This is a genomic window from Parageobacillus sp. NEAU-HV-2, from assembly GCF_059115485.1.
On record NZ_JBXUJJ010000001.1, the window covers coordinates 570107 to 627777 of the forward strand.

A 57671-nucleotide genomic window follows, 5' to 3' on the forward strand; every position below is an offset into this window, starting at 1 on the left:
GATGCCGGAGATGGATGGCATTACCGCGTTAAGGGAGATTAAAAAAATTGACAGCAATGCGAAAGTAATTATGTGCTCGGCAATGGGGCAGCAGGCGATGGTTATTGACGCGATTCAAGCAGGGGCGAAAGATTTTGTCGTCAAGCCGTTCCAGGCCGACCGCGTCATCGAAGCAATCAATAAAACACTCGGGTGAATGTAAGAGGTGGAATTCATTTGTTTCCGTCACGGGTCATTTTCTTATGTTTATGCCTTATCATCGCGGCTGCTATGCAAACAGGTTTTCCTGTTTTTGCACAACAGTCGCCGACAGTAAAAGAATGTCTGCAGCGTCCTAGCTTATGCGAACAACCAACAAATTCGCCGAAAAGTGAAGCGGTGCCGGAGGAACAAGCACAACCATCGCCTTTTTCCGCTTGGGACGTCGTCCGCTTAATCGGAGCGACGCTGTTAGTAATTTCCTTAATTTACGGGCTGCTAAAATTTCTTTACCGCCGTAGCCAGCTGCTTCCCGGAAAAAAGGGAGTGATTGAGCATCTTGGCGGGACAAGCGTCGGCGCGAACCGCTCTGTCCAGCTCATCAAAGTCGGAAACCGCATCCTTGTTATTGGCGTCGGCGAATCGATTCAGTTGCTGTGCGAGATTGCTGATGAGGATGAAATGAAAGAAATTTTAACGCTTCATAACGAGCGGCTCGAGCAAATGCTCGAACCGAGCAAATGGGGAGCACGGCTGCGCAATTATTTAGCGGCCAAACGGAAGCAGTCAAACCAACCGCACGCTGCGTTTCACACCATGTTTTTACGGGAAATGCAGGAGCTGTCTGTAAAGCGGAACGAATTATTGAAGCAGTTGAAGCAGAAAGGAACGGCACCTGATGAATGAGTTTGTTCACATGTTTAGTCAAGTTGCGCCGGAAAATGTTTCTATGTCGATCAAACTGTTGCTGCTGTTAACGGTGCTGTCGATCGCTCCCGGCATTTTAATTATGGTGACATGCTTTACACGCATTGTCATCGTATTGTCATTTGTCCGCACAGCGCTTGGAACGCAGCAGATGCCGCCTAATCAAGTGCTCGTTGGCTTAGCGCTGTTTTTAACGTTTTTTATCATGGCGCCGACGTTGAAAGAAATCAACGATCAAGCACTGCAGCCGTTATTTTCTGAAAAGATTAATTTGGAACAGGCGTATGAACGAGCGTCTGTGCCGATTAAGGAGTTTATGAGCAAGCATACCCGGCAGAAAGATTTGGCATTGTTTCTATCGTATAGCGGCGCGAAAAAACCGAAAACGGTGCAAGATATTCCGCTGACTACGCTTGTTCCAGCGTTTGCAATCAGCGAATTGAAAACGGCATTTCAAATGGGATTTATGATTTTTATTCCGTTTCTTGTTATTGATATGATTGTCGCTAGCGTCCTGATGTCAATGGGGATGATGATGCTCCCTCCTGTCATGATATCGCTGCCGTTTAAAATTTTGTTGTTTGTGCTTGTGGATGGCTGGTATTTAGTTGTGAAATCACTGTTAGAAAGCTTTCAGTAAAGTAGGTGGCAATGATGAGTGCCGATTTTGTGATTCGGCTTGCCGAACAAGGAGTGTATATGATTTTAATTGTCTGCGGACCGCTGCTTTTATTATCATTGGCGGTTGGGCTGCTTATTAGCATTTTGCAGGCAACGACACAAATTCAGGAGCAGACGCTGGCTTTTGTTCCGAAAATTGTCGCTGTCCTTGTTGGGCTTGTTTTTTTCGGGCCGTGGATGCTATCAAAAATGGTGTCTTACGCTCACGATATTTTAAACAATTTAACACAATTTATAGGCTGATGCACGATGGAAACATTACTGTTGCATTTTCCGGCGTTTTTGCTGGTGTTTGCGCGCGTTGCTTCCTTTTTTGCTACCTTGCCGCTGTTTTCGTACCGAACGATTCCGAACGTACATAAAATTGGACTATCGTTTTTCCTTAGCTGGATCATGTTTTTTGCTATTTCGCCACCAACGGTCGCTATCGACGAGATGTATGTATTGCTAGTGCTAAAAGAAGTACTCGTTGGTCTCGGGATTGGCTTGTTTGCTTATATGATTATGGCGGCAATTCAAATTGTCGGCGGATTGATTGATTTTCAAATGGGATTTGCGATTGCCAATGTCATCGACCCGCAGACAGGAGCGCAAAGTCCGCTGATGGGTCAATATTTGCATATGTTTGCCTTACTGTTATTGCTTTCCGTCAACGGACATCATCTTCTGCTCGATGGCATCTTTTACAGTTATCAATTTATTCCGCTCGATCAGTGGCCGCGGTTTGCGGACGGCCATGCGGTTCAATACATCGTTAAATCATTTGGCACGATGTTTGCCATCGCTTTTCAAATGTCTGTTCCGCTCGTCGGCTGTTTATTTTTAGTCGATGTCGCGCTCGGCATCGTTGCCCGCACCGTGCCGCAGCTGAATATTTTCGTCGTCGGGTTTCCGGTAAAAATCGTTGTGGCATTGATTTTATTCATCGCAACAATGGCGGCATTGTTTATCGCCGTCCGCCATTTGTTTGATATGATGTTTGTATCGATGCGCGAGCTGATGCAGCTTCTAGGAGGCACATAAATGAAGGGATTGCGCCTTGATTTGCAGTTTTTTGCTGAAGAAAAAACGGAAAAAGCGACACCGCGAAAACGGCAGGAAGTGCGGAAAAAAGGGCAAGTGGCAAAAAGCGCCGACATCAATACCGCGTTGGTCATGCTTGTTGTATTTCTCGTTTTATCCTTTTCCGGAAAGTATTATAAAGACAACATGCTGCACTTTATGTCTCAATCGTTTGAACAATATACCCGGACCGATTTAACAATCGATTCGGTTCATCTTCTTTTTATCAGCTGGTTAAAAAACACGGCGTTGATCATCGCCCCTATTTTTTTCGCAGCGGTTGCTGCCGCCTGTTTAGCTAATTTTTTGCAAGTAGGGTTTTTATTAACGACGGAGCCTTTAAAAGTGAACTGGAATAGGCTGAACCCGATTCAAGGACTAAAGCGGATTGTATCGCTGCGCGCGGTGGTGGAGCTGTTAAAATCGCTTTTAAAAATTGGCGTTGTTGGATTGGTGACATTCGCCTTGCTATGGTTTCAGCTTGACCATATTTTGTCGCTGACAACGAAATCTTTGAGCACGACATTAAGCTCGTTAGCTAGTTTAACGGTAAAAATGGGGCTTTATGCCTCTGTGGCGCTGCTATTTCTCGCTATTTTCGATTACTTGTACCAACGTTTTGACTTTGAGAAAAATATTCGCATGTCCAAACAAGATATTAAGGATGAATACAAAAAGACAGAAGGAGACCCGCTAATCAAATCAAAAATTAAGCAAAAACAGCGGGAAATGGCGATGAAAAGAATGATGCAGGAAGTGCCGAAAGCCGATGTAGTCATCACCAACCCGACGCATTACGCTGTCGCACTGAAGTATGAAGACGGAAAAATGGAGGCGCCGATGGTCGTAGCGAAAGGGGCGGATTATGTGGCGCTAAAAATCAAACAACTAGCAAAAGAGCATGATGTCGTGACCATAGAAAATCGTCCGCTTGCCCAGGCGTTGTACCGGCAAACGGAAATTGGCGACATGATTCCGGAAGAATTTTTCAAAGCGGTAGCGGAAATTTTAGCGTACGTGTACCGCTTGAAACGAAAAGTTTAGCAGTAAGGAGAGAACATATATGCAAGCAAAAGATTTGTCCGTATTATTGATGGTCGTTTTAATTGTAGCGATGCTGATTATTCCGCTGCCGACATGGCTGTTAAGCGTATTGATCATCATCAATATTTCGCTTGCGCTGTTAGTTCTCCTTACGTCGATGAATATGAAAGAGCCGCTGCAATTTTCCATTTTCCCTTCGCTTTTGCTGTTGCTCACACTATTTCGCTTAGGACTGAACGTTTCCACCACCCGCTCGATTTTAAGCAAAGGGGAAGCGGGTGGTGTAGTGGAAACATTTGGAACATTTGTCGTCGGGGGAAATGTCGTCGTCGGCCTCGTTGTATTTTTAATTTTAATCATCATCCAGTTTGTCGTGATCACGAAAGGAGCGGAACGTGTATCAGAAGTGGCGGCCCGCTTTACACTTGATGCGATGCCGGGAAAACAGATGAGCATTGATGCGGATTTAAACGCCGGGATGATTTCCGAACAAGAGGCGCGGCAACGCCGAGAAAAAGTGGCACGGGAAGCGGATTTTTACGGAGCGATGGATGGGGCAAGCAAATTCGTCAAAGGCGATGCGATCGCTGGATTAATCATTGTCGTGATTAACTTGCTTTTTGGCATGGTCATCGGCATCGTCCAGCAAGGGCTTGATATTTCCGAAGCGGCGCAGCGCTACACGCTATTAACGGTTGGCGATGGTATCGTCAGTCAAATTCCAGCTTTGTTAATTTCGACTGCCACCGGTATTGTCGTGACAAGAGCGGCGTCTGACAGCAACCTTGGCGGCGACATTATGAAACAGCTATTTGCTTTTCCGAAAATGTTATATGTCACAGCGGGAACGATTTTCTTGCTAGGGCTGTTTACGCCGATTAGTGATGTGCTGACGATTCCGATCGCGGGCTTGCTTGCGTTTGGCGGATACCGTTTTTTGCAGCAGGCGTCCCGTCCTGAAACAGCCGCTATGCAAGACGAAGCAGAAGAAACGGAAATGGATGAATTAAAAAGTCCGGAAAGCGTCATTAGTCTGCTTCATGTCGATCCGATCGAATTTGAATTTGGTTATGCGCTTATTCCGCTTGCCGACGCCAAGCAAGGCGGCGATTTGCTCGACCGCATTGTCATGATCCGCCGTCAGCTGGCGCTCGAGCTCGGGCTGGTGATTCCGGTTGTCCGCATCCGCGACAATATTCAGCTTCAGCCGAATGAGTACCGACTGAAAATTAAAGGGGATGAAGTAGCGCGCGGCGAACTGCTCTTGGATCATTATTTAGCAATGAGCCCGGGAATCGAAGATGATTCGGTAGAAGGGATCGACACGGTGGAACCGGCATTTGGTCTTCCTGCGAAATGGATTTCCGAGCAGATGAAAGAGAGAGCGGAAATGCTAGGGTATACGGTCGTCGACCCGCCATCGGTTGTATCTACCCATATTACGGAAGTATTGAAAACTCATGCGCATGAATTGCTAGGACGCCAAGAAACGAAACAGCTTATCGACCATTTAAAGGAATCGTATCCGGTATTGGTGGAAGAAGTGACGCCAAACCCGCTTTCCATCGGGGAAGTGCAAAAAGTGCTCGTCAAACTGTTAAAAGAAAAAGTATCGATCCGCAATCTGCCGCTTATTTTTGAGGCGCTGGCCGACTTTGCCCGCATGACAACCGATACCGATATATTGGTGGAGTACGTGCGGCAGGCGCTGGCACGGCAAATTACAAGCCAGTATGCGCTTCCGGGAGAGCCGTTAAAAGTCATTACTCTATCTGGAAAGGTGGAAAAAACGGTCGCCGAAGCGGTTCAGCAGACGGAGCAGGGCAGTTATTTGTCGCTTGACCCAGGGCTGTCTCAAGCGATTATCGAAGCGATTGCCGCACAGCTTGAGCAGCATGTATTTGCAAACCAAACACCAATTTTGCTATGCTCTCCGGCCGTCCGCATGTATGTTCGGCAATTGACGGAACGATATTTTCCGAACTTGCCTGTTTTATCCTATAATGAGCTGGAGATGAGTGTGGAAGTCCAAAGCGTTGGGATGGTGGATATTGAATGAAAGTAAAAAAATTTGTTGCGCCGTCGATGTCGGAAGCTATGAAAATGATTCGTGCCGAACTTGGAAGCGATGCGGTGATTTTAAATTCCAAAGTTGTCCATAAAGGCGGGTTTTTTGGACTGTTTACGAAAAAAAACATCGAAGTGATCGCCGCTGTCGATCCGCAGCCGATTCGTTCGAAAGCGGAGAGAAAAAAAGAGGAAGTTTCATTTGCCTCCTCGTTTTTGAAGGAAAAAAAAGAGAGAGAAGATGGGCAGCTGCTTTATGAATTACAAGAGCTAAAGGCGATGATAAAGCAGCTTTCCGCAAACGCCATGACCGGCATTTCCTCTTATCCAGCACCGCTTAGCGAGGTGCAACGCCGGCTTGAAAACCAAGGCATTTCCGCTTCGTTAGTCCAGGACATTGCAGCTGCCTTGTTGGAAAAATGGTACGTCGATGGGGGAAAAGCGCCGACAAAACAGGTGATTGCCTGGGCTAAAGAAATAATGAAAGAAAAATTGGCATCTGTTCCGTTCGACGGCATTTCGCTGCAAAAAAAGTATATTAATGTCGTCGGACCGACCGGCGTAGGCAAAACGACCACGCTGGCAAAAATCGCGGCTCGCTGCGTGTTGGATCATGGGAAAAACATCGCGTTTATTACGACCGATACTTACCGGATTGCGGCTATCGAGCAATTAAAAACGTACGCGCAAATTTTAAACGTACCGCTGGAAGTCTGTTATAATTTGCAAGATTTTCAAGAGGCGAAGAAAAAATTGTCTGACCGCGATATCGTCTTTATTGATACGACAGGGCGGAATTTCCGCAATCCGCAATATGTCAAAGAGTTGCGAAACATCATCGATTTTAACGAAGAAATGGAGACGTTTCTCGTATTTGCCCTCACGGCAAAATACGAAGATATGAAAAACATCTATGAACAGTTTTCCCTCGTTCCGATCAACCGCTTTATCTTTACGAAATTAGACGAAACTACTTCGTATGGAGCGATGTTTAATTTAATGATGGAATATAACGTAGGGGCGGCATACTTTACTAACGGACAAAATGTGCCGGACGACATTAGCGAGGCGTCGCCGGAACAACTGATAAACATGCTGTTTGGGGTCGAAGGAAAATGAAAGATCAGGCAGAAAGCTTACGGTTGCGCTTAAGCAAGCAAAACGAGCAAAAAAGAATCACGAAAACGATCGCCATTACGAGCGGAAAAGGCGGGGTTGGCAAATCTAACGTCTCTCTCAATTTTTCTATCATGTTATCGCGGCGCGGTTTTCGGGTATTGTTGCTTGATATGGATATTGGAATGGGGAATATCGATATTTTGCTCGGGCAATCGTCACCGTTAACGATTGTTGACTTGTTTGCGAGGCAACTTCCATTGCAAGAACTGATTAAAACAGGTCCGGACAACATGTCGTTTATTGCCGGCGGAACGGGATTGACCAACATTTTTACGATGGACGAGGAAAAAATCGATTATTTTTTAACGGAGCTGCAATCGGTATCAGCGCAATATGATTATCTTATTTTCGATATGGGAGCGGGCATTTCCGAAGATCGACTCTATCTATTGAAGGCTGTCCATGACATTTTTATTGTCACCACGCCGGAACCGACAGCCATCACTGATGCATATGCGATGATGAAATATATGTATGCGCAGGAAAAGGCGATTCCGTTATACGTCATTGCGAACCGCGTTCGGACGGACAAGGAAGGCCGCGAGACGTTAGAGCGCCTGAAACGGGTAGCCAAACAATTTTTGGACAAAGAGGTGATTCCGCTAGGCATGCTGCCGGAAGACCGTACCGTCTCGAAAGCGGTAGTACAGCAAACACCGTTTTTGCTGTTTGATCCCACTGCTAAAGTAAGCCGTGCTATGCATACGCTAACGGACCGTTATTTATCGGCTGGCGCAATGGCGCAAGAGAAAGAGAGGGAGCCATTTCGTTTTTTTGCCAGACTGCGTCACTTTTTGCTAGAAAGGTAGAGACCACCCATGGATAAAGTGAAAGTACTTGTCGGCGATGATTCAGCTTTTATGCGGAAAATTGCCGTCAATCAGCGGATAAAGACGCTTTCCCATCAGTCGCCTCAGCGCAAAAAAATTATTGGCATCGGAACATCGACAGGGGGGCCGCGCGCGCTGCAGCTCGTGCTGACCAAATTTCCGGAAAATTTTCCCGCGCCAATAGTCATCGTCCAGCATATGCCGGAAGGTTTTACCAAATCGTTAGCGCAACGGCTGGATGCGCTTTCGTCTATAACGGTGAAAGAAGCAGAGGATGGGGAAACGTTGCAAAATGGCACGGCATATATTGCGCCTGGCGGCTGTCATTTATTAGTTGATGAAGCGAAAGGGATGCTGACGGCCCGCCTCGAACAGTCGCCGCCGCGAAACGGCCACCGTCCTTCCGTCGATGTGCTATTTGAGTCACTCAGCACCGTAACGGATTATGAAAAAATAGCTGTCATTATGACGGGGATGGGGTCAGACGGAACAGCGGGATTAAAAAAGCTGAAAGAAGGCGCCGGCACGAAGGTGATCGCCGAAGCGCCGGAGACGGCAGTTGTGTTTGGAATGCCGAAAGCAGCGATTCAGGCGAACGTCGTCGATGACATTGTACCTTTAGAAGAAATTGCCGAGGCCATTATCAAATATGTGGAAGGGTAAGGGGGAAAAGAAAATGGATATGAGCCAATATTTAGAGGTATTCATTGACGAAAGTAAAGAGCATTTACAAGCCATTAATGAACAGCTGCTAGAATTGGAAAAAGCGCCGGAAGACATGGCAATCGTCAATGAAATTTTTCGTTCCGCCCATACGTTAAAAGGAATGTCAGCGACGATGGGGTTTGAAGATTTAGCTAATTTAACCCATCAAATGGAAAATGTGCTGGATGGCATTCGCAATCATAAAATTACCGTTACCCCGGAAATATTGGATGTTGTGTTTCAAGCAGTCGATCATTTAGAAGCGATGATTATGGCGATTGCTGCAGGCGGTGATGGCAAGCGCGACGTAAAAGAAGTGGTGGAGCAGTTAAAGCGAATTGAACAAGGAGAAGTTCCCGCCTCTTTAGCGGAGCGACCGTCCAATACTTCTTCTGTACCGCTTAGGCAAACATACGGGGAATTTGAATATAATGTGCTGCAGCAGGCCAAAGAACAAGGTTTTTCCGCCTATGAAATCCGCGTGAAATTGCGGGCAGACTGCTTGTTAAAATCCGTACGTGTCTATATGATTTTTGAAGCATTAAACGAGGCGGGCGAAGTGATTAAATCGATTCCCCCTGCCGATATGCTCGAAGAGGAGCAATTTGATCAAGAGTTTTGGCTAACGGTGGTGACAAAGCAATCAGCGGAACAATTATATGAGCGGTTGATGAAAGTTTCTGAAGTAGAAGAGATAGAAGTTGTACCGCTCGATATCGATGGACCGAAGGAAACGGGCGATGCGGCAGCTGCACATGAAACCGCGCTTAGGCAGCAAGCGGCAGCCGTTCAAGAGGAAAAGGAGAAAACGGCGGAGAAAAATGCGGCGGCAAGACAATCGGCGTCGGCGAATAAAACGATTCGTGTCAATATTGAACGTCTTGATAATTTAATGAATTTATTTGAGGAACTCGTCATTGACCGTGGACGGTTAGAACAAATTGCCCGCGAATTAAATCATCCGGAATTGAATGAAACGGTGGAACGAATGTCGCGCATTTCCAGCGATTTGCAAACGATTATTTTAAACATGCGCATGGTTCCGGTAGAAACGGTGTTTAACCGTTTTCCACGCATGGTGCGGCAATTGGCGCGCGAATTAGGAAAAAAAGTAAACTTGGAAATCATCGGCGCACAAACCGAGCTCGACCGCACCGTCATTGATGAAATCGGTGACCCGCTCGTCCATCTTCTTCGCAATGCGATCGACCACGGCATTGAAACGCCTGATGTACGTCGGGCAAGCGGCAAGCCGGAAGAAGGAACCGTGAAGTTAAAAGCATACCATAGCGGCAATCATGTGTTTATTGAAATTGAAGATGACGGCGCCGGCATTAAGCGGGAAAAAGTGCTGCAAAAAGCGCTTGATCGCGGAATCATCTCCCAGCAAACCATCGCTAATTTAACGGATAAGCAAGTATATGAACTAATTTTTGCGCCAGGCTTTTCCACCGCTGATCACATTTCTGATATTTCCGGGCGCGGGGTCGGGCTTGATGTCGTCAAAAGCACGATTGAGTCGCTTGGCGGCACGGTCACAGTAGATTCGGAAGAAGGGAAAGGGTCAATTTTTTCGATTCAATTGCCATTGACATTATCGATTATTTCCGTATTGCTTGTAGAGATTCAGCAAGAAAAATACGCGATCCCGTTATCATCGATTATTGAAACCGCCATTATTAGAAAAGAAGATATTTTACACGCTCATAATCAGCAAGTGATCGATTTCCGTGGAAAAGTAGTACCGCTCGTATTTTTAAAAGACATTTTTGAAGTGCCAGCGGCGGCGGAAGAAGAGGAAGTGGTTTCCGTCGTGATCGTTCGCAAAGGGGAAAAAATGGCAGGACTTGTTGTCGATTCGTTTATCGGGCAACAGGAAATCGTATTAAAGTCATTAGGAAACTATTTAACATCCGTCTTTGCGATTTCCGGTGCGACGATATTAGGTGACGGTCAAGTAGCGCTTATTATCGACTGCAATGCACTAATTAAATAATTGTTTGATTGGAAGGGGAAACGTAAAATGACGGCGTTTCAAGGAGTTGAATGGAAAGTAATTGCTTTCCAGTTAAAAGATGAAGAATATGCCATCCCAGTTCAATATGTCCGTTCCATTGAAAAAATTCAGCATATTACCCGTGTTCCGCGTACGGCGCATTATGTCAAAGGAGTAATCAATTTGCGCGGTGTCGTCACGCCGATTATTGATTTGCGGGAGCGGTTTGGCTTTCCTTCCGTGCCGTACTCTGAGCAAACGCGCATTATTATCGTGTCGATCGGAGATATCGAGGTTGGATTCATCGTCGATGCGGCCAATGATGTGCTTGATATCCCGGCATCAAGCATTGAACCGCCTCCGGAAGCGATTGGAGCGGTGGAAGCCGATTATATTCACGGGGTTGCCAAAGCTGGAAAAAGGCTATTAATTTTATTAAATTTAGAAAAGGTATTAGAAAAATAAGTTGGTTTTCCGTTAATTTTTCGCATTACTCAAGAGGAGCTGCTGCTTTATGGATCATATTCGCAAACTTACCGGTACCCATATTGATATTTTAAAAGAAATCGGCAATATCGGGGCGGGAAATGCGGCGACGGCGCTGTCTAAACTATTAAACAAAAAAATTGAAATGGCGGTTCCGCATGTGCAAATTGCCGCATTTGATGAAATGATGGAGCTGATCGGCGGGGCCGAGCAAGTCGTAGCATGCGTCTATTTGCGCATTGAAGGAGATGCGCCGGGAAATATGTTTTTCGTATTGTCACTCGAGCAGGCGGAGCGTTTTATCCGGCAGATGACTGGTGACGAAACATTTTCGTTTCATGAACATCCGACTGAACTAGGACAATCAGCATTGCAAGAACTAGGAAATATCCTTGCCGGTTCCTATCTTTCCGCTTTCGCCGACTTTACCCATTTAGCGCTGTATCCGTCCGTCCCGATGCTTACTGTCGATATGATTGGCGCTATTTTGCAATATGGGCTGCTCGAATTATCCCGCGCCGGCGATTATGCCATTTTGATTGATACTGCAGTATATGATGAGCGGCGTCCAGAAAACAGCGTCAATGGTCACTTCTTTTTGCTCCCTGATCCAGATTCGTTTGCCTCCATCTTTCGGGCGCTGGGTGTGGAGCTTCCATGAGTGAAACGCTCCATATCATAAAAGTTGGCATTGCCGATATGAATGTCGTGCGCGCACCAAATGTCATTCGCACGTCTGGATTAGGGTCATGTGTCGGTGTCGTAATTTTTGATTTGATGAAAGAGGTGGCTGGAATGGCACATGTGATGCTTCCGGATTCCTCGCTGGCAAGATCGGAAACGATCAATGCGGCCAAATATGCCGATACAGCGGTGGCGGCGCTCATCGAGCTTGTCCTCGAGGCAGGGGGAAGAAAAGGAATGTTAAAGGCAAAAATAGCCGGCGGGGCGCAAATGTTTTCCTTCCCTTCGCAAAGCAGCGACATGATGCGGATTGGCGCGAGAAATGTCGAAGCGGTGAAATGGCAGTTAAACCGTTTTCGCATCCCAATCGTTGCCGAAGATGTGGGCGGCAGCAGCGGCAGAACGATTGAGTTCAACCCGCAGACGGGTGTTTTATCGATTCGCACCGTTAATCAAGGAGTCAAGGAAATATAACAAAGGAAACAGCGGCATTTTCAAATAAACGGGGTGGGAACAATATGGCACATATGTTAGCGGACGAAGAACGGAAATATTGGGATAATTGGGTAGAGCGCCGCGATCCGCAAGCTGGAGATAAACTCGTACAACTATATATGCCGCTTGTTCATTATCATGTGCAGCGAATTGCTGTGTCGCTGCCGAAAAATATTAACAAACAGGAATTAGTCAGTCACGGACTGATTGGTCTTTTTGATGCACTGGAAAAATTTGATCCCTCCCGCGATTTAAAATTTGACACATATGCGTCTTTTCGCATCCGCGGCGCCATTTTGGACGGGCTGCGCAAAGAAGACTGGCTCCCGCGCAGCATAAGAGAAAAGGCGAAAAAAATTGAGGAAACGATCGAAAGGTTGGAACAGCGGTATATGCGCTCCGTGACAGCAAAGGAAGTCGCCGCTGAATTAGGGATGACGGAAGAGGAAGTACACACGGTAGCCAATGAGAACTTTTTTGCCAACGTGTTATCTTTTCAACACGTTGTAACAGAGGAGGAAGAAGAAACGGCGCTTTTAGCCGTTCGTGATGAAAAAACGCCATCTCCGGAAGAAGAAGTGATCAAACAAGAGCTGTACGAAAAATTAGCGCAAGTGATTGAACAGCTAAGTGAAAAAGAGCAGCTTGTGATTAGTTTATTTTATAAAGAAGAATTAACATTTACAGAAATCGGCGAAATTTTAGGACTTTCTACCTCAAGAATTTCTCAGCTTCATTCTAAAGCAATTTTTAAGTTACGTAAAATTTTAGAAGCGGCGCTTTAAGCCGGAAAGGAAGCGGATGGCATGGATATGAAACTAGCGGAGCTGCAAATAGCCCTTCCGAAAACATACGACGTTGGAAACATGCAAAATGTGTTGCACCAGCATTCGCAAATCGCGCAATTCCAGCTTGCGGAAGCGACAAAGAAACAAGATGCGCTTGCGCGAAAGCAAGTAACCGAAAAGCGTACAAGCGCGAATATCAGCCGCAAGCAACATGGCAGCAATATTCATCCATATAAAGGAAAAACGATTGACATTAAAGGATAGTGAAAAACCATGCTTGCATTTTTACTCACTATTAGTTTTCTTCTTCATGCGCTTTCTTTATGGATCATTATTTTGCTTTATTTGCGATTAGCCAAGGTAAAAGAAATGGAAAAGCAGCAGCAGCAAATGACGGAAGAGATCGAGCAAACATTTTCTGCCTATTTATTAGAATGGAAGGAAGAAAACGAACGCTTCTTAACAGAGCTGGCGGCAATATTGCCTAACCGCTCCCGGACGGATCATTTACCAAAAGACAGCGCCGAGCCGCAGGCAGAAGGCAATGAAACAACGGCGCCAAACGAAGAAACGGAACCGCTACCTAGCTATTTTCCAAACATCGATGAGATAAAAGACATTGTGGATATACGTCAACAGCCGGCTTCTTCCGCCGCCGATCGCGTTTGGCAACTTTACGGACAAGGAAAAACGGTGGAGGAAATTGCTAAAATTCTAAATAAAGGAAAGACAGAAGTGGAGTTATTGCTAAAATTCCGCCAAAAGTAGGCAAATAATTGCTTGATTTGTCACCGGCAGTTATGATATATTTTTACATGGTGTGAATACACACGTCCATCGATTTAAGCAACGGTGCTGACGTCGTCAGTCTTGCTTAAAGATGACATGGGCGGAGGAATAAAAACCAAAATATAGGAGGAGCCAACATGTCAGTCATTTCGATGAAGCAATTGCTTGAAGCTGGTGTTCATTTCGGACATCAAACTCGCCGTTGGAATCCAAAAATGAAAAAATATATTTTCACAGAACGCAACGGCATTTATATTATCGACTTGCAAAAAACCGTCAAAAAAGTAGAGGAAGCGTACAGCTTCGTTAAAGAGTTAGCGGCAAACGGCGGTAAAATTTTGTTTGTCGGCACGAAAAAACAAGCGCAAGAATCGGTGAAGGAAGAAGCGGAACGCTGCGGCATGTTCTATGTCAACCAACGCTGGCTAGGCGGTACGCTAACGAACTTCGCAACGATTCAAAAGCGCATTAAGCGTTTAAGAGAAATTGAAAAAATGGCGGAAGACGGCATCTTTGATGTGCTTCCGAAAAAAGAAGTCATCCGCTTAAAGAAAGAGCAAGAACGTTTAGAGAAATTTTTAGGCGGCATTAAAGACATGAAAGAATTGCCGGACGCTCTGTTTGTCATCGACCCGCGCAAAGAACGCATTGCAGTTGCGGAAGCGCGCAAATTAAACATTCCGATCATCGGCATCGTAGATACAAACTGCGATCCGGATGAAATCGACTATGTCATTCCAGCAAACGACGACGCGATTCGCGCAGTAAAACTTCTCACTTCGAAAATTGCCGACGCGGTGTTAGAGGCAAAACAAGGCGAAGAAGCAGTCGTTGCTGCTGAGTAATTTGGTTTAGAAAGGTGATAAGAGGGGAATGCCTTTTATCACCTTTTTTTGAGACAGAAAATCTCTCTTCTTGGCTATACTAACAAATACGGGAGAAAACAAAATTTGCTTTGCGAATTTTGTTTAAACGATACATACATGCGATTTTAAAGGAGGATTTATTTGATGGCAATTACAGCACAAATGGTAAAAGAACTGCGCGAAAAAACAGGCGCGGGAATGATGGACTGCAAAAAAGCATTGATGGAAACAAACGGCGATATGGACAAAGCGATCGATTGGCTTCGCGAGAAAGGAATCGCCAAAGCGGCGAAAAAAGCGGACCGCATTGCGGCGGAAGGCACGACGCTTATTGAAACAGATGGCAATACCGCTGTTATTTTAGAAGTGAACTCGGAAACAGATTTTGTGGCGAAAAACGAAGCGTTCCAAGCATTAGTAAAAGAACTTGCCGCCCACTTGCTAAAACATAAGCCGGCTACTTTGGAAGAAGCACTTGGGCAAACAATGGATAACGGATCTACCGTTCAAGACCATATTAACGAAGCGATTGCTAAAATTGGCGAAAAAATTACGTTGCGCCGCTTTGAAATTATGGAAAAAGGAGACAATGATGTTTTTGGTGCGTACTTGCACATGGGCGGCCGCATTGGCGTATTAACATTATTAGCGGGTACGACAAACCAAGAAGTGGCGAAAGACGTGGCTATGCATATCGCGGCATTGCATCCGAAATACGTTTCCCGCGACCAAGTGCCGCAAGAAGAAGTACAACATGAACGCGAAGTGTTGAAACAGCAAGCGCTAAATGAAGGAAAACCGGAACATATCGTAGAAAAAATGGTGGAAGGCCGCTTAAATAAATTTTATGAAGATGTTTGCTTGCTAGAACAAGCATTTGTAAAAAATCCAGATGTAAAAGTACGCCAATATGTTGAATCGAACGGTGCGACAGTAAAACAATTCGTCCGCTATGAAGTCGGCGAAGGCATTGAAAAACGTCAAGATAACTTTGCCGAAGAAGTAATGAACCAAGTAAGAAAGCAATGAAGCAAAGTAACAGGGAACACACACCGTGTTCCCTATTTTTAAAATGGCATATAGTGAGCCTGCCAGAAAATCGTTTTCAGTGATCACTGTTTTTTGCAATTAGCTGCGTGGAGGTTTGACATGGAAAAACCAAAATACAAGCGTATTGTCTTAAAGTTAAGCGGTGAAGCGCTAGCCGGCGAACAAGGATTTGGCATCAACCCTGCGATTATTCAGTCGATTGCCAAACAAGTAAAAGAAGTGGCTGAACTCGGCGTGGAAGTCGCTATTGTGGTCGGCGGCGGCAATATATGGCGCGGAAAAACGGGAAGCGAAATGGGAATGGATCGCGCTACCGCAGACTATATGGGAATGCTGGCGACGGTCATGAATTCACTGGCGTTGCAGGACAGCCTGGAAAATCTCGGAGTAGAAACGCGAGTGCAAACATCGATCGAGATGCGGCAAGTAGCTGAACCTTACATACGAAGAAGAGCGATTCGCCATCTCGAGAAAAAACGCGTTGTCATTTTTGCGGCTGGAACGGGAAATCCGTATTTTTCGACAGACACGACGGCGGCATTGCGCGCGGCGGAAATCGAAGCAGACGTCATTTTAATGGCCAAAAACAATGTGGACGGCGTATATAGCGCGGATCCAAAAATAGACGCCAACGCGGTGAAATATGACGAATTATCGTATTTAGATGTCATTAAACAAGGATTAGGCGTCATGGATTCTACCGCTTCGTCGCTATGCATGGACAACGATATTCCGTTGATCGTTTTTTCAATTACAGAAGAAGGAAATATTAAACGAGCGGTTTTAGGTGAAAATATCGGAACAATCGTAAGGGGGAAATAAAGATGGCTAAACAAGTAATCAATAACGCGAAAGAAAAAATGGATAAAGCGGTGCAGGCGTTTAGCCGTGAACTGGCGACGATTCGCGCCGGAAGAGCAAATCCAAGTTTGCTTGAAAAAGTGACGGTCGATTATTATGGAGTGGCGACGCCAATTAATCAATTAGCAAGCATCAGCGTACCGGAAGCCCGTTTGCTTGTCATCCAGCCTTATGACAAATCAGTGATTAAAGAAATGGAAAAAGCGATTTTAGCTTCCGATTTAGGGCTGACGCCATCTAACGATGGATCGGTGATTCGCATCGTCATTCCGCCATTGACCGAAGAACGGCGCCGCGAGTTGGTGAAGTTGGTGAAAAAATATTCCGAAGACGCCAAAGTTGCGGTGCGCAACATCCGCCGCGATGCGAACGACGAATTGAAAAAACTCGAGAAAAACGGCGAAATTACCGAAGATGAACTGCGTGGCTACACGGAAGATGTTCAAAAGCTTACCGACGATCATATCGCCAAAATTGATGCGATTACAAAAGAAAAAGAAAAAGAGGTAATGGAAGTATAATTGAACAAAGAAAACCCTCTATGTTTATGGAGGGTTTTTTTGTTATAATGAAGAAGCAAAAATAGACAGGAAAAGCAACGCAAACATTGTGGGTTGAGCACGCACTAGTCGCATAGTACAATAGTAAAATATTTTCATACCGGAGGACTAGTATGTTTAATAAAATTTGGAAAAATAAAGTGGGGGAATCTTTTTCTTCCACTAGCTACACAAAAGAAGAAATACTGCAAAATCCGATCCCGAAACATGTGGCCATCATTATGGACGGAAACGGGAGATGGGCGAAAAAACGAGCGTTGCCGCGAGCGGCGGGTCACTACGAAGGCATGCAAGTCGTTCGTAAAATCACCCGTTTTGCCAATGAACTCGGCATTCAAATATTAACGCTATATGCCTTTTCGACAGAAAATTGGAAGCGGCCGAAAAGTGAAGTGGATTATTTAATGAAGCTTCCGGAGCAGTTTTTAACGACATTTCTCCCTGAATTAATAGAGGAGAATGTAAAGGTGCAGGTCATCGGCCATACGGAACAGCTTCCCGAACATACCCGCAGGGCGGTGGAAAAAGCGATTCGCGAAACACAAGAAAATACCGGGTTAATCCTTAACTTTGCGTTAAACTACGGAAGCCGGGCGGAAATTACGTACGCGGTGCAGAGAATTGCCAAAGAAGTACAAAAAGGGGCCCTTGCACCGGAAGCAATTACAGAACAAATAATATCCTCTTACTTAATGACAAAAGAGCTTCCTGACCCCGATTTACTCATTCGCACAAGCGGTGAAATAAGGTTAAGCAATTTTATGCTGTGGCAGCTCGCTTATACAGAATTTTGGTTTACTGATGTCCTATGGCCGGACTTTACCGAGCAACATTTATTAGAAGCGATCGCCGTCTTTCAACAGCGTGATCGCCGATTTGGAGGAGTTTAAACGCGATGAAACAGCGAGTCATTACTGGAGTGATTGCCGCCGCTTTATTTTTACCGATTGTTATTTTTGGCGGACTTCCGTTTATAATAGTAACATATATATTAGCGACGGTCGGGCTGTTTGAATTATTGCTGATGAAGCGCCTGCGCGTCGTTTCTCCTGAAGGGATGGTCAGCTTTGCCGTTTTATGGCTGCTGCTTATTCCGCAGCAATATGAAAGCGGACTTGCGTCTTTTCATGTAACCAAACTGGGACTGCTGCTGTTGGGCACGTTCTTATTGCTTGTATATACGGTGGTGACGAAAAACGCCTTTACCTTTGATGAAGCAGGGTTTATTCTTTTATCCATCCTCTATGTGGGGTTCGGATTTTATTGCTTTAGCGAGATTCGTTCTATTGGTTTAGCGTATATCGTTTATGCCCTGTTTATCATATGGGCAACCGATATCGGGGCATATTTTATTGGGCGTGCCTTTGGAAAGCGGAAACTATGGCCGGAAATCAGCCCGAATAAGACGGTGGAAGGTTCTATCGGTGGAATCATTTGCGCCGTCGTTGTTGCCGTGATTTATCAATGGACAACCAATCTTTTTCATAGCATCGGTTTTGTCTTGTTGATGACGGTCGTTCTTTCCATCTTCGGACAATTGGGAGATTTAGTCGAATCCGCATTTAAGCGGCATTACGGCGTAAAAGATTCAGGAAATATTTTGCCGGGTCACGGCGGGATTTTAGATCGTTTTGACAGTTTATTATTTATTTTGCCGATTTTATATTTTTTCATTAGCGTGGCGCTATAAAGGGAGTTAGGAGTGAAGACATTGAAATATATTAGTATATTAGGGGCGAGCGGTTCGATCGGTACGCAGACGCTCGATATCATTCGTTCCCATCCCGATGAATTTCGTCTAGCGGCCGTTTCGATTGGAAAAAATGTCGATAAGGCGCGGGCAATGATTGAAGAGTTTGCTCCCCGTCTTGTTGCCGTCGCTGATCGGGATGCGTATGATAAACTGCGGAGCGAATACGCAGGCAAAATCAAAGTCATTTATGGGGAGGAAGGATTAATAGAAGCAGCCGTTTTTCCGGAAACGAATATCGTTGTAACGGCTGTTGTCGGAAGCGTTGGCCTCGTGCCGACGCTAAAGGCGATTGAAGCAGGCAAAACCATTGCACTCGCAAACAAAGAAACGCTTGTGACAGCAGGGCATATCGTGACGGAAGCGGCAAAAAAACGGGGAGTTCCTCTGCTGCCGGTTGACAGCGAACATTCCGCGATTTTCCAATGTTTGCAAGGGGAAAAACGAGAACAGGTGGAAAAAATTATTTTAACCGCGTCCGGCGGCAGCTTTCGCGATAAAACGAGAGAAGAGTTGAAGCATGTAACAGTGGAAGAAGCGCTCCGTCATCCCAATTGGTCGATGGGCGCAAAAGTTACGATTGACTCGGCAACGATGATGAATAAGGGACTGGAAGTCATTGAAGCGCATTGGCTTTTTGAACTGCCTTATGAGCAGATTGATGTATTGTTGCATCGCGAAAGCGTCATTCATTCGCTTGTTCAATTTCGTGATACAAGCGTCATCGCCCAGCTTGGCACACCGGATATGCACGTGCCGATTCAATACGCGCTGACCTATCCGGAACGCTTACCGCTAAATAGCACCAAACCGCTTGATTTGGCGCAAGTTGGCACCTTGCACTTTGAACGGATGGATTTGGAGCGTTTCCGTTGTTTGCGATTTGCGTATGAAGCAGGAAAGGCGGGTGGATCGCTGCCGACAGTATTAAATGCGGCCAATGAAGAAGCAGTTGCCGCTTTCCTAGCAGGCCGCATCGCATTTCTTGACATCGAAGCATATATCGAACGCGCCCTTGAGTGGCATGAACGGATCAAAGAACCATCGCTCGAGGAGATTCGTCAGATAGATGCGGAAACGCGCAAATACGTCCAGTCACTACTATAAAAAAGGTGGTTGAAACATTGGAGACGATTATTGCATTTGTTGTTATTTTCGGTGCGCTTGTCTTTTTCCATGAGCTTGGCCATTTAATTTTCGCGAAGCGGGCAGGAATTTTATGCCGGGAGTTTGCTATCGGTTTCGGACCAAAAGTATTTTCCTTTAAGAAAAACGAAACGGTCTATACCATTCGCCTGCTTCCGTTAGGCGGTTTTGTCCGCATGGCTGGCGAAGACCCGGAAACGGTGGAAGTAAAACCAGGGCAAGTGGTTGGCTTGGAGCTCGACCGTAAAGGCAACGTCGATAAAATTATTATCAACCATAAGGACGACTATCCAAATGCGAGAATTATTGAAGTAGAGGATGCGGATTTAGAGCACCGCATGTATATTACCGGCTATGTGGACGGGAACGAGGATCGGTTGGAACGATTTGCCGTGAACGAGCCTGCTTTCTTTGTCGTTGATCATCAAGAAATTCAAATCGCTCCTTATCACCGCCAATTTGTGGCAAAGACATTAGGGCAGCGGGCGATGACGATTTTCGCGGGGCCGTTGATGAACTTTGTGCTCGCCTTTGCCGTGTTTTTGATCATTGGTTTGTTGCAAGGATATCCGGTTGACAAACCGATCATCGGGGAACTGACAGAAAAAGGCGCTGCGAAGGACGCCGGCCTCCGGCAGGGAGATGTCGTGCTTTCGATTGACGGCGAGCCGGTCAAAACATGGACGCAAATCGTCAATATTATCCGCGCCCATCCAGAAGAGAAACTGTTGTTTAAAATACAGCGAGATGGAAAAGTAATGGATATTGCGGTAACCCCTGAAGCCAAAACGGTGCAGGGGGAAACCATTGGTTTAATCGGCGTGTACGGACCGATGGAAAAATCAGTGTTCGGTTCATTAAAACAAGGCACGTTGGAAACGTACTACTGGACGAAAGAAATTCTTGTCGGCCTCGGACAGCTAATCACCGGTCAGTTTAAGCTTGATATGCTGTCAGGACCGGTCGGCATTGCTGTTTCGACTGGAAAGGTCGCGGAGTCGGGAATTTATTATTTAATGAAATGGGGAGCGATTTTAAGCATCAACCTTGGCATCGTCAACTTGCTACCGCTTCCTGCGCTCGATGGCGGCCGCCTGCTCTTTTTCGCCATTGAAGCGCTGCGCGGCGAGCCGATTGACCGTCAAAAAGAAGGAATGGTTCATTTTATCGGCTTTGCTCTCCTTATGTTGTTAATGCTTGTCGTTACATGGAATGATATTCAAAAATTTTTCCTATAAAATGGTCGGAAAGAAGGGCATGTTCTCCCTTCTTTCCGGAAAACAAAAGAGATAGAGAAAAAGAGGTGTGTGAAGATGAGACAAAGTCAGTCGTTTATTCCAACTTTGCGAGAAGTGCCAGCAGACGCAGAAGTAAAAAGCCATCAGCTTCTTTTGCGCGCTGGATTTATCCGGCAAAGCGCCAGCGGCGTATATACGTTTTTGCCGCTTGGGCAGCGCGTGCTGCAAAAAGTAGAAGCGATTATCCGCGAAGAAATGAACCGCGCCGGAGCAATCGAATTGCTCATGCCGGCATTGCAGCCAGCGGAATTATGGCAGCAGTCCGGGCGCTGGTATTCGTATGGTCCGGAGCTGATGCGCCTGAAGGACCGCCATGAACGCGATTTTGCGCTTGGACCGACACATGAAGAAATGATTACGGTGCTCGTGCGCGATGAAGTGAAAACATATAAGCGTCTTCCGCTGACGCTTTATCAAATTCAAGTAAAATTCCGCGATGAAAAACGCCCGCGCTTTGGGCTGTTGCGCGGCCGCGAATTTATTATGAAAGATGCCTATTCGTTCCATACATCGCAAGAAAGTTTAGATGAAACGTACAATAAAATGTATGAAGCGTATTCCAATATTTTTCGGCGCTGCGGATTGAATTTCCGCGCCGTCATTGCCGACTCGGGAGCGATCGGCGGAAAAGATACGCATGAATTTATGGTATTATCGGAAATCGGTGAAGATACGATTGCCTATTCCGACGCTTCTGATTACGCGGCAAATATCGAAATGGCGCCTGTTATTACTACATATGAAAAAAGCGATGAGCCGCTTCGCGATTTGGAAAAAGTGCATACGCCGGGACAAAAAACAATAGAAGAAGTGACTTCCTATTTACAGGTGACGCCAGAAAAGTGCATTAAGTCATTGCTCTTTAAAGTAGACGACCGCTACGTACTCGTGCTTGTCCGCGGTGACCATGAGGCGAATGACGTCAAAGTGAAAAACTTATTTGACGCCTCGGTCGTAGAATTGGCAACACCGGAAGAAACGAAACAAGTGATGAACTGTGAAATCGGCTCGCTTGGCCCAATCGGGGTGGGAGATGCGGTTACCGTTGTTGCTGATCACGCAGTAAAAGCAATCGTCAATGGCGTATGCGGGGCAAATGAGGAAGGATATCATTATGTCGGGGTGAACCCTGAACGTGATTTCACTGTCGCGCAATATGCTGATTTGCGCTTTATTCAGGAAGGGGACCCATCTCCGGATGGAAAAGGAACGATCCGCTTTGCCCGCGGAATCGAGGTCGGCCATGTCTTTAAATTAGGGACAAAATATAGTGAAGCGATGAATGCGGTTTACTTGGACGAAAATGGGCGTTCGCAAACGATGATTATGGGCTGCTATGGTATCGGCGTTTCGCGGCTCATGGCGGCGATTGCCGAACAGTTTGCCGACGAAAATGGTCTTGTCTGGCCAGCGGCGGTAGCACCGTTTGACGTTCACCTTATTTCGGTCAATGCCAAAAATGACGAGCAGCGCCAGCTTGCCGACGAATGGTACGAAAAGCTCGGACAAGCCGGCTTTGAAGTATTATATGATGACCGTCCGGAGCGCGCCGGCGTCAAATTTGCCGATAGCGATTTAATTGGTATTCCGATTCGCGTAACGGTTGGAAAACGGGCGAGTGAAGGAATCGTTGAAGTAAAAGTGCGGCAAACGGGCGAAGCGATGGAAGTATCGGTGAATGAACTCATTGATACGATCCGCCGCCTACTTAAATAACAAACGAGAGAAACGGACAAGGGCTGGGCTGGTGAAAAGTAGAAAAGATACTTTTCCGACAGCCCTTTTGTTATGATAGAGAGAGAGGCAATTTTGTTGAGAGGAGAAAGGATCGACGTCATGTTAACGAACGAGCAAAAAGAACGGTTTCAAGTATTGTTGCAGCAACTGCAATTGACGTCTGACGAATTTGTACCTTATTTCCGCGAAGCAGGTATTCTCAAACTAGTAGTGGAGAAGGAACAAAAATGCTGGCATTTTTATTTCCAGCTCCCGAAAATTTTGCCATGCCAAGTGTATGAGCTGTTTACGAAGAAATTAGTTCAGGCGTTTCATCATATCGCAAACGTAAAATATACGATTCAAACGGTAGATTCGCACTTTACGGAAACGGATGTCCACGGCTATTGGCAGCTCTGCCTAAAGGAATTGCAAGAAGGAGTTTCCCCGCTATTATCGTGGCTTTACGACCAAAATCCAATGGTAAAAGGAAATAAACTATTCGTTACCGTCCGCAATGATGCTGAAGCGCTCGCGGTAAAACGTCGCTTTGCGAAAAGAATAGCGGAAGTATATCAGTCGTTTGGTTTTCCGCTGTTGCAGCTTGAAACGGAAGTCAAGCAGCCAGAAAAAGAGATGGAGCAATTTTTAGCGCAAAAGCAGCAAGAAGATGCCGAGCGCGCTTTAGCAGCGCTCGCAGAGATGACGAAAGAGGCGAATGCTGAACGGGCGGATACGCCGGCAGGTCCGCTTGTGATCGGCTATCCAATTAGAGAGGAGGAAATCCGCACGCTAGACAGCATCGTCGAAGAAGAGCGGCGCGTCGTCGTGCAAGGATATGTCTTTGACGTAGAAATGAGCGAACTAAAAAGTGGGCGGACATTATTAACGCTAAAAATTACCGATTACACAAACTCTATATTAGTGAAAATGTTTTCCCGTGATAAGGAAGATGCCGAACTGATGGCCGATGTCAAAAAAGGCATGTGGGTAAAAGTGAGGGGAAGCGTGCAAAACGATACGTTCGTCCGCGATCTTGTCATCATCGCCAATGATATAAACGAAATAAAAGCAAGAGAGCGGCAAGATACGGCGCCGGAAGGAGAAAAGCGGGTGGAGCTTCACTTGCATACGCCGATGAGCCAAATGGATGCCGTCACGTCCGTGACAAAACTGATCGAACAGGCAAAAAAATGGGGCCATCCGGCGATCGCCGTGACTGATCACGCTGTTGTCCAATCCTTTCCGGAAGCATACAGCGCCGCGAAAAAATACGATATGAAAGTGTTATACGGCGTGGAGGCAAACATTGTCGATGACGGCGTGCCGATCGCTTACAATGAGGTGCACCGCTTGCTTTCGGAGGACACGTACGTCGTTTTTGACGTGGAAACGACGGGGCTGTCGGCCGTCTATAACACGATTATCGAGCTTGCCGCTGTGAAAGTAAAAGATGGCGAAATTATCGATCGGTTTACTTCTTTCGCCAATCCGCATCATCCGCTGTCCATTACGACGATTGAGCTGACAGGCATCACCGATGAGATGCTCAAAGACGCTCCAGATGTGGAAGACGTGCTGCGCCGCTTTTATGACTGGATCGGCGAAAGCACCCTTGTCGCTCATAATGCCAGCTTCGATATCGGCTTTTTGAACGTCGGTTTTTCGAAAATCGGCCTTGGCAAAGTGACCAATCCAGTGATCGATACGCTCGAATTAGCGCGCTTTTTATATCCGGACTTGAAAAACCACCGTCTCAACACGCTTTGTAAAAAGTTTGATATTGAATTGACCCAGCACCACCGCGCCATTTACGACGCGGAAGCAACCGGATATTTGTTGATGCGGCTTTTGAAAGACGCCGAGGAGCGCGGCATTTTATACCATGACGAGTTAAACGAGCGCTCGAAAGAAGAAACATCGTATCGGCTGTCGCGGCCGTTCCATGTCACGCTTCTTGCTCAAAATGATGTCGGTTTGAAAAATTTATTTAAGCTCGTTTCATTATCGCATGTCAAATATTTCTATCGTGTTCCCCGCATTCCGCGTTCGGTGTTGCAGCAGCACCGCGAAGGCATTTTAGTCGGCTCGGGCTGCGACAAAGGCGAAGTGTTTGACAACATGATCCAAAAAGCGCCGGAAGAGGTCGAGGAAATCGCCAAATTTTACGATTTTCTTGAAGTGCATCCGCCCGAAGTGTATAAGCCTCTCATTGAAATGGATTACGTCAAAGACGAAAACATGATTAAAGAAATTATTCGCAAAATCGTCCTGCTTGGCGAAAAATTAAATATCCCGGTCGTCGCCACCGGCAATGTGCATTATTTACATCCGGAAGATAAAATTTACCGCAAAATTTTAATTCATTCCCAAGGCGGGGCCAATCCACTCAACCGTTATGAGCTGCCGGATGTCTATTTCCGCACGACCGATGAGATGCTTGAGTGTTTCGCTTTTTTAGGAGAAGAAAAGGCAAAAGAAATTGTTGTGACCAATCCGCAAAAAGTCGCTGATTTGATCGGCGAAGTGAAACCGATTAAAGATAAGCTGTATACGCCGCGCATTGAAGGGGCGGAAGAGGAAATCCGCGAAATGAGCTATCGCCGCGCCAAAGAAATTTACGGCGATCCGCTGCCGAAAATTGTCGAAGAGCGGCTGGAAAAAGAATTGAAAAGCATCATCGGGCACGGGTTTGCCGTCATTTATCTCATTTCCCATAAGCTCGTGAAAAAGTCGCTTGATGACGGCTACCTTGTCGGTTCGCGCGGGTCGGTCGGCTCCTCGTTTGTGGCGACGATGACGGAAATTACCGAAGTCAACCCGCTGCCGCCGCATTACGTCTGCCCGAACTGCAAGCACTCCGAATTTTTCAATGACGGCTCAGTCGGCTCCGGATTTGACTTGCCGGATAAAAACTGTCCGCAATGCGGGACGAAGTATAAGAAAGACGGGCATGATATTCCGTTTGAAACGTTCCTTGGCTTTAAAGGAGACAAAGTCCCAGATATCGATTTGAACTTCTCCGGCGAATACCAGCCGCGCGCCCATAACTATACGAAAGTGCTGTTCGGGGAAGATAACGTATACCGCGCGGGAACGATCGGCACGGTCGCCGATAAAACGGCGTACGGTTTTGTTAAAGGGTATGCAGGCGATTTAAACTTGCAGCTGCGCGGGGCGGAAATCGACCGTCTTGCCGCGGGGTGCACCGGAGTAAAACGGACGACAGGGCAGCATCCAGGTGGCATTATCGTTGTTCCTGATTATATGGAAATTTATGACTTCACGCCGATTCAATATCCAGCCGATGATACAAGTTCCGAATGGCGCACGACGCATTTTGACTTCCATTCGATTCATGACAATCTTCTGAAGCTTGATATTCTCGGACACGATGATCCGACGGTCATCCGCATGCTCCAAGATTTAAGCGGCATCGATCCAAAAACGATTCCGACAGATGACCCTGAGGTAATGAAAATTTTCAGCAGCACCGAATCGCTCGGTGTCACGCCGGAACAAATTATGTGCAACGTCGGCACGATTGGTATTCCAGAGTTCGGAACGCGCTTTGTCCGGCAGATGCTTGAAGAAACGAAGCCAAAAACCTTTTCCGAGCTTGTGCAAATTTCCGGTCTTTCTCACGGCACGGACGTCTGGCTCGGCAACGCGCAAGAATTAATCCAAAACGGCACGTGCACGCTTTCTGAGGTGATCGGCTGTCGCGACGATATTATGGTTTATTTGATTTACCGCGGGCTCGAGCCGTCGCTTGCCTTCAAAATCATGGAATCGGTGCGGAAAGGAAAAGGGCTGACGCCGGAGTTCGAGGAAGAAATGCGCAAGCACGATGTGCCGGAGTGGTATATTGAATCATGCAAAAAAATTAAGTATATGTTCCCGAAAGCGCACGCTGCCGCATACGTGTTAATGGCGGTCCGCATCGCTTATTTTAAAGTGCACCATCCGCTTTTATACTATGCGTCGTATTTTACCGTCCGCGCGGAAGATTTTGATTTGGACGCGATGATCAAAGGCTCTGCCGCCATTCGCAAGCGCATTGAAGAAATCAATGCGAAAGGGCTCAATGCGACGGCGAAGGAAAAAAGCTTGCTGACGGTGCTAGAGGTCGCTTTAGAAATGTGTGAACGCGGCTTCTCCTTTAAAAATATTGATCTTTACCGTTCGCAGGCGACCGAATTTGTCATTGACGGCAATTCGCTTATTCCGCCGTTTAACGCGATCCCAGGCCTTGGCACGAACGTAGCGCTCAACATCGTGCGTGCCCGCGAAGAAGGGGAGTTTTTATCGAAAGAAGATTTGCAGCAGCGCGGAAAACTTTCAAAAACGCTCATCGAATATTTAGAGAGCCGCGGTTGCCTCGATTCGCTACCAGATCATAATCAGCTTTCCTTATTTTGATTTGGCTGCTGTCACCCCCGCGGTTTCTGCCGGCGCCCAAATTCGTGGGTAAACAAGGCTTAATTCCGTTTGCCCATTGCAATATATTTTCCAATATGTTATAGTTTTAGTGGAATTGGTAAAGATAATGGGTAAGCAAAGAGTGGGGAAACCCACTCTTTCGTCTTGAATTGGATGCCGGTTATTTTTCATTCCCCGCAAACGTGCAGGGGATTTTCTCGTTATAACGAAGCGATGCAGTTTCTCTACGTTAGGAGGAAAAGAATGAGCAAAAAAGTGACAGAGATCGTCGAAGAGCTAGTCACGCCAATTCTTGCCGACATGAATTTAGAACTAGTGGATATCGAATATGTAAAAGAAGGGAAAAATTGGTTTTTGCGTGTCTTCATTGACTCCGATGGTGGTGTCGACATCGAACAATGCGGCATCGTAAGCGAAAAACTGAGCGAAAAATTAGATGAAGTCGACCCGATTCCGCATAACTATTTCCTTGAAGTTTCTTCGCCTGGAGCGGAACGGCCGTTAAAAAACGCAAAAGATTTTACGAGAGCGATTGGGAAAAATGTGTATATAAAAACATATGAGCCAATTGAAGGAGAAAAAGAGTTCGAAGGTGAACTAACTGGTTTTGACGGAACGACCGTATCGATTACGGTAAAAGACAGAGCTCGCAAAAAAACGGTCGATATTCCGTATGAAAAAGTGGCGAGCGCCAGACTTGCTGTTATCTTTTTTTAATGGTAAAAGGGGGATTTTCGTTTCATGAATACGCAATTACTCGATGCCTTAGCGGATATTATCCGTGAAAAAGGCATTAGCAAAGAAGTCGTCATGGAAGCGATTGAAGCGGCGATTATTTCCGCCTACAAGCGCAATTTCGGACAGGCGCAAAACGTGCGGGTCGATTTAAATATGGAGACCGGTACGATCCGTGTCTTCGCCCGTAAAGATGTAGTCGAAGAAGTCAATGATCCGCGTCTGGAAATTTCTTTAGAGGAGGCGCAGCGGATCAACCCGAATTATCAAGTCGGCGATGTGGTGGAGTTAGAAGTGACGCCGAAAGATTTTGGGCGCATTGCAGCACAGACGGCGAAACAAGTCGTCACCCAGCGCGTGCGTGAAGCAGAACGAAACGTTATTTACGCCGAATTTCTCGACCGCGAAGAAGATATTATGACCGGGATTGTCCAGCGCGTCGATCCACGTTTTGTTTACGTCAGTCTCGGGAAAACGGAAGCATTGCTGCCGGCGAGCGAACAAATGCCGAATGAAACATACAAGCCGCACGATCGCATCAAAGTGTATATTACAAAAGTAGAGAAAACGACAAAAGGGCCGCAAATTTTTGTATCGCGCACGCATCCGGGATTGCTGAAACGTCTTTTTGAACTGGAGGTCCCAGAAATTTACGACGGAACGGTGGAAATTAAATCGATTGCCCGCGAAGCGGGGGACCGCTCGAAAATTTCTGTTCATTCCGACAACCCGGAAGTAGATCCGGTCGGAGCATGTGTCGGCCCGAAAGGACAACGCGTGCAAGCCATTGTTGAAGAGTTGCATGGAGAAAAAATCGATATCGTCCGCTGGTCGGCCGATCCAGTCGAATTTGTCGCCAACGCATTGAGCCCGGCGAAAGTGCTGCGCGTCATTGTCAACGAAGCGCAAAAAGCGACGACGGTGATCGTACCGGATTATCAGCTGTCATTAGCGATTGGCAAACGCGGGCAAAACGCCCGACTGGCGGCGAAGCTGACGAACTGGAAAATCGATATTAAAAGCGAATCAGAAGCGCGCGAGATGGGAATTGATCCATATGCCCAATCCACATTGCTTGATTCGGAAGCGATGCCGGTTGATAATGAAAATGACAGCAACCAATCATTCGATTTACAAGAGGAAATCGAGTGAGGAGGGGATCCGGTGTGGCGAGCCAAAAGAAAATTCCGTTGCGCAAATGCGTCGTGACCGGGGAGATGAAACCGAAAAAAGAAATGGTGCGCATCGTCCGTTCGAAAGACGGGGAAGTTTCCATCGATCCGACCGGGAAAAAGGCAGGGCGCGGTGCGTACATTACGCTAGATAAAGAGTGCATTTTATTGGCGAAAAAGAAAAATATTTTAGCCCATCATTTAAAAGCGGACATTGCCGATACGCTCTATGATGAGCTACTTCAGCTAGCGGAAAAGGAGACAAAAGCCGAAAATGGGCAATGAACGCTGGGCATCGTTATTAGGATTAGCGAATCGAGCAGGAAAAGTCATTTCAGGCGAGGAGCTAACGGTCAAGGAAATTCGCAGCGGCAAGGCGAAGCTTGTTCTCTTGGCGGAAGATGCGGCGGAGAATACGGCAAAAAAAATTACCGATAAATGCTCATCCTATGGTGTTCCGCTCCGGAAAGTTTCAGACCGTTATACGCTCGGGCATGCGATCGGCAAAGACGCCCGCGTCGTTGTCGCCGTTATGGACGAAGGGTTTGCAAACAAACTACGGACAATGCTCGATCGATCTTTATGGGGGTGAATCTATGTCTAAAATGCGTGTATATGAGTACGCGAAAAAAAATAATGTACCGAGCAAAGATGTGATTCATAAATTGAAAGAAATGAATATTGAAGTAACCAATCATATGTCAACATTAGAGCCGGAAGTGGTGGAGAAACTGGACCATACGTACAATAAAAAAAATGAACAGCCGCAAGCTTCTGCACCGAAGGAAAAACGTCCGGTTCCGCTTAAAACGAAAAGTTATGTCGATGATTTTGAAGATGAAGAGGAAGTAGTCAAAGCGAAAGTTGCGAAGAAAAAAGGTGCAAGTAAAAGCAAAGAAGGAAAAAAACACGATTTGCAATTGCAGCAGCAAGAAAAGAAAATTTTCCATCAGCATAAGAAGAAACATAAAGGCAAAGTAAAAGCGAAAGTCCATCAGCCGCAGCCAGTGCAACAAGAACAGCCGGCGAAAAAAGAAAAAGAGCTTCCGAAAAAAATTACGTTTGAGGGGTCGTTAACCGTTGGCGAGCTGGCGAAAAAGCTTGGTCGCGAGCCTTCGGAAATTATTAAAAAGCTGTTTATGCTTGGCGTGATGGCAACGATTAACCAAGATTTGGATAAAGATGCGATTGAACTTATTTGTTCCGACTACGGAGTGGAAGTAGAAGAGAAAGTAGTCATTGATGAAACGAATTTTGAATCGATTGAAATTGTTGATGATCCTAAAGATTTAGTGGAGCGGCCGCCGGTCGTCACGATTATGGGCCACGTCGACCACGGAAAAACGACGCTACTTGATTCGATCCGCCATTCGAAAGTGACGGAGCAAGAAGCAGGCGGTATTACGCAGCATATCGGTGCTTACCAAGTTACGGTCAACGGCAAAAAGATTACGTTCCTTGATACGCCGGGACACGAAGCGTTTACGACGATGCGGGCAAGAGGGGCGCAAGTAACGGATATCGTCGTGCTTGTCGTCGCTGCTGATGACGGCGTGATGCCGCAAACGGTAGAAGCGATTAACCATGCGAAAGCGGCTAATGTTCCTATTATTGTGGCCATCAACAAAATGGATAAGCCGGATGCCAATCCAGACCGCGTGATGCAAGAATTAATGGAGTATAATCTCGTTCCGGAAGAATGGGGCGGCGATACGATCTTCTGTAAACTGTCAGCAAAAACAGGAGAAGGTATTGACAATTTATTAGAAATGATTTTGCTTGTCAGTGAAATGGAAGAACTAAAAGCAAATCCAAATCGCCGTGCCACAGGAACGGTCATTGAGGCGAAACTCGATAAAGGCCGCGGTCCAGTGGCGACGCTGCTGATTCAAGCGGGAACGTTGCATGTCGGCGATCCGATTGTCGTCGGCTGCACATACGGTCGTGTACGCGCAATGGTCAACGATACAGGACGTCGTGTGAAAGAAGCCGGCCCTTCCACTCCTGTCGAAATCACCGGCCTTCACGAAGTGCCGCAGGCTGGAGACCGCTTTATGGTATTTGAAGATGAGAAAAAAGCGCGGCAAATCGGGGAAGCCCGCGCACAAAAACAATTGATGGAGCAACGCAGCGTAAAAACGCGCGTTAGCCTCGATGATTTGTTTGAACAAATTAAGCAAGGAGAAATGAAAGAATTAAACATCATTGTCAAAGCGGATGTGCAAGGATCAGTAGAGGCGCTTGTCAGCGCGCTGCAAAAAATCGAAGTCGAAGGAGTGCGCGTCAAAATTATCCATGCTGCTGTCGGTGCGATTACCGAATCGGATATTCTTTTAGCAACGACTTCTAACGCCATTGTCATCGGCTTTAACGTCCGTCCGGACACCAATGCGAAACGCGCCGCCGAGACGGAAAAAGTCGACATTCGCCTGCATCGCATCATCTATAAAGTTATTGAAGAAATTGAAGCGGCGATGAAAGGAATGCTTGATCCAGAATACGAAGAAAAAGTCATCGGCCAGGCCGAAGTCCGGCAAACGTTTAAAGTATCGAAAGTCGGAACGATTGCCGGCTGCTATGTGACCGATGGAAAAATTACGCGCGACAGCAAAGTGCGTCTGATCCGCCAAGGCATTGTCGTTTATGAAGGAGAAATCGATTCTTTGAAGCGCTTTAAAGACGATGTCAAAGAAGTAATGCAAGGATATGAATGCGGTATAACGATTAAAAACTTCAACGATATTAAAGAAGGAGACATTATTGAAGCCTACATTATGCAGGAAGTGAAAAGACAGTGATCGGCTTTGTCGCCTGTGAATGCATCATTTATGACGCACAGTCATTAAAAGAAAAGCGGGCTGTCCTGCAGCGAATAATGACACGCTTAAAACAAAAATATAATATATCTGTGGCTGAAATTGATCACCAAGACGTCTGGCAGCGGACGACGCTCGGGATTGTCGCGATTACGTCGAGCCGAGCGACAACCGAGCGCGAGCTGCAGCGGGCGCTTGCTTTGATTGACTCCTTTCCAGAATTGGAAAGGACGGTCACAACATTTGAGTGGTTTTAATCGAGGTGATAGGCGATGAATTTACGGGCTACTCGTGTTGGCGAACAAATGAAAAAAGAATTAAGCGATATTATTGGTCGCAAATTAAAAGACCCGCGGATTGGCTTTGTCACAGTTACCGATGTGCGTGTCACAGGCGATTTGCAACAAGCAAAAGTATATATCACCGTGTTAGGCGATGAAGAACAACGACAAAACACGCTGAAAGGATTGGAGAAAGCAAAAGGGTTTATCCGCTCGGAAATCGGTCAGCGGATTCGCTTGCGGAAAACGCCAGAAATATTTTTTGAAATCGATGAATCGATCGAGTATGGCAACCGCATTGAACGATTAATCCGGCAAATTTCCACCGAACAGGAAGACGAGAAAAAAGAAGATGCCAACAAAGAGGAATAGATGGATAGACGATTTGTCTATCCATTTCCATTATGTACATAGGGAGAAAGGGTGCGCTGATGGACGGAGTATTATTATTAGACAAACCTGTGGGAATGACTTCACATGATTGTGTCGCGCGGATTCGTCGCCTGTTTAAAATCAAAAAAGTAGGCCATACGGGGACGCTTGATCCAAACGTATCGGGAGTATTGCCGATTTGCATTGGCAAAGCGACGCGCATCGCCGAGTTTTTAACGGGGGCGACGAAAACGTATGAAGGCGAGGTTACGCTTGGAATCGCCACGACAACCGAAGATAGCAGTGGAGAAATTATCGCCAAACAAAAAGTAGACCGGGTGATTTCCCGCAGCGAAATTGAAGCGGCATTCCGGCAGTTGACGGGCGAAATTGCGCAAACGCCGCCAATGTATTCCGCCGTTAAAGTGAAAGGAAAAAAATTATACGAATATGCGCGCGCCGGCATGGAAGTCGAACGGCCGACCCGCATCGTGACGATCCATGAACTGACGTTGCTCGACGAAAGAAACGAATTTAGCGGAAACACGATTTCATTTCGCTTCCGTGTTACTTGCAGCAAAGGCACTTATATCCGCACGTTGGCAGTGATGATTGGCGAACGGCTTGGTTATCCGGCGCATATGTCTCATCTTGTCCGCACAGCATCGGGGCCGTTTTCGCTACAGGACTGCGTCACATTTGCGCAAATTGAACAGAGCGCGGAGTGCGGCGAACTGCAGTCGCTTTTGCTGCCGATTGAAAAAGCGCTTTTTCATTTGCCGAAATATGAAATAAATGATAAAGTAGCAGAGAAAGTAAAAAACGGGGCGCTATTGCCGCTTCCCACTTTTTTGCGCTTCTTAGAAGGGCCGATATTAATGGTGACGAAGGAAAGAGAGGCGCTTGCCCTTTATATAAAGCATCCGACGAAGCCCCATTTGATGAAGCCGCTGAAAGTACTTTGCTGATCAAAAAAGTGGAAAAATAGAAGGTGAGTAAGGACAATGGAAACGTTATTTATTTCACATCCGCCCCATTTGCAAAAAGAAGCGCTTCCCCCTACGGTGATGGCGCTTGGCTATTTTGATGGCATTCATCGAGGCCACCAGGAAGTGATTAGGACGGCGGTCGATATTGCGGCAGAAAGAGGATATAAAAGCGCAGTGATGACGTTTCATCCCCATCCTTCCGTCGTGCTCGGAAAACAGGAACAGCACATCCGCTTAATTACGCCGTTAAAGAAAAAGGAACGGCTCGTCGCCGCGCTTGGCGTCGATTATTTGTATGTAGTCGAGTTTACGCCAACATTCGCCCAGCTATTGCCGGAGCAGTTTGTTGACCAATATCTTATTGGGTTTCATGTGAAACATGTCGTTGCCGGCTTTGATTTTACTTACGGCCGTTTCGGAAAAGGAACGATGGAAACGATGCCGCTTCATTCGCACGGCCATTTTACACAAACGGTGATTCCGAAGCTGACGATGGACGGGGAAAAAATAAGCTCGACATATGTGCGGAAATTGCTGCAAAACGGGGAGGTAGAGCAGCTGCCGCGCTTGCTCGGGCGCTTTTATGAAATCGAAGGGACGGTTGTAGGCGGTGAGCGCCGCGGAAGAATGATTGGGTTTCCGACGGCGAATATCGCACTAAACGATGATTATTTGTTGCCGGCGCTTGGCGTATATGCGGTAAGAGCAAAAATCGGTTCTGATGTATTTCCGGGAGTGTGCAACGTCGGCTATAAACCGACGTTTCATTCGAACCAAGAAGGAATGCCGAACATTGAAGTGCATATTTTTCATTTCGAAAAAGATATTTATGGAGAAACAGTGACAATCGAATGGCATCGGCGCATAAGAAGCGAGCAAAAATTTGCTAGCGTCGCTGAATTAGTTGCCCAAATCGAGCGCGACAAGGAAGAGGCGCAAAGATACTTTAGCAGCCTCAACGAAAATACTTGCATTTTGCCGGAAAAAGAGGTATTCTAATGAATGTATGCAAAATAACCATTGCTTGGCAAGTCGAGTCACCGCCGCTTGCTAGGTAATTGGGGTTTCCATGATGAGGAGGTGAATGAAGGATGGCATTATCCCAAGAGCGTAAACGCGAAATCATCGAGCAATTCAAAATCCACGAGAATGATACAGGTTCTCCGGAAGTGCAAATTGCTATCCTTACTGAGCAAATTAACAATTTAAATGAACATTTGCGTGTTCATAAAAAAGACCATCATTCACGTCGCGGATTGCTGAAAATGGTTGGGAAACGTCGCAATTTATTGACTTATTTGCGCAATAAAGACGTTACACGCTATCGTGAATTGATTAACAAACTTGGATTACGTCGATAAAAAAGCGGGAGCATTCCCGCTTTTTTGCTAGTTATATAAGCGATTTTTCGCTATGATGAATAGTGGGAATTGATACATTGCCGGTTATTCGTCCATACTAATAGTATAACCCATTCGTTTATTTTCGATTTGTACATAGAGAGGAGTACTTATTTATATGGAGCAAGAAAAGCGCGTTTTTTCCATAGACTGGGCTGGACGTCCGCTCGTCGTCGAAATCGGCGAGTTAGCTAAACAAGCAAATGGAGCGGTGCTAGTCCGATATGGTGACACCGTTGTATTGAGTACTGCAACAGCGTCGAAAGAGGCAAAAAACGTCGACTTTTTCCCTTTAACCGTTAACTATGAGGAACGGCTTTACGCGGTCGGGAAAATTCCAGGCGGATTTATTAAACGGGAAGGACGCCCGAGCGAAAAAGCGATTTTGGCGAGCCGTTTGATTGACCGTCCGATTCGTCCGCTCTTTGCCGAAGGATTTCGCAATGAAGTGCAAATCGTTTCGATGGTTATGAGCGTTGATCAAGACTGCTCGCCGGAAATGGCGGCGTTACTCGGCTCTTCTCTTGCTTTAACGATTTCTGACATTCCGTTTGAAGGACCGATTGCCGGCGTGACAGTCGGCCGTGTCGATGGACAGTTTGTCATTAACCCGACAGTCGAACAAGCCGAAAAAAGCGACATTCATCTCGTTGTCGCTGGCACGAAAGATGCGATTAACATGGTGGAGGCTGGCGCAGATGAGGTGCCGGAAGAAATCATGTTAGAAGCGATTATGTTCGGCCACGAAGAAGTAAAACGGTTGATCGCCTTCCAAGAGGAAATCGCCGCCCAAGTCGGCAAAGAAAAAATGGAAGTCGTTTTGTACGAGCTCGATCCACAGCTCGAGGCGGAAATCCGTCAGCTTGCTGAAGCGGATATTAAACGGGCGGTGCAAGTGCCGGAAAAATTAGCGCGCGATGCGGCGATTGAAGAAGTAAAAGCGGGCGTCGTCGCGAAATACGAAGAGCAGGAAGCGGACGAAGAAACGTTAAAACAAGTGCATGAAATTTTACATAAGCTCGTCAAGGAAGAAGTAAGACGGCTTATTACGGAAGAAAAAATCCGCCCAGACGGCCGCAAGGTGGATGAAATCCGTCCGCTCTCCTCGGCAGTTGGCGTCCTGCCGCGCACGCATGGTTCGGGCTTGTTTACGCGCGGGCAAACACAAGTGCTCAGCGTCTGTACGTTAGGGGCGCTTGGTGATGTGCAAATATTGGACGGGCTCGGCATTGAAGAAACGAAACGGTTTATGCACCATTACAATTTCCCGCCGTTTTCCGTTGGTGAAACAGGGCCGATGCGCGGTCCGGGACGCCGCGAGATCGGACATGGTGCTCTTGGCGAACGGGCGCTAGAGCCGGTCGTTCCGTCGGAAAAAGAATTTCCTTATACGATCCGCCTTGTGTCCGAAGTGCTTGAATCGAATGGTTCCACTTCGCAAGCAAGCATTTGCGCAAGCACGTTGGCGATGATGGACGCAGGCGTGCCGATTAAAGCACCGGTAGCGGGAATTGCGATGGGGCTCGTGAAAAATGACGATCATTATACGATTTTAACCGACATCCAAGGAATCGAAGACCATCTTGGCGACATGGACTTTAAGGTAGCCGGTACGAGAAAAGGTGTTACCGCTTTGCAAATGGATATCAAAATTAAAGGCTTGACCCGCGAAATTTTAGAAGAAGCGTTGCTGCAAGCCAGAAAAGGCCGGATGGAAATCTTAGACCACATGATGCAAACGATCCGTGAGCCGCGCAAAGAGCTGTCGAAATATGCGCCGAAAATTTTAACGATGCAAATTAATCCAGACAAAATTCGCGAAGTCATTGGACCGAGCGGCAAACAAATTAATAAAATTATTGACGAAACCGGGGTCAAAATTGATATCGAGCAAGACGGAACGATTTTCATCTCTTCTGTCAACGAGGCGATGAACCAAAAAGCAAAACAAATTATTGAAGATATTGTTCGCGAAGTCGAAGTCGGACAAATTTATTTAGGCAAAGTGAAGCGCATCGAGAAATTTGGCGCGTTTGTCGAGCTGTTCAATGGCAAAGACGGTCTTGTTCATATTTCCGAATTGGCGGAAGAGCGCGTCGGAAAAGTGGAGGATGTCGTTTCGATCGGCGATGAAATTTTAGTAAAAGTGATGGAAATTGATAAACAAGGACGCGTGAATCTATCAAGAAAGGCCGTTTTGCGGGAGCAGCAAAACGAGAAAAAAGGGAAACGGCCAGAGCGTCATAAAATGAAGCCTTAGGATTTCATTCCTTAAGGCTCTTTTGTTATGGGATGAATGTTCTAACTTGTCCCTTTCTTACATATTTGTAGTATTAAAAAGGAGGGGACAGGTGTGAATAGAAATTATGTTCGCTATTTAGCGGTTGCCATTATGTTTTTCTTTGTCTGGGTCACGATTCAGCAGCCGCCGGTAAGCCAATACATCTCTGATTTGCAAACGCAAAGCATTATGGCGATGAAAGGAAACGATCAGCTGTATGCCGCGATTGTCGAAAAGGCGAAGCAGTATGAAGTTCCCCCGCAAGATGCGGTAATCGATAGAGTGTGGAAGGCCATCCCCGGTTATAACGGACTGAAAGTCGATATACAAGCTTCGTATGAAACCATGAAAAAGGACGGAAAATTTGACGAACAAAAACTCGTATTTCAACAAGTTCCCCCGCGCATCCATTTGGATGATTTGCCACCGGCGCCGATTTACCGTGGTCATCCCGATAAGCCGATGGTGGCGTTTCTTATTAATGTAGCTTGGGGGGAGGAATATATCCCAAAAATGCTGGAAGTTTTAAAGAAACATCATGTGAAAGCAACTTTTTTTTTGGAAGGGCGCTGGGTAAAAAAACATCCAGAGATGGCAAAAATGATTGTAGATGCAGGCCACGAAATAGGCAATCATTCCTATAGCCATCCTGACTTCAAGTCGCTAAGCAATGCAAAAATTCGCGAGGAACTGGTGAAAACGAACGAAGTGATTGAAGCGACAACCGGGGTGAAGTGCAAATGGTTCGCTCCGCCTAGCGGCAGCTACCGTGATGATGTCGTCAACATTGCCGATGATTTAGGAATGAAAACGATTATGTGGAGCGTCGATACAATTGATTGGCAAAAACCGTCGCCATCTGTTATAGTGAAACGGGTAATGTCTAAAATTCACCCTGGTGCCATGATTTTAATGCATCCGACGCTATCGACCGCCGAGGCGTTGGAATCGCTCATTGTTTCGATTCAGCGGCAGAAATATGAAATTGGCAGCATGTCTGCGTTGTTAGATGAAAAGAGAATTGTTAAAAAATAGGAGGAACGTGGAGTTGATTAACAAATATACTTGTAAAAATGGTGTAAGGATCGTGCTAGAACAAATCCCAACTGTGCGTTCTGTTGCAATCGGAGTTTGGATCGGCACAGGTTCGCGCAATGAAACAGAGCAAAACAACGGCATTTCTCATTTTTTAGAGCATATGTTTTTTAAAGGCACGAAAACGCGTACAGCGCGTGAGATCGCCGAAGCGTTTGACAGCATCGGCGGACAAGTGAATGCATTTACATCAAAAGAATATACGTGCTATTATGCAAAAGTATTGGATGAACATGCGCCATTTGCTCTCGAAATGCTTGCCGATATGTTTTTCCATTCCACCTTTGTCGAGGAGGAATTGCAAAAAGAACGGAATGTCGTGCTTGAGGAAATCAAAATGTACGAAGACACGCCCGATGATATTGTCCATGACTTGTTAGGCAAGGCTTGTTACGCCAACCATCCGCTTGGCTACCCGATTTTAGGAACGGAAGAAACGCTGCGTACGTTTACAAGCGAGTCGTTGCGCGGATATATGGCCGATTATTATACGCCGGATCGCGTCGTTATTTCCGTTGCCGGCAATGTGGATGAAAGCTTTATCCACCAAGTAGAAAGCTATTTTGGCTCTTTTACGGCGAAACGGAAGGCAAGCGAGACAAAAGCGCCTTCGTTCCAACCGCAAAAGCTGGCGCGGAAAAAAGATACCGAACAGGCGCATTTATGCATCGGCTTTAACGGCCTTCCTGTCGGTCACCCAGATATTTACACATTAATTATTTTAAACAATATTTTAGGTGGCAGTATGAGCAGCCGGTTGTTCCAGGAAGTCCGCGAACAGCGAGGATTGGCGTACTCGGTCTTCTCGTATCACTCCTCTTACCAAGATAGCGGCCTGTTGGCGATTTACGCCGGAACGGGCAACCATCAGCTTGATTTGTTGTTTGCAACGATTCAAGAGACGATCGAGCAATTAAAAGAAGACGGAATTACGGAAAAAGAGCTGAAGAATAGCAAAGAACAGATGAAAGGAAGCTTAATGCTCGGTTTAGAAAGCACGAACAGCCGCATGAGTCGCAACGGCAAAAATGAATTGCTGCTCGGACGTCACCGTTCCCTTGATGAAATGATTGAGGAAATTAATAGTGTAACAGTGGAAAAAGTCAATGAACTTGCCCGCACGATTTTTAATGAAAATTATGCGCTTGCTTTAATTAGCCCAAGCGGTCAATTGCCGGAGCAAATTCGTCCGTAATGTCAAAGCGGCCTTGTCATTATGCCAAAAAGCCTGCGAAAATGCAGGCATTTTTTTGTTTCTGTCCTCTTACAATAATAAATAAGGAAAAGGAAGGGGGAAAAAGTGGTGAGGCTGAGCGAATTAAGCGGCAAGGAAATTGTCGATGTAAGACGGGCGGAGCGGCTCGGCGTGCTAGGGCAGACAGATTTGGAAATCAATGAGCAGACAGGACAAATTCAGGCGCTATTGATTCCGACCGGAAAATGGTTTGGATTTCGCAAAGAAGGAAGCGAAATTCGCGTTCCGTGGAAATACATTAAAAAAATCGGGGCCGATATGGTGATTATTGATTTTCCCGATGAAGATGAATAAGAAAAACGTAGTGACCGCCACAACGGCGGTCATTTTTCTTTGGTGGGATATTCACCTATGTTCTTTGTTTTACATAAGATGTGAAAGGAAATGAGGCAGAATATTAAGTTTTCATATAAAGAAGGTGAGCATACACAATGATGCTGACAGGCATGCACGTTGCCATTATCGGCGGGGATGCCCGGCAATTAGAAGTAATTCGTAAATTAGTAGAGCTGGATGCGAAATTGTCTTTAGTCGGTTTTGATCAATTAGCCCATCACTTTACAGGAGCGACGAAGATGCAAATCGATGAAGTCGATTTTGCCGATTTAGATGCGATCATTTTACCAGTTCATGGGACGACGCCGGAAGGAAAAGTGAATACGGTATTTTCGCATGAGCAAATACCTTTTACGGAAGAAATGCTGCTGAAAACGCCGAAACATTGCACCGTCTATTCCGGGATTAGCAATAGCTATTTAGACGGCTTGATGAAAAAGGTCGCACGCAAATATGTACAATTGTTTGAACGCGATGATGTAGCGATTTATAACTCGATCCCAACCGCAGAGGGAGCAATCATGATTGTCATTCAGCATACTGACTTTACGATTCACGGATCGCGCGTCGCCGTTTTAGGTCTTGGGCGCGTCGGCATGACAATCGCCCGCACATTTGCTGCGCTTGGCGCAAAGGTGAAAGTAGGGGCGCGCCGTTCTGAGCATCTCGCCCGCATTACGGAGATGGGTCTTACCCCATTTCATCTCAATGATTTAGAAAAAGAAGTGCAAGATATCGATATTTGCATTAATACCGTCCCACATTTAATCGTAACGGCAAGTGTAATCGCCAAAATGCCGGCGCATACGCTTATTGTCGATTTGGCATCCAAACCGGGCGGCACCGATTTCCGCTATGCGGAAAAGCGCGGCGTAAAGGCGATTCTCGCGCCGGGGCTCCCGGGAGTGGTGGCGCCGAAAACAGCGGGGCAAATTATTGCGAATGTTCTTTCGCAACTGTTATATACGGATTTACAAAAACGGAAGGAGAATGGAAAATGAGCGGAAAAAGTTTAAAAGGAAAACGAATCGGGTTTGGATTGACCGGTTCCCATTGTACGTATGACGCGGTTATCCCCGAAATTGAAAAATTAGTAAAGGAAGGGGCGGAAGTGCTGCCGATTGTGACGTATACGGTGAAAACGACCAATACCCGCTTCGGCGAAGGGGAAGAATGGGTAAAAAAACTAGAAGAAATAACAGGAAACGAAGTGATCGATACGATTGTGAAAGCGGAGCCGCTCGGTCCAAAAATTCCGCTCGATTGCATGGTTATTGCACCGCTGACGGGAAACTCGATGAGCAAACTGGCCAACGCGATGACCGATTCTCCGGTATTAATGGCGGCAAAAGCGACGATGCGCAACCACCGACCGGTCGTGCTTGGCATTTCCACGAACGATGCATTAGGATTGAACGGAGTTAACTTAATGCGCCTAATGGCGGCGAAAAATATTTATTTTATTCCGTTTGGCCAAGACGCTCCGCACACGAAGCCAAATTCGATGGTCGCGAAAATGTCGCTCCTTCGCGATACTGTTCTCGCCGCGTTGGAAGGAAAACAGTTGCAGCCGGTCATTATCGAGAAATTCCGCGACAACGATCCGTCGTAACCGCTCCGAAAAAGAACCGATAGAAAATTCATTCCCATGTATAAAAATTTTCCCTCTTTTAAAGTAGAATATGATAAAATAAAAACTATCAATTTACAATTGATTGACCACGAAAGCCCATAGCTGGAATCATCGGGACGAAGTGGGAACCGGTTTTGACCGGGTGACAGGACGCAAAGCACCAACGAGGTGCTTGTCCATGAAATTCTAGCGGAACAAGATCTTCTACACGAAGGTGTAGAAACAGCTCTTCTGTACGCTAGAACCTGTCGATTTCCATCGTGCAGTGGTTCAGTAATGCGATTGAGTGATGATGCGGAAGGAGAATGGTTCATGGAAGAAAGACGCTTTCACGTTGCAGTGGTTGGTGCAACGGGTGCAGTTGGTCAACAAATGGTGCGAACACTCGAAAATAGAAACTTTCCAGTCGGAAAACTGACTTTATTATCATCGGAGCGTTCCGCAGGCAAAAAAATGCGCTTTCGCGGAGAAGAAATTGAAGTGCAAGTAGCGACGCCGGAAAGCTTTGCCGGCGTAGATATCGCCCTCTTTAGCGCGGGCGGGGCGGTTTCCAAAGCGCTGGCGCCGGAAGCGGTAAAACGCGGGGCGATTGTCATCGATAATACGAGCGCGTTCCGCATGGACGAAAACGTGCCGCTTGTCGTTCCGGAAGTGAATGAACAGGATTTAACATGGCATAACGGCATTATCGCCAATCCAAACTGTTCCACCATTCAAATGGTGGTGGCGCTCGAACCGATCCGCCAGGCGTTTGGGCTAAAACGGGTGATTGTCTCTACGTATCAGGCCGTGTCGGGCGCCGGTGCGCAGGCGATTGAGGAGCTTAAAGAGCAATCAAAAGCGGTGTTAAACGGCGCGCCAGTGACGCCGGAAATTTTACCGGTAAAATCGGATCGCAAACATTACCAAATCGCATTTAATGCGATTCCGCAGATTGATAAATTCCAAGAGAACAGCTTTACGTTTGAAGAAATGAAAATGATTAATGAAACGAAAAAAATTATGCATATGCCAGAGTTGCAAGTAGCGGCGACATGTGTGCGCATTCCGGTTGTCAGCGGCCATTCGGAGTCGGTATACATTGAAATTGAAAAAGACGGCGTTAGCGCAGACGACATTAAAGCGCTATTAAAAGAGGCGCCAGGCGTTGTTTTACAAGATGATCCAAGCGAACAAGTATATCCGATGCCGGTCGATTGCGTCGGCAAATATGACGTGTTCGTCGGTCGCATTCGTAAAGACTTAGACAATGACCGCGCTTTCCATTTATGGGTTGTAGCAGACAATTTATTAAAAGGCGCGGCATCGAACTCGGTGCAAATTGCCGAAAGCCTGCTGAAATTAGGGCTTGTAAAATAAAAATGGAAACAGTCTCACATCGAGGTGTTAACATGAAAATCATTGTGCAAAAATTTGGAGGCACATCCGTCCGCGACGAACGCGGACGGGATTTTGCGCGCAAACATATTGAAAAAGCGCTTGAAGACGGCTATAAAGTCGTCGTCGTTGTTTCAGCGATGGGACGGAAAGGGGACCCATATGCGACCGATACGCTCCTTAGTCTGATTGGCGGGGCGAACAATTACGTCAGCAAGCGCGAACAAGATATGCTGATGGCGTGCGGCGAAATTATTTCCAGCGTCGTGTTCGCCAACCTTTTAAATAAACATGGTATTAAAGCGACGGCGTTTACCGGTGCCCAAGCAGGATTCCGCACCAATGACGATCATACGAATGCCAAAATTATTGAAATGCGCTGCGACCGCGTTCTTGAAGCGCTAAATGAATATGATGTCGTTGTTGTCGCCGGCTTCCAAGGGATGGCGGAAAACGGCGATATGACGACGCTCGGACGCGGCGGAAGCGATACGTCCGCGGCAGCGCTTGGTGCGGCGCTAAACGCCGAATGGGTCGATATTTTTACCGACGTCGAAGGGGTCATGACTGCCGACCCGCGCATTGTCGAAAACGCCCGTCCGCTCGATGTCGTTACGTATACCGAAATTTGCAACATGGCGTATCAAGGGGCAAAGGTAATCCATCCGCGCGCAGTCGAAATTGCGATGCAGGCAAAAGTGCCGCTGCGTGTGCGCTCTACGTATTCCGATTCGTTAGGAACGCTCGTGACATCTGTCATTCGCGGCAAAAAAGGAAGCGATGTGAAAGAGCGGTTAGTAACGGGAATTACGTACGTTTCCAATGTTACGCAAATTAAAGTGCAGGCGAGAGAAGGGCATTATGAACTGCAGTCCGATGTGTTTAAAGCGATGGCTAATGAAGGGATTAGCGTAGACTTTATTAATATTTCGCCACACGGAGTGGTGTATACAGTTGCTGGGGAAATGACGGAAAAAGCGGTTGCCGCATTGCGCCGCATCGGGTATGAACCGGTCGTAGTGACAGGATGTGCAAAAGTGTCCGTTGTTGGTGCAGGAATTGCCGGTGTTCCTGGAGTTACAGCGAAAATTGTCACCGCTCTTTCCGAACAAGGGATTCAAATTTTACAATCAGCTGACAGCCATACGACCATTTGGGTATTAGTAAAAGAAGAAGATATGAAAAAAGCCGTCAATGCGCTGCATGATGCGTTTCATCTTTCCGAACTATCATGGGATGAGTACGAGGTAAACTGGAATGGGGAGTGAAAACATTGGTTCAATTCGGGAAAATCGTAACAGCGATGGTTACGCCGTTTGACAGTAAAGGAAACATTGACTTTGCGAAAACGACAAGTCTTGTCAACTATTTGTTGGAAAACGGAACCGATTCGCTCGTTATTGCCGGCACGACCGGCGAATCGCCGACCTTGACGACCGAAGAAAAAGTGGCGTTATTCCGCCATGTCGTTTCCGTCGTCAACGGAAGAGTTCCAGTGATTGCCGGAACAGGAACAAATAATACGCGCGCCTCAATCGAGTTGACGAAAAAGGCGGAAGAAATCGGCGTCGATGCCGTGATGTTAGTAGCGCCGTATTATAATAAGCCGAATCAGGAAGGATTGTACCAGCATTTTAAAGCGATTGCCGAGAGCACATCGCTTCCGGTTATGCTGTATAACATCCCAGGCCGTTCGGTTGTCAACATTGCGGTCGACACGGTTGTCCGCTTATCGGAAATTCCTAATATTGTTGCCGTAAAAGACGCGAGCGGCAATTTGGATGCGATGACGGAAATTATCGCCCGCACGCGGGAAGACTTTCAGCTTTATAGCGGCGATGACAGCATTACACTTCCGGTATTAGCGATTGGCGGAGCCGGCGTTGTCTCGGTCGCATCGCATATTATCGGCAATGAAATGCAGCAAATGATTGCTGCTTTCGAAGCTGGGGAACTTGCCAAAGCGGCAAAACTACATCAAAAACTGTTGCCAATTATGAAAGGGTTATTTGCAGCTCCAAATCCTGTACCGGTAAAAACGGCGCTGCAATTAAAAGGATTAGACGTTGGTTCTGTTCGTCTGCCGCTTGTCCCGCTTACCGAACAAGAGCGCATCGAGCTAATGAATTTATTAAATACATTATAAAAGCAAAAAAACCAATCCGGGAATCCCGGGTTGGTTTTTTTGCTGTTATAAAGCGCTTCATAAATCATCTTGTATTCAAAATCTCCCATCAGTTATAATAAAAGCAAGTGACTTTGAGCGGGTTAGTATCATCATAGGAGGACGTAGCATTGAGAACGAAACAAGTAGAGAAAATAAGGGTCTTTTCCCTCGGGGGAGTTGGGGAAATCGGCAAAAACATGTATGTCGTGGAACTCGATGACGACATTTTTGTCATTGATGCCGGAGTTATGTTTCCTGAAGATGAGATGCTCGGAATTGATAAAGTGATCCCAGACATTAGCTACCTTGTTGAACGTCAAGACCGTATTAAAGCAATTTTCCTGACCCATGGACATGAAGAACATATTGGAGCGATTGCGTATGTGCTCAAGAAAATTTCCGCGCCGGTGTATGGGACGAAACTGACGTTAGGATTGGCGGAAGCGATTTTAAAAGAGCAAGGAGTTATGAACGCCAAACTGCATGAAATTCGCTCCGATTCCGAAGTGTTGTTCGACAAAGCGAAAGTGACGTTTTTCCGGACGATTCACAGCATCCCCGATTCTGTCGGAATTAGTATTCATACGTCACAAGGAGCGATTGTGTACACGAGCGATTTTAAATTTGACCAGACTCCATACGGCAAAAATCGAGCCGATTTAGGGAAGATGGCACAAATTGGCGAACAAGGGGTGCTTTGTTTACTATCCGATAGCACCAATGCAGAACGGCCGGGATATACGGGTTCCGATACGCTTGTCGCTCAGGAAATTGCCGATGTGATTTACAATGCGAAGGGCCGTGTTTTTGTTGCCTGCTATGCGTCCAATATTACAAGAATCCAGCAAGTGCTGCATGCGGCCAAAACATACGGACGAAAGGTGGCGGTCGTAGGAAAAACGTTGCATAAAGTGATGGATATAGCGGTGCGCCTCGGCTATTTGCATCTTCCGGACAAAGTGACGATTTCCATTTATGATATTGACCGCTACGATGATAAAGAATTAATTATTTTAACGACAGGCGGCCATGGTGAACCGATGAGCGCATTGGCGCGCATGGCCAAACAGGCGCATAAGCAGGTGAACATCAAAGAAGGAGATACGGTTATTGTTGCTGCTTCTGTCATGCCGGGATATGAATTGGGATTTGCGAAAACGATTGATGCGTTATACCGCGCCGGAGCGAATGTCATTTACCGCGAGCGAAAAGTGCACGTATCGGGACACGGATGTCAAGAAGAGCTAAAACTCATGCTTAATTTGATGAAGCCAAAGTACTTTATTCCTGTTCATGGGGAATACCGCATGCAAAAAGCGCACGCCAATCTTGCCAAAGCGGTCGGCATTTCCGAAGAGCGGACGTTTTTGATTGACAAAGGCGAAGTGATTGAATTTCGCAACGGTGTGGCGCGTCCTGGCGGAAAAGTTCCGTATGGCAACATTTTAATTGACGGTCTTGGCATCGGCGATGTCGGCAATATCGTGTTAAGAGACCGGCGTCTTTTATCGCAAGATGGAATTTTGATCGTCGTGGTGACATTAAGCAAAGAAGCAAAAAATATTGTCGCTGGACCGGAAATTATTTCGCGCGGCTTTGTGTATGTGAGGGAATCGGAAACATTGCTCGAGGAAGCAACCAAAATCGTCGCTGCGATCATCAACCAATGTTTGCAGACATATATGATGGAATGGTCTTCTTTAAAATCGAATATTCGCGAAGCGTTAGGACAATTTTTATTTGAAAAAACAAAACGCAAGCCAATGATTTTGCCAATTATTATGGAAGTGTAGTACGATCATGCTCAAAGTCCACGGGAAAATGCTGATAGGGAATGAACCCTATCAGCATTTTTCTTTTCCAATTCGAGCATACTAAACGTATGACGGAAAGAAAGGAGAATGCATATGGAAAAAGAGCGTTACATACAGCAAGAAGCGGATGAAAAAGAAGAAACAAAGACGGAACAAGCGACAGCGGCGATTCAACAGTTAGGACAAACGAACGTTCCGCAAATGACGCCGGATACGAATATCCATTGTTTGACGATCGTCGGGCAAATCGAAGGTCATATTCAGCTTCCCCCGCAAAACAAAACGACAAAATACGAACATGTCATTCCGCAAATTGTAGCGATCGAACAAAACCAAAATATCGAAGGGTTGCTTGTTATTTTAAACACGGTAGGGGGAGATGTGGAAGCAGGGTTGGCGATTGCGGAAATGCTCGCATCTTTATCCAAACCGACCGTTTCGATCGTGCTGGGAGGCGGCCACTCGATCGGCGTGCCGATTGCCGTTTCTTGCGACTATTCGTTTATTACCGAGACAGCGACGATGACGATCCACCCGATTCGCCTGACAGGGCTTGTGATCGGCGTTCCGCAAACGTTTGAGTATTTAGATAAAATGCAGGAACGGGTCGTTCGTTTCGTGACGAAGCATTCGAAAATTAGCGAAGAGAAGTTGAAGGAATTGATGTTTTCGAAAGGAAATTTAACGCGCGATATCGGCACGAACGTCGTCGGTCCCGATGCGGTCAAATACGGGTTGATTGATGAAGTCGGCGGCGTTTCGCAGGCGATGGAAAAATTACGGGAATTAATTGAAATGAAAAAATCCAATAAAAGGGGGATGATTCAATGATTTTATATACGATCATGCCGGAGCATTTAATTTTTCCAACGGACGCCGCAGCATATGAAAAGCAAAAGATGGTCTATTATGACGGCATTCCGTTTCTTGTACAAAAAACAGACACCGATGAATATGAAATTGTGCAAAACTTAAGCACCAATCCGTTTCATTTTTTAGAGCCACAATATGCGCCTGGGTCGCGATTTCCGATTTCTGCCGTAACATCGTAATGAATTCCATGTCCATTCATGGTATAATAATAGGCAAACGGAAAAAAGCAGCCATTGTTGGCTGCTTTTTTCCAGTCTTCCAATTCGTTCATTGGAGTGAATCGTTGTGGCAAAACGGAAGCGGCAGAAAAAAACAAAAAAGCCGAAAAAGCAATGGAAAGAGGCGTTTCGTTTCGAATTGCTCGGACTTGCTATGTTAGCAATTTCCGTGATTGCAATAGCCCACCTTGGGCTCGTAGGAAAAACGCTTGTGCTTGTGGCGCGTTTTTTCTTGGGCGAATGGTATATGCTGCTGTTAGTAGGTTTGTTTATCTTGTCGTTTTATCTCATCTGGAAGCGCGCTTGGCCTTCGTTTGCCAACCGCATTTGTCTTGGTTCCTATATTATCATTTCCGCGCTTTTGCTTTTAAGTCACGAAAAGCTGTTTGATTTGTTGTCGCGCCGGGGACAATTTGATCCTAGCGTGATCCGGACAACGTGGGAATTGTTTTGGAATGAAGCAAGCGGCAAAACCGCGAGTGCGGACTTAGGCGGGGGGATGGTCGGAGCATTTCTGTTTGCTGCAAGTTATCAACTATTTGATGAACTTGGCACAAAATGGATCTGCTTTATTCTTTTTCTCATCGGCATCGTCTTTCTGACGGGGAAATCGCTGCGGGAAACACTCGGAAAAGCGGCAGTGCTGTTTCTTTCATTTCTGAAACAGCAATGGCTGGCGTTTATAGCTGATATGAAACAGTTGAAACCCCAAAAAAAGACACGCAAACGGCGGAAACCCACTCCAGCGCCTTCTCCTGGTAGTGACAGCATCGACGAGGAGCGGACTGCACAGGAAGGGGAAGTTTTCTCGCCGCCGATTATTTCTGATTTTACCGCTGCCCGCTCGAGTGAAACCGAGTATGAACCGCCTGAAGAAAGTGGGGAAAATGGAGAAGAAGAGTCTCCGCCGCTGGCGTTTTCCGAGATGGAAAATATGGATTACCAACTGCCGCCGCTTGAGCTGCTGCATTTGCCGAAGCAAACTGGTCAGGTGAAGGATCATGCCAATATTTATGCGAATGCGCGCAAGCTGGAAAAAACATTTCAAAGTTTTGGCGTTAAAGCGAAAGTAACGCAAGTTCACCTTGGCCCGGCGGTGACGAAATATGAAGTATACCCAGATGTCGGCGTGAAAGTAAGCAAAATCGTCAGTTTAAGCGATGACCTTGCGCTTGCCTTAGCGGCGAAGGACATTCGCATTGAAGCTCCGATTCCTGGGAAATCCGCTATTGGTATTGAAGTTCCGAATGAAGAAATTGCCACCGTTTCGTTGCGGGAAGTGTTAGAAGCGATTGATCACTACAAACAGGAAGCAAAGCTGTTAATCCCATTAGGCCGCGACATTTCCGGCGAAGTCGTGGTCGCAGAGCTGAACAAAATGCCGCATTTGTTAATCGCCGGGGCGACTGGCAGCGGCAAAAGCGTATGCATCAACGGCATTGTCGTCAGCTTGTTGATGCGGACAAAACCGCACGAAGTAAAACTCATGATGATCGATCCGAAAATGGTAGAATTAAGCGTCTATAATGGCATTCCACATTTGCTGACGCCGGTGGTGACCGATCCGAAAAAAGCGTCGCAAGCGCTGAAAAAAGTAGTGCAAGAAATGGAGCGGCGCTATGAATTGTTCTCGCACACCGGCACGCGCAATATCGAAGGGTATAATGAATATATACAGCGTCATAATCAAGAAGCAATAGAAAAACAGCCGCTTCTTCCATACATTGTCGTCATTATCGACGAGCTGGCCGATTTAATGATGGTCGCTTCCTCTGATGTGGAAGATTCGATTACACGGCTCGCGCAAATGGCGCGCGCAGCCGGCATTCATTTGATTATCGCTACCCAACGACCGTCGGTGGACGTCATTACCGGCGTCATTAAAGCCAATATTCCGTCGCGGATCGCGTTCAGCGTTTCCTCGCAAACGGATTCGCGCACGATTTTGGACATGGGTGGCGCGGAAAAGCTGCTAGGCCGCGGCGATATGCTGTTTTTGCCAATGGGCGCTTCCAAACCGGTGCGCGTCCAGGGAGCGTTTGTTTCCGATCAAGAAGTCGAAGAAGTGGTCGAGTTTGTGATTTCCCAGCAAAAAGCGCAATACTATGAAGAGATGATGATTAGCGAGGAAAGCGACGATACGTCATTTGACGATGAATTATATGAGGAAGCGGTGCGTCTTGTCGTAGAGATGCAAAGTGCTTCCGTCTCCATGCTGCAGCGGCGTTTCCGCATCGGTTATAACCGTGCGGCCCGTCTCATTGATGCGATGGAAGCGCGCGGGGTCGTCGGCCCATATGAAGGAAGTAAACCGCGTGCCGTGTTGCTTTCGAAGGAAGATATCAAAAAAACGTCATAGGAAAAAGAGGAACAGGCGATTGCTGGCCTGTTCTCCTCTAAAAAATATGTCACATTGGAAGCGCTATCAATCATTATTTTTCTTTTTCGACAAAATTTTTATTAACTATTTATTTATTTTTAAAAAAATGGTATAGTAATGTCAAAAAGATTACATGTCTAATGTCAGAGGTCTGATATCTAAAAATGAAGAAAGTGGAGGATTTTCTGATGTCGATCAAATCAGACAATCGCCATCTATATTTGCAGGTGATTGATCGCATTAAACATGATATCGAAACTGGTGTATATAAAGAAAAACAAAAGCTTCCTTCGGAATTTGAGCTGGCAAAGCAACTCGGCGTCAGCCGCGCCACTTTGCGCGAGGCATTGCGGGTGCTAGAAGAAGAAAACGTTATTATCCGCCGTCACGGCGTCGGAACGTTTGTCAACGCAAGACCGCTGTTTACTTCCGGCATTGAGCAGCTGAGCAGCGTGACCGATATGATCCGACAGGCGGGACGAAAACCTGGAACGATCTTTTTATCTTCTTCCGTTCAGCAGCCGACCGAAGATGATGTGCGAAGATTTCAATGTTCGCCAGATGATGACATCTTGCTCATCGAACGGGTTCGCACGGCGGACGGAGAGCCTGTCGTCTATTGCATTGATAAAATTTTATGCAAATATTTGCCGAAAGGAATTTCTTATGAGCAAGAGTCGCTATTTGAAAATTTGCATCATCAAACCAATCGGGACATTGCTTATGCGGTAGCCCGTATTGAGCCGCTCGGCTATCATGAGAAAGTGTCGCCGATTTTGCAATGTGAGCCGGAAACGGCGCTTCTTGTATTAAAACAAATGCATTTTGATAAAAACGATGAACCGATTTTTTATTCCATTAACTATTTCCGCTCCGATAAATTTAGCTTCCATGTCATGCGTAGACGCATCAGCTTTTAAGGAGGTGAAACCGAATACATAGAAAAGCGAGGATGATTTTATACTATCGAAGAAGAACTATTTTTTGAATTAGGGGGTAATGGACAATGAAGAAGCGATTTGGAATTGCGCTGTCTCTAGTTTTAGCAGCAGGCACTTTACTAGGTGGCTGTGGTGGACAAGGAGGCAATAATGCCGGCAACAACAAAGATACGTTTAGCGTCGCGATGGTAACGGACGTCGGTGGGATTGACGACAAATCGTTTAACCAATCCGCTTGGGAAGGTTTGCAAAAATTCGGGAAAGATAACGGCTTGAAAAAAGGCCGCGGCGGCTATGATTATTTGCAATCGGAAAGCGATGCGGATTATGCGACTAACTTAAATAAACTTGTGCGCAGTGACTTTGATTTGATTTACGGAATTGGCTTTTTAATGGGAGATGCAGTGAAAGAAGTTGCAAAACAAAATCCGAAAAAACATTTTGCGATTGTCGATACCGTGGTTGATGAACCAAATGTGGCAAGCATTACGTTTAAAGAACATGAAGGCTCGTTCCTTGTCGGTGTCGTTGCTGGCTTAACGACAAAAACAAACAAAATCGGTTTTATCGGCGGGATGGAAATTCCGTTGATTGAGAAGTTTGAAAGCGGGTTCCTTGCTGGTGTCAAAGCTGTCAACCCAAATGCGAAAGTGGAAGTGCAATACGCCGGAGCTTTTGACAAAGCCGATAAAGGAAAAGCGATTGCATCGAGCATGTATGCTTCCGGCATCGATGTCATTTACCATGCTGCTGGGGCAACAGGAAACGGCTTGTTCTCGGAAGCGAAAGACTTGAAAAAGAAAGATCCGAACCGTGAAATTTGGGTCATTGGCGTTGATAAAGACCAAGCTCCTGAAGGCGTAGTAGAAGTAAACGGAAAAACGTATAACGTTACATTAACATCGATGGTAAAACGAGTCGATGTTGCCGTCAATGACGTGGCAAAACGGGCGAAAGACGGCGATTTCCCAGGAGGCAAAGTAATTGAATACGGTCTGCCAGAAAACGGGGTCGGCATTGCGCCAACACAAGATAACATCAAGCCAGAAGTGTTAAAAGCAGTAGACGAATGGAAGCAAAAAATTATTAAAGGCGAAGTAAAAGTTCCGACAAACCGAAAAGAATATCAACAGTTTGAAGCGTCGTTAAAAAAATAACTGAATAAAAAGGCTAGTGTGTCTCGCGCTAGCCTTTTTATCCACAAAAATCATAAAATGAAAGGCCGCAATGGTAGATTGCGTCCTTCCATTTTATGATTTTACCTTGTTGAAGTAAGGAGTGAATAGATTGGAATATGTGATTGAAATGTTGAATATCCGCAAAGTATTTGGTAATTTTGTCGCGAACGACAACATTACATTGCAAGTAAAAAAGGGGGAGATTCACGCGCTCCTTGGCGAAAACGGAGCGGGAAAGTCGACGTTGATGAACGTGTTGTTTGGCCTCTATCAGCCAGATGGCGGTGAGATTCGCGTTAAAGGGCAAAAGGTCCACATTACTGACCCGAACGTAGCCAACGATCTTGGGATCGGCATGGTGCACCAGCATTTTATGCTTGTCGATACGTTTACGGTAACGGAAAACATTATTTTAGGCAGCGAACCGAAAAAAGGCGGTATGATCGATATAAAGCGGGCGGAAAAAGAAGTGCGCGAGCTGTCGGAACGGTACGGGCTTGCTGTCGACCCGACGGCGAAAATTGCCGATATTTCCGTCGGCATGCAGCAACGTGTGGAAATTTTAAAGACGTTATATCGCGGGGCGGACATTTTAATTTTTGACGAACCGACCGCTGTATTGACACCGCAGGAAATCCATGAACTGATGCAAATTATGAAGAAGCTTGTCAAGGAAGGAAAATCGATTATTTTAATTACGCATAAATTAAAAGAAATTATGGAAGTGTGTGACCGGGTGACGGTCATTCGCCGCGGAAAAGGAATCGCCACGTTAGACGTTGCGGAAACGAACCCAAATGAGCTCGCCGCGTTGATGGTCGGTCGCGAGGTGCAGTTTAAAACAGAGAAAAAACCGGCGCAGCCAGGCAAACCGGTGTTGGAAATTAAAGATTTAGTCGTGAAAGATGCGCGCGGCGTGACGACGGTGAATCATTTAGATTTAACGGTGCATGCTGGAGAAATTGTCGGCATTGCCGGGGTGGACGGCAACGGACAGACAGAGCTGATCGAGGCGCTGACAGGATTGCTAAAGGTGGAATCGGGAACAATTTTGCTCAACGGCCGTGATATTACCAATTTTCCGCCGCGGAAAATTATTGAAGCCGGTGTCGGCCATATTCCGCAAGACCGTCATAAGCACGGGCTAGTGCTCGATTTTCCGATCGGCGAAAACATGGTGCTGCAAACGTATTACAAGCGTCCATATTCCAAACGCGGAATTTTAAACTTTAAAGCGATTTACGAAAAAGCGCGGCAGCTGATCGCCGAATTTGATGTGCGCACTCCTGATGAGTATACGAAAGCACGCGCTCTTTCTGGGGGGAACCAGCAAAAAGCGATCATCGGCCGCGAGGTAGATCGGAATCCAGACTTGCTGATTGCGGCCCAGCCAACGCGCGGGTTGGATGTTGGAGCCATTGAATTTATCCATAAACGGCTTATTGAACAGCGTGATCAAGGCAAGGCAGTGCTGCTTGTTTCTTTTGAATTGGATGAAGTAATGAATGTTAGTGACCGTATTGCCGTTATTTATGAAGGGAAAATTGTGGCCGTCGTCAATCCGAAAGAAACGACGGAACAAGAGCTTGGATTGTTAATGGCAGGAAGTAAACGGAAGGAAGCAGGTGTGTCCTCATGAATTCAAGTCGGCTTAATCAATTCTTCGTTCCAGTGCTGGCGGTTCTGTTAGGGATGATCGTCGGCTCGATCGTCATGATTGTCAGCGGGTATAATCCAGTTGCCGGATATTCCGCGTTGGTATACGGAGCATTCGGCGATCCGTACTACATTGGGGAGACGATTCGCCAAACGACGCCTTATATTTTATCGGGGCTTGCTGTTGCGTTTGCTTTTCGCACCGGTTTGTTTAACATCGGTGTGGAAGGGCAGCTTATTGTCGGATGGCTCGCAGCGGTATGGGTCGGTGTATCGTTCGATTTACCAAAGGTGATTCACTTGCCGCTTGCTATTTTAGCGGCAGCGTTGGCAGGCGCTCTATGGGCGTTTATTCCAGGGATTTTAAAGGCGTATTTAAGGGTGCATGAAGTGATCATTACGATTATGATGAACTACATTGCGCTTCATGTCACGAACGCGATTATCCGCTCTGTTTTATCGGATGAAGGGTTTAAATCCAAGCCAGTCCATGAAAGCGCGTCGCTTCGTTCGGATTTTCTCGATGCTATTACGTACCATTCTACGATGCATTACGGTATCATTATCGCTATTATTGGTGCAATTATCATGTGGTTTCTCCTTGAGAAAACAACAAAAGGATTCGAGCTGCGCGCGGTTGGGTTTAACCAGCACGCTTCACAATATGCAGGAATGAATGTAAAAAGAAATATTATTTTATCGATGGTCATTTCCGGAGCTTTTGCCGGTGTGGCCGGAGCGATGGAGGGCCTTGGCACGTTCGGCAACATTTCGACGAAAGCCACGTTTACCGGCATTGGATTTGACGGAATTGCGGTGGCGTTGATTGGCGGCAACAATGCTTTCGGAATTTTGCTCTCGGCATTATTGTTTGGCGCGCTGAAAGTCGGGGCGCTGGAAATGCCGTCGAGTGCTGATGTGCCAACCGAACTCGTAGATATTATTATTGCACTCATTATTTTCTTCGTTGCGTCTAGTTACATCATTCGCTTGTTACTATCTCGTTTGCAAAAGGGGGCGGAATAAGTGAATATTTATGAAGTATTGCAAGTCATTGTTCCTACCGCCATTTTCTTTGCTGCTCCCCTTATTTTCACGGCGCTTGGCGGCGTATTTAGCGAACGTTCCGGCGTTGTAAACATCGGATTAGAAGGATTAATGATCATTGGTGCGTTTGTCAGCGTTGTCTTTAACTTGACGTTTGCCGATCGGTTTGGAGAGCTTACTCCATGGCTTGCCTTGCTTGCCGCGATGATCGTCGGTGCCGTCTTTTCGCTGCTTCACGCCGTTGCCTCGATTTCATTCCGTGCCGATCAGGTCGTCAGCGGAGTGGCGATTAACTTTTTGGCGCTTGGTTTATCGCTCTTTTTAGTCAAAAAAATGTACGGAAAAGGGCAGACAGACCAAATTCAAGTTGGATTTGACAAAATTGACGTTCCGGTATTAAGCGACATTCCGATTATTGGTCCGCTCTTTTTCTCTAACGCGTACATTCCGTCGTATTTGGCGATTATTTTGGCGTTTGTCGCCTGGTATGTCATTTATAAAACGCCGTTCGGCCTTCGGCTTCGCGCGGTTGGGGAGCACCCGATGGCGGCGGATACAATGGGGATTAATGTAACGAGAATGCGCTATATTGCCGTCATGATTAGCGGAGTGTTAGGCGGACTCGGCGGGGCGGTGTATGCGACGATTATTTCCCGTGATTTCAGCCATGCGACGATTTCCGGCCACGGCTTTATGGCGCTTGCGGCGATGATTTTCGGAAAGTGGCATCCGATTGGAGCGATGGGGGCGGCGTTATTTTTCGGGGTTGCCCAAAGTTTAAGCATCGTCGGGCAAACGATCCCGTTTTTAAAAAATGTACCGACGGTCTATTTGTTGATTGCTCCATATGTGCTGACGATTTTGGCGCTTGCCGGCTTTATCGGCCGTGCGGAGGCACCGAAATCTTTAGGCACTCCTTACATTAAGGGAAAACGGTAAACGAATAGAAAAAGAACCCGAACAAGCTCGTCGGGTTCTTTTTGCTTTCATTTGCATTTTCTGGTTTGAGAAAGGTATATTGTTGATAAGGTGAACACAACAATAAAAATATCCGTAAGATTCATTGCAAAGGAGGAGTTCGATTGGTCAATGAAAAAATAACGACGGTTCAACAAATTAACGTCCATACCATTCCGACTGATAAATACAAAACGAATACACTCGTATGGAAAATGAAAGCGCCGCTTGCCAAGGAAACGGTTACGCTGCGCGCCCTCTTACCTTATGTATTGCAAAGCGGCACGGCGAAACATCCAAGTGTCAAGCAGCTGCGGACGTATTTAGATGAACTGTACGGAGCAACATTAAATGTGGATTTAACGAAAAAGGGTGAAAATCATATTATTACGATTCGCATCGACGTAGCGAATGAGGTGTTTTTGCAAGAGAAAACGCCACTTTTAGAGAAAGCGCTTCAATTGCTGGCAGATATTGTGCTTTGTCCTGCCATGGAAAACGGGCGATTTGTCGACGAGATTGTCGCTCAGGAAAAACGGGCGCTTAAGCAGCGCATTCAAGCTGTTTATGATGATAAAATGCGCTACGCCAGCTTGCGGCTCGTTCAAGAAATGTGCAAGGGGGAACCGTACGCTTTACATGCCAATGGCGAGCTGGAAGATGTTGACGGCATTACCGCGGAACAGCTGTTTCAATATTATCAAAAAACGCTTTCCGAAGATGAAATCGATTTGTACGTCATTGGCGATGTCCAAGAGGATGCGGTGCTGCAAGCGGTGACATCCCATTTTTCCATGCCAACCCGCACCGTCCGTTCATCAGACGGAACACAATTGGCGCATAAAGCGCCGGAGAAAGTGAACGAAGTGGTTGAAAAACAAGATGTCAAACAAGGAAAATTAAATATCGGCTACCGCACGAACGTCACTTACGATGATGATGACTATTATGCGCTGCAAATGTTTAACGGCATTTTCGGCGGTTTCTCCCATTCCAAATTGTTTATCAACGTGCGTGAGAAAGCGAGTTTAGCGTATTATGCTGCTTCGCGTTTGGAAAGCCATAAAGGGTTATTAATGGTGATGTCGGGCATTGAGCCGTCAAATTATGAAAAAGCGCGGCAAATTATCGAAAAGCAAATGGAAGCGATGAAAAATGGAGATTTCACCGATGAAGAAATCGCGCAAACGAAAGCGGTCATTCGCAACCAACTGTTAGAAACGATCGATACTCCGCGCGGACTAGTGGAAGTGCTTTATCACAACGTCGTTTCCAAGCGGAAACGACCTCTCGAAG

At 46.3% G+C, this 57671-nt stretch carries 55 protein-coding genes and 1 pseudogene (2 of these 56 running past the window's edge); all 56 read left to right on the forward strand.

Annotation, left to right across the window (positions count from 1 at the left end; genetic code table 11):
• Positions 1 to 196: the 3' portion of a response regulator gene (locus AC1WMD_RS03105; protein WP_017437076.1), read on the forward strand. 164 nt of this gene lie to the left of the window's left edge; the window shows 196 of its 360 coding nt (coding positions 165-360); its start codon lies beyond the left edge, outside the window; it ends in the stop codon at positions 194 to 196.
• A gap of 20 nt (positions 197 to 216) precedes the next feature.
• Complete coding sequence (gene fliZ / locus AC1WMD_RS03110; RefSeq protein ID WP_494255926.1) at positions 217 to 885, forward strand: flagella biosynthesis regulatory protein FliZ; 669 nt, start codon at positions 217 to 219, stop codon at positions 883 to 885.
• Entirely contained in the window at positions 878 to 1546 is a 669-nt protein-coding gene (fliP, locus tag AC1WMD_RS03115) for a flagellar type III secretion system pore protein FliP (protein WP_494255927.1), read from the forward strand. The genes fliZ and fliP overlap by 8 nt, the downstream gene beginning before the upstream one ends.
• A 14-nt stretch (positions 1547 to 1560) precedes the next feature.
• On the forward strand, positions 1561 to 1830 hold the full coding sequence (gene fliQ, locus AC1WMD_RS03120) for a flagellar biosynthesis protein FliQ (RefSeq protein ID WP_494255928.1): 270 nt from the start codon (positions 1561 to 1563) through the stop codon (positions 1828 to 1830).
• A gap of 6 nt (positions 1831 to 1836) precedes the next feature.
• On the forward strand, positions 1837 to 2610 hold the full coding sequence (gene fliR / locus AC1WMD_RS03125) for a flagellar biosynthetic protein FliR (RefSeq protein ID WP_494255929.1): 774 nt from the start codon (positions 1837 to 1839) through the stop codon (positions 2608 to 2610).
• A complete protein-coding gene (gene flhB, locus AC1WMD_RS03130; protein WP_494255930.1) occupies positions 2611 to 3693 on the forward strand; it encodes a flagellar biosynthesis protein FlhB in 1083 nt (360 codons plus the stop codon).
• Between the two features lie 19 nt (positions 3694 to 3712).
• On the forward strand, positions 3713 to 5752 hold the full coding sequence (gene flhA / locus AC1WMD_RS03135) for a flagellar biosynthesis protein FlhA (RefSeq protein ID WP_494255931.1): 2040 nt from the start codon (positions 3713 to 3715) through the stop codon (positions 5750 to 5752).
• Positions 5749 to 6879: a flagellar biosynthesis GTPase FlhF gene (gene flhF / locus AC1WMD_RS03140; protein WP_494255932.1), complete on the forward strand. Its 1131-nt coding sequence runs from the start codon at positions 5749 to 5751 to the stop codon at positions 6877 to 6879. Before flhA ends, flhF begins: the two co-directional genes overlap by 4 nt.
• Positions 6876 to 7748, forward strand: coding sequence for a MinD/ParA family protein (locus AC1WMD_RS03145; RefSeq protein ID WP_494255933.1), 873 nt, complete (start codon positions 6876 to 6878; stop codon positions 7746 to 7748). The genes flhF and AC1WMD_RS03145 overlap by 4 nt, the downstream gene beginning before the upstream one ends.
• Before the next feature lie 105 nt (positions 7749 to 7853).
• A pseudogene (locus AC1WMD_RS03150) lies at positions 7854 to 8432 on the forward strand (CheB methylesterase domain-containing protein); the annotation flags it as partial.
• Positions 8433 to 8445: 13 nt separating this feature from the next.
• Complete coding sequence (locus tag AC1WMD_RS03155) at positions 8446 to 10470, forward strand: chemotaxis protein CheA (RefSeq protein ID WP_494255934.1); 2025 nt, start codon at positions 8446 to 8448, stop codon at positions 10468 to 10470.
• Positions 10471 to 10497: 27 nt separating this feature from the next.
• Complete coding sequence (locus AC1WMD_RS03160) at positions 10498 to 10935, forward strand: chemotaxis protein CheW (protein ID WP_494255935.1); 438 nt, start codon at positions 10498 to 10500, stop codon at positions 10933 to 10935.
• Positions 10936 to 10984: 49 nt separating this feature from the next.
• Positions 10985 to 11617, forward strand: a complete 633-nt coding sequence (locus tag AC1WMD_RS03165) for a chemotaxis protein CheC (RefSeq protein ID WP_494255936.1) — start codon at positions 10985 to 10987, stop codon at positions 11615 to 11617.
• A complete protein-coding gene (locus tag AC1WMD_RS03170; protein WP_043904133.1) occupies positions 11614 to 12114 on the forward strand; it encodes a chemotaxis protein CheD in 501 nt (166 codons plus the stop codon). The genes AC1WMD_RS03165 and AC1WMD_RS03170 overlap by 4 nt, the downstream gene beginning before the upstream one ends.
• 44 nt (positions 12115 to 12158) lie before the next feature.
• Positions 12159 to 12920, forward strand: coding sequence for a FliA/WhiG family RNA polymerase sigma factor (locus AC1WMD_RS03175; RefSeq protein WP_494255937.1), 762 nt, complete (start codon positions 12159 to 12161; stop codon positions 12918 to 12920).
• Positions 12921 to 12941: 21 nt separating this feature from the next.
• Positions 12942 to 13187, forward strand: coding sequence for a hypothetical protein (locus AC1WMD_RS03180; protein WP_043904135.1), 246 nt, complete (start codon positions 12942 to 12944; stop codon positions 13185 to 13187).
• A 9-nt stretch (positions 13188 to 13196) separates the two neighbouring features.
• Positions 13197 to 13691: a hypothetical protein gene (locus AC1WMD_RS03185; protein ID WP_494255938.1), complete on the forward strand. Its 495-nt coding sequence runs from the start codon at positions 13197 to 13199 to the stop codon at positions 13689 to 13691.
• A gap of 158 nt (positions 13692 to 13849) precedes the next feature.
• A complete protein-coding gene (gene rpsB, locus AC1WMD_RS03190) occupies positions 13850 to 14557 on the forward strand; it encodes a 30S ribosomal protein S2 (RefSeq protein WP_043904137.1) in 708 nt (235 codons plus the stop codon).
• Positions 14558 to 14722: 165 nt separating this feature from the next.
• Entirely contained in the window at positions 14723 to 15607 is an 885-nt protein-coding gene (gene tsf / locus AC1WMD_RS03195) for a translation elongation factor Ts (protein ID WP_043904138.1), read from the forward strand.
• A gap of 120 nt (positions 15608 to 15727) precedes the next feature.
• Positions 15728 to 16450 (forward strand): UMP kinase, encoded by a 723-nt coding sequence (gene pyrH, locus AC1WMD_RS03200; RefSeq protein WP_043904139.1) that lies wholly within the window; start codon positions 15728 to 15730, stop codon positions 16448 to 16450.
• A 2-nt stretch (positions 16451 to 16452) separates the two neighbouring features.
• Positions 16453 to 17010, forward strand: coding sequence for a ribosome recycling factor (frr, locus tag AC1WMD_RS03205; protein WP_043904140.1), 558 nt, complete (start codon positions 16453 to 16455; stop codon positions 17008 to 17010).
• Between the two features lie 152 nt (positions 17011 to 17162).
• Positions 17163 to 17939: an undecaprenyl pyrophosphate synthase gene (gene uppS / locus AC1WMD_RS03210; RefSeq protein ID WP_043904141.1), complete on the forward strand. Its 777-nt coding sequence runs from the start codon at positions 17163 to 17165 to the stop codon at positions 17937 to 17939.
• 5 nt (positions 17940 to 17944) lie between these two features.
• Complete coding sequence (locus AC1WMD_RS03215; RefSeq protein ID WP_043904142.1) at positions 17945 to 18739, forward strand: phosphatidate cytidylyltransferase; 795 nt, start codon at positions 17945 to 17947, stop codon at positions 18737 to 18739.
• 21 nt (positions 18740 to 18760) lie between these two features.
• Positions 18761 to 19906, forward strand: a complete 1146-nt coding sequence (locus tag AC1WMD_RS03220; RefSeq protein ID WP_494255972.1) for a 1-deoxy-D-xylulose-5-phosphate reductoisomerase — start codon at positions 18761 to 18763, stop codon at positions 19904 to 19906.
• 17 nt (positions 19907 to 19923) lie between these two features.
• Complete coding sequence (rseP, locus tag AC1WMD_RS03225; RefSeq protein ID WP_043904144.1) at positions 19924 to 21183, forward strand: RIP metalloprotease RseP; 1260 nt, start codon at positions 19924 to 19926, stop codon at positions 21181 to 21183.
• Positions 21184 to 21258: 75 nt separating this feature from the next.
• Positions 21259 to 22959, forward strand: a complete 1701-nt coding sequence (locus tag AC1WMD_RS03230) for a proline--tRNA ligase (RefSeq protein ID WP_043904145.1) — start codon at positions 21259 to 21261, stop codon at positions 22957 to 22959.
• 120 nt (positions 22960 to 23079) lie between these two features.
• Entirely contained in the window at positions 23080 to 27381 is a 4302-nt protein-coding gene (locus AC1WMD_RS03235; protein ID WP_494255973.1) for a PolC-type DNA polymerase III, read from the forward strand.
• A 264-nt stretch (positions 27382 to 27645) separates the two neighbouring features.
• Positions 27646 to 28119 carry a ribosome maturation factor RimP gene (gene rimP / locus AC1WMD_RS03240; protein WP_043904147.1) on the forward strand — a complete coding sequence of 158 codons (474 nt, stop codon included), beginning with the start codon at positions 27646 to 27648 and terminating at the stop codon, positions 28117 to 28119.
• A gap of 24 nt (positions 28120 to 28143) precedes the next feature.
• Entirely contained in the window at positions 28144 to 29289 is a 1146-nt protein-coding gene (gene nusA / locus AC1WMD_RS03245) for a transcription termination factor NusA (RefSeq protein ID WP_043904148.1), read from the forward strand.
• Positions 29290 to 29303: 14 nt separating this feature from the next.
• The gene (gene rnpM, locus AC1WMD_RS03250) at positions 29304 to 29594 is read left to right on the forward strand and encodes an RNase P modulator RnpM (RefSeq protein WP_017437047.1); all 291 of its coding nucleotides are present in this window, start codon (positions 29304 to 29306) and stop codon (positions 29592 to 29594) included.
• Positions 29584 to 29901 (forward strand): YlxQ family RNA-binding protein, encoded by a 318-nt coding sequence (locus AC1WMD_RS03255; protein WP_494255939.1) that lies wholly within the window; start codon positions 29584 to 29586, stop codon positions 29899 to 29901. The genes rnpM and AC1WMD_RS03255 overlap by 11 nt, the downstream gene beginning before the upstream one ends.
• A 4-nt stretch (positions 29902 to 29905) precedes the next feature.
• Entirely contained in the window at positions 29906 to 32107 is a 2202-nt protein-coding gene (gene infB / locus AC1WMD_RS03260) for a translation initiation factor IF-2 (RefSeq protein WP_494255940.1), read from the forward strand.
• Positions 32104 to 32382, forward strand: coding sequence for a DUF503 domain-containing protein (locus AC1WMD_RS03265; protein WP_043904152.1), 279 nt, complete (start codon positions 32104 to 32106; stop codon positions 32380 to 32382). The genes infB and AC1WMD_RS03265 overlap by 4 nt, the downstream gene beginning before the upstream one ends.
• 15 nt (positions 32383 to 32397) lie before the next feature.
• Positions 32398 to 32778, forward strand: coding sequence for a 30S ribosome-binding factor RbfA (rbfA, locus tag AC1WMD_RS03270; RefSeq protein ID WP_043904153.1), 381 nt, complete (start codon positions 32398 to 32400; stop codon positions 32776 to 32778).
• A 59-nt stretch (positions 32779 to 32837) separates the two neighbouring features.
• Positions 32838 to 33746, forward strand: coding sequence for a tRNA pseudouridine(55) synthase TruB (gene truB / locus AC1WMD_RS03275; protein WP_043904154.1), 909 nt, complete (start codon positions 32838 to 32840; stop codon positions 33744 to 33746).
• Positions 33747 to 33782: 36 nt separating this feature from the next.
• Positions 33783 to 34766 (forward strand): bifunctional riboflavin kinase/FAD synthetase, encoded by a 984-nt coding sequence (gene ribF / locus AC1WMD_RS03280; RefSeq protein ID WP_043904155.1) that lies wholly within the window; start codon positions 33783 to 33785, stop codon positions 34764 to 34766.
• A 92-nt stretch (positions 34767 to 34858) separates the two neighbouring features.
• A complete protein-coding gene (gene rpsO, locus AC1WMD_RS03285; protein WP_017437040.1) occupies positions 34859 to 35128 on the forward strand; it encodes a 30S ribosomal protein S15 in 270 nt (89 codons plus the stop codon).
• Between the two features lie 157 nt (positions 35129 to 35285).
• Positions 35286 to 37427 (forward strand): polyribonucleotide nucleotidyltransferase, encoded by a 2142-nt coding sequence (pnp, locus tag AC1WMD_RS03290; RefSeq protein ID WP_043904156.1) that lies wholly within the window; start codon positions 35286 to 35288, stop codon positions 37425 to 37427.
• A gap of 93 nt (positions 37428 to 37520) precedes the next feature.
• Entirely contained in the window at positions 37521 to 38483 is a 963-nt protein-coding gene (locus AC1WMD_RS03295) for a polysaccharide deacetylase family protein (RefSeq protein WP_494255941.1), read from the forward strand.
• Between the two features lie 13 nt (positions 38484 to 38496).
• Positions 38497 to 39738, forward strand: coding sequence for a M16 family metallopeptidase (locus AC1WMD_RS03300; RefSeq protein ID WP_043904158.1), 1242 nt, complete (start codon positions 38497 to 38499; stop codon positions 39736 to 39738).
• A 108-nt stretch (positions 39739 to 39846) separates the two neighbouring features.
• Entirely contained in the window at positions 39847 to 40092 is a 246-nt protein-coding gene (locus AC1WMD_RS03305; protein ID WP_043904159.1) for a YlmC/YmxH family sporulation protein, read from the forward strand.
• Between the two features lie 137 nt (positions 40093 to 40229).
• On the forward strand, positions 40230 to 41135 hold the full coding sequence (dpaA, locus tag AC1WMD_RS03310) for a dipicolinic acid synthetase subunit A (protein WP_043904160.1): 906 nt from the start codon (positions 40230 to 40232) through the stop codon (positions 41133 to 41135).
• Complete coding sequence (locus tag AC1WMD_RS03315) at positions 41132 to 41746, forward strand: dipicolinate synthase subunit B (RefSeq protein ID WP_494255942.1); 615 nt, start codon at positions 41132 to 41134, stop codon at positions 41744 to 41746. Before dpaA ends, AC1WMD_RS03315 begins: the two co-directional genes overlap by 4 nt.
• Positions 41747 to 42079: 333 nt before the next feature.
• Positions 42080 to 43126 carry an aspartate-semialdehyde dehydrogenase gene (gene asd / locus AC1WMD_RS03320; protein WP_494255943.1) on the forward strand — a complete coding sequence of 349 codons (1047 nt, stop codon included), beginning with the start codon at positions 42080 to 42082 and terminating at the stop codon, positions 43124 to 43126.
• Between the two features lie 32 nt (positions 43127 to 43158).
• Positions 43159 to 44412 carry an aspartate kinase gene (gene dapG, locus AC1WMD_RS03325; RefSeq protein WP_043904163.1) on the forward strand — a complete coding sequence of 418 codons (1254 nt, stop codon included), beginning with the start codon at positions 43159 to 43161 and terminating at the stop codon, positions 44410 to 44412.
• Between the two features lie 5 nt (positions 44413 to 44417).
• Complete coding sequence (gene dapA, locus AC1WMD_RS03330; protein WP_043904164.1) at positions 44418 to 45290, forward strand: 4-hydroxy-tetrahydrodipicolinate synthase; 873 nt, start codon at positions 44418 to 44420, stop codon at positions 45288 to 45290.
• A 149-nt stretch (positions 45291 to 45439) separates the two neighbouring features.
• Positions 45440 to 47104: a ribonuclease J gene (locus tag AC1WMD_RS03335; RefSeq protein WP_043904165.1), complete on the forward strand. Its 1665-nt coding sequence runs from the start codon at positions 45440 to 45442 to the stop codon at positions 47102 to 47104.
• 114 nt (positions 47105 to 47218) lie between these two features.
• Positions 47219 to 47956, forward strand: coding sequence for a ClpP family protease (locus AC1WMD_RS03340; RefSeq protein ID WP_494255944.1), 738 nt, complete (start codon positions 47219 to 47221; stop codon positions 47954 to 47956).
• Positions 47953 to 48177 carry a YlzJ-like family protein gene (locus AC1WMD_RS03345; RefSeq protein ID WP_494255945.1) on the forward strand — a complete coding sequence of 75 codons (225 nt, stop codon included), beginning with the start codon at positions 47953 to 47955 and terminating at the stop codon, positions 48175 to 48177. Before AC1WMD_RS03340 ends, AC1WMD_RS03345 begins: the two co-directional genes overlap by 4 nt.
• Positions 48178 to 48283: 106 nt before the next feature.
• Positions 48284 to 50575 (forward strand): DNA translocase FtsK, encoded by a 2292-nt coding sequence (locus AC1WMD_RS03350; RefSeq protein ID WP_494255946.1) that lies wholly within the window; start codon positions 48284 to 48286, stop codon positions 50573 to 50575.
• A 209-nt stretch (positions 50576 to 50784) separates the two neighbouring features.
• A complete protein-coding gene (locus AC1WMD_RS03355) occupies positions 50785 to 51516 on the forward strand; it encodes a GntR family transcriptional regulator (RefSeq protein WP_043904169.1) in 732 nt (243 codons plus the stop codon).
• Between the two features lie 86 nt (positions 51517 to 51602).
• A complete protein-coding gene (locus AC1WMD_RS03360; RefSeq protein ID WP_494255947.1) occupies positions 51603 to 52694 on the forward strand; it encodes a BMP family lipoprotein in 1092 nt (363 codons plus the stop codon).
• Positions 52695 to 52824: 130 nt separating this feature from the next.
• Positions 52825 to 54354 (forward strand): guanosine ABC transporter ATP-binding protein NupO, encoded by a 1530-nt coding sequence (nupO, locus tag AC1WMD_RS03365; RefSeq protein WP_043904171.1) that lies wholly within the window; start codon positions 52825 to 52827, stop codon positions 54352 to 54354.
• Entirely contained in the window at positions 54351 to 55397 is a 1047-nt protein-coding gene (locus AC1WMD_RS03370; RefSeq protein ID WP_043904172.1) for an ABC transporter permease, read from the forward strand. Before nupO ends, AC1WMD_RS03370 begins: the two co-directional genes overlap by 4 nt.
• Entirely contained in the window at positions 55398 to 56357 is a 960-nt protein-coding gene (locus AC1WMD_RS03375) for an ABC transporter permease (protein ID WP_043904173.1), read from the forward strand.
• 143 nt (positions 56358 to 56500) lie between these two features.
• A protein-coding gene (yfmF, locus tag AC1WMD_RS03380) for an EF-P 5-aminopentanol modification-associated protein YfmF (RefSeq protein ID WP_043904174.1) crosses the window boundary here: on the forward strand, positions 56501 to 57671 show its 5' portion. Its footprint extends 113 nt past the window's final position; 1171 of the gene's 1284 nt are visible here — the first part of the coding sequence; it begins with the start codon at positions 56501 to 56503; its stop codon lies beyond the right edge, outside the window.

What these genes read in the sequence shown, in the direction of transcription:
- uppS (WP_043904141.1), top strand. Translation starts at nt 17,163, where the DNA reads ATGTTTAATAAAATTTGGAAAAATAAAGTGGGGGAATCTTTTTCTTCC.
- rimP (WP_043904147.1), top strand. Translation starts at nt 27,646, where the DNA reads ATGAGCAAAAAAGTGACAGAGATCGTCGAAGAGCTAGTCACGCCAATT.
- fliR (WP_494255929.1), top strand. Translation starts at nt 1,837, where the DNA reads ATGGAAACATTACTGTTGCATTTTCCGGCGTTTTTGCTGGTGTTTGCG.
- AC1WMD_RS03145 (WP_494255933.1), top strand. Translation starts at nt 6,876, where the DNA reads ATGAAAGATCAGGCAGAAAGCTTACGGTTGCGCTTAAGCAAGCAAAAC.
- AC1WMD_RS03235 (WP_494255973.1), top strand. Translation starts at nt 23,080, where the DNA reads ATGTTAACGAACGAGCAAAAAGAACGGTTTCAAGTATTGTTGCAGCAA.
- AC1WMD_RS03255 (WP_494255939.1), top strand. Translation starts at nt 29,584, where the DNA reads ATGGGCAATGAACGCTGGGCATCGTTATTAGGATTAGCGAATCGAGCA.
- AC1WMD_RS03340 (WP_494255944.1), top strand. Translation starts at nt 47,219, where the DNA reads ATGGAAAAAGAGCGTTACATACAGCAAGAAGCGGATGAAAAAGAAGAA.
- truB (WP_043904154.1), top strand. Translation starts at nt 32,838, where the DNA reads ATGGACGGAGTATTATTATTAGACAAACCTGTGGGAATGACTTCACAT.
- AC1WMD_RS03180 (WP_043904135.1), top strand. Translation starts at nt 12,942, where the DNA reads ATGGATATGAAACTAGCGGAGCTGCAAATAGCCCTTCCGAAAACATAC.
- rpsB (WP_043904137.1), top strand. Translation starts at nt 13,850, where the DNA reads ATGTCAGTCATTTCGATGAAGCAATTGCTTGAAGCTGGTGTTCATTTC.
- AC1WMD_RS03170 (WP_043904133.1), top strand. Translation starts at nt 11,614, where the DNA reads ATGAGTGAAACGCTCCATATCATAAAAGTTGGCATTGCCGATATGAAT.
- asd (WP_494255943.1), top strand. Translation starts at nt 42,080, where the DNA reads ATGGAAGAAAGACGCTTTCACGTTGCAGTGGTTGGTGCAACGGGTGCA.
- AC1WMD_RS03165 (WP_494255936.1), top strand. Translation starts at nt 10,985, where the DNA reads ATGGATCATATTCGCAAACTTACCGGTACCCATATTGATATTTTAAAA.
- AC1WMD_RS03155 (WP_494255934.1), top strand. Translation starts at nt 8,446, where the DNA reads ATGGATATGAGCCAATATTTAGAGGTATTCATTGACGAAAGTAAAGAG.
- AC1WMD_RS03160 (WP_494255935.1), top strand. Translation starts at nt 10,498, where the DNA reads ATGACGGCGTTTCAAGGAGTTGAATGGAAAGTAATTGCTTTCCAGTTA.
- AC1WMD_RS03360 (WP_494255947.1), top strand. Translation starts at nt 51,603, where the DNA reads ATGAAGAAGCGATTTGGAATTGCGCTGTCTCTAGTTTTAGCAGCAGGC.
- AC1WMD_RS03355 (WP_043904169.1), top strand. Translation starts at nt 50,785, where the DNA reads ATGTCGATCAAATCAGACAATCGCCATCTATATTTGCAGGTGATTGAT.
- flhB (WP_494255930.1), top strand. Translation starts at nt 2,611, where the DNA reads ATGAAGGGATTGCGCCTTGATTTGCAGTTTTTTGCTGAAGAAAAAACG.
- nusA (WP_043904148.1), top strand. Translation starts at nt 28,144, where the DNA reads ATGAATACGCAATTACTCGATGCCTTAGCGGATATTATCCGTGAAAAA.
- flhF (WP_494255932.1), top strand. Translation starts at nt 5,749, where the DNA reads ATGAAAGTAAAAAAATTTGTTGCGCCGTCGATGTCGGAAGCTATGAAA.
- fliQ (WP_494255928.1), top strand. Translation starts at nt 1,561, where the DNA reads ATGAGTGCCGATTTTGTGATTCGGCTTGCCGAACAAGGAGTGTATATG.
- tsf (WP_043904138.1), top strand. Translation starts at nt 14,723, where the DNA reads ATGGCAATTACAGCACAAATGGTAAAAGAACTGCGCGAAAAAACAGGC.
- AC1WMD_RS03370 (WP_043904172.1), top strand. Translation starts at nt 54,351, where the DNA reads ATGAATTCAAGTCGGCTTAATCAATTCTTCGTTCCAGTGCTGGCGGTT.
- flhA (WP_494255931.1), top strand. Translation starts at nt 3,713, where the DNA reads ATGCAAGCAAAAGATTTGTCCGTATTATTGATGGTCGTTTTAATTGTA.
- fliP (WP_494255927.1), top strand. Translation starts at nt 878, where the DNA reads ATGAATGAGTTTGTTCACATGTTTAGTCAAGTTGCGCCGGAAAATGTT.
- AC1WMD_RS03345 (WP_494255945.1), top strand. Translation starts at nt 47,953, where the DNA reads ATGATTTTATATACGATCATGCCGGAGCATTTAATTTTTCCAACGGAC.
- rbfA (WP_043904153.1), top strand. Translation starts at nt 32,398, where the DNA reads ATGAATTTACGGGCTACTCGTGTTGGCGAACAAATGAAAAAAGAATTA.
- AC1WMD_RS03315 (WP_494255942.1), top strand. Translation starts at nt 41,132, where the DNA reads ATGAGCGGAAAAAGTTTAAAAGGAAAACGAATCGGGTTTGGATTGACC.
- pnp (WP_043904156.1), top strand. Translation starts at nt 35,286, where the DNA reads ATGGAGCAAGAAAAGCGCGTTTTTTCCATAGACTGGGCTGGACGTCCG.
- rpsO (WP_017437040.1), top strand. Translation starts at nt 34,859, where the DNA reads ATGGCATTATCCCAAGAGCGTAAACGCGAAATCATCGAGCAATTCAAA.
- AC1WMD_RS03185 (WP_494255938.1), top strand. Translation starts at nt 13,197, where the DNA reads ATGCTTGCATTTTTACTCACTATTAGTTTTCTTCTTCATGCGCTTTCT.
- infB (WP_494255940.1), top strand. Translation starts at nt 29,906, where the DNA reads ATGTCTAAAATGCGTGTATATGAGTACGCGAAAAAAAATAATGTACCG.
- ribF (WP_043904155.1), top strand. Translation starts at nt 33,783, where the DNA reads ATGGAAACGTTATTTATTTCACATCCGCCCCATTTGCAAAAAGAAGCG.
- pyrH (WP_043904139.1), top strand. Translation starts at nt 15,728, where the DNA reads ATGGAAAAACCAAAATACAAGCGTATTGTCTTAAAGTTAAGCGGTGAA.
- AC1WMD_RS03215 (WP_043904142.1), top strand. Translation starts at nt 17,945, where the DNA reads ATGAAACAGCGAGTCATTACTGGAGTGATTGCCGCCGCTTTATTTTTA.
- AC1WMD_RS03175 (WP_494255937.1), top strand. Translation starts at nt 12,159, where the DNA reads ATGGCACATATGTTAGCGGACGAAGAACGGAAATATTGGGATAATTGG.
- dapG (WP_043904163.1), top strand. Translation starts at nt 43,159, where the DNA reads ATGAAAATCATTGTGCAAAAATTTGGAGGCACATCCGTCCGCGACGAA.
- AC1WMD_RS03230 (WP_043904145.1), top strand. Translation starts at nt 21,259, where the DNA reads ATGAGACAAAGTCAGTCGTTTATTCCAACTTTGCGAGAAGTGCCAGCA.
- dpaA (WP_043904160.1), top strand. Translation starts at nt 40,230, where the DNA reads ATGATGCTGACAGGCATGCACGTTGCCATTATCGGCGGGGATGCCCGG.
- frr (WP_043904140.1), top strand. Translation starts at nt 16,453, where the DNA reads ATGGCTAAACAAGTAATCAATAACGCGAAAGAAAAAATGGATAAAGCG.